The organism is Rhizobium sp. BK602 (genome assembly GCF_014195095.1).
Classification (GTDB): domain Bacteria; phylum Pseudomonadota; class Alphaproteobacteria; order Rhizobiales; family Rhizobiaceae; genus Rhizobium.
On the sequence record NZ_JACIBC010000004.1, the window covers coordinates 57672 to 115342 of the forward strand.

Genomic DNA, 57671 nt, shown 5'->3' on the forward strand with positions numbered 1-57671 from the left:
GGAAGACACTCATGAAATTGACGTTTAGCAGGTTCGCCCACAGCTCCTCGGTGATCGAGTCCAGATCGGTGATCGGGATGGGATGGCGAACTCCGGGCGTCCCCGCATTGTTGACGAGCAGATCGAGGCGGCCGAGATCGGCGATCGCCTTCAGCACCATGTCCTTCGCGCTCTCGGCATTGCCGACGTCGCCGGGGGCTGCGATGACCTTGTGCCCTTCCTTTTGCAAGGTTTCGACGGCAGCCGGCCCGCGCGGATCACCGGGCAGAAAGTTGATTGCAACCGTCGCACCGCTCTTGGCGATGAGACGCACGGCTTCCAGGCCGATACCGGATGCTCCGCCCGTAACGAGGGCCGTACGTCCGGAGAGGTCGAACGAGATCATGTGCATGCTCCTTTGTGTTTGGCTTGGCGCGAGGGCTAGGCGGCCGACATGTTGCAGCCGCCACCGACCGGCCGCTTCTCGCGGCGCAGAAACTTCTGGGTCTGTTCCATCTGAGGATTATCAATGACCTGTTCGGCGGTGCCGAGTTCACAGACTTCCCCCTGATGAAGGAATGCGACGCGATCGGCGGACTCCCGCGCAAAGTTGATGTCGTGCGTGACGACCACCATCGTCATGCCTTCCGACTTGAGAAGGCGCATCGTTTCCAGAACCTCACCGACAAGCTCGGGGTCGAGAGCAGAGGTAACCTCATCGAAGAGCATGTAACTCGGCTCCATTGCGAGCGCACGCGCGATAGCAAGACGCTGCTGCTGACCACCGGACATGCGCGACGGAAGGCTGTCCGACTTGTCGCCCAAACCCACATGCTGAAGGTGCTTCAGGGCCAGCGCTCTTGCCTCCTGGCGGCTGCGCTTCGCGACCACCCTTGGAGCGAGCGCAACGTTTTGCAGAGCCGTCAAATGCGGAAATGCGTTGTATTGCTGGAAAACAATGCCCAGCTTGCGCCGCAGCTTATTGATGTCTGTCTTCGGATCATGGACGCTCACCCCATCGACAACGATCTCGCCGCCCTGTATCGGCTCCAGCCCATTGATGCACTGTAACAGTGTCGACTTTCCCGAGCCGCTGGCACCGATCAGGCAAAGCAGCTCACCCTTACTCACATCGAGGTTGATCCCTTTGAGTACCGTCAGCGGCCCAAAGGTCTTTCGCACGTTCCTGATTTCGATCATACGACGATCCTTCCTTCGAGACGGCGGCTGTATCGCGACACCGGGTAGCAGATAATGAAATAGAAAAGTCCCGCTCCGATCAGCAGCAGCCAGGTCTCATGCGTCCTGGTGATGAGTATCTGGGTTGAGCGCATATATTCGACATAGCCGACAACGCCCGCCAGCGCGCTGTCCTTGATCAGGCTGAGAACGAGCCCGATCCAGGGAGTAAGGGCCGTCCTGAACGCCAGCGGCATCGATATGTACAACAGCTCCTGGAAACCATTCATGCCGAGCGAGCGGGCGCTTTTGCGATACGGAACGGGGACCGAAAGGAGGCCGGCGCGGACCACCTCGGCAGTGACCGCCGACATCCAGGCACCGAGAGCAACCGTGCCGAACCAGAAGGGTGATGCTCCAAGGCCCAGGATCGACAGAAAGCTGTTGGCCAGTATGAGCTGGATGATCATCGGCACGCTGCGGAGGATGTCGATGTATGGCGCCGTGACAATCCTCGCGGTCAAGGACACGGTACGCAGCCAGCCAAGGACGATTCCCGCAAGAGTGCCGACAAAGGTTGCTGCAGCGGCGAGCCGGATGGTGTTGAACAGCCCCTCCGCCAGAAAATAGGCGTCCGACCATACAAGGCCTTGATTTGCAAAGGAGAACTGCACGCTCAGCTCCTGTAGATCAGCCGAAAGGCCAGTTGCGATGAAAACTGCAGCGCCTTGGCGATGAGGTAGTAGATCAGCGCCGTGACAAGGAAGAACTCGAATGTCCGGAAGGAGGTCGACTGCGCGTATTGCGTGGCGCCTGAAAGCTCCTGCAATCCGACCAGCATACCCAGCGACGTGTTCAGCATGCCCCAGATGCCTTGCGTGACATAGGCAGGAAAAATGACCTTGAACATCTGCGGAAAGATCACATGAATGAAGCTCTGCGGGTTGGTCATGCCTAGCGAGCGTGACGCGGAAAGCTGCTGTCTCGGGATTGCGGCCAGCCCGCCCCTGAAGATTTCCGTCATATAGCCCGCATTGTTGAAGGAGACCGAGATCAGGAGGGCCGCATAGCTGGGAATGTTGATGTGGAAGGCGCCTAGTCCGAAATAGAAAAGATAGAGCTGGAAGACCGCCGGCGTGTTGCGCGACAGCTCCACCCATCCGGTCGAGAAGCGATAGGTCCATCCCTCGCCATGTTGGCGCGCCACGGCCATAGGCATCGCGATTACCGTGCCGATAACGAAGGCGAGGATGGTGATCTGAACAGTCACCCAAGCCCCGACCAATAGAAGCGGAAGTGCATCCCAGACGATGGACCAATAAAATTGATAGCCGTTCATGCAATCACCTCAAACGCCTGCCGGCAAAGCTGAATGCCGGCAGGAGGCTTACGTTTAGAAACTGACGCCATTCGAGTTCAACGAGGGCAGCGGACCATCGCCGTAATATTTCTTGTAGACTTCAGCCCGGCGTCCGCTCGTCTCCTGCTGGAAAATGAACACCCGTGCCCAGTTCAAAAATTGCTGGTCGTCGCGATGAACCGCGATGGAGCCGAAATCCGCCAACGGAGCAACGCCGGCCTGGATGAATTCTGGAAACTGACCGCTTTGCTCAAGGGCGTGGAACACACCCGCGGAAATCACTATCGCATCAAGCTTGCCCTGCTGCAGTGCCAGATATGACTCGGCGTCACTCGCATAGCCTGTGTAGGTGGCGCCGGCTTTCTGCCAGCCATTGGCAAGCTCTTGCTTGAACAGTTGCTCGGGTGTCGCGCCCACGACGCTGCCGAGTTTCTTGGATTTCAGATCGGAGTATTGGGTTATGCCCGTCTCCTTCCGCGTTACCACCACCATGATATTGTTGGTGTACGGCTGCGTAAAGCCCACCGTCAGCGCGCGTGAAGCCGTCGGTGTTGTCGATGAAATCAACACGTCGATGCGATTCGAAACCAGAGCCGGGATGCGGTCCGGCGATGGCGTTTCGACAATCTCCACCTCTGCACCCAGTGCCTTAGCCATGTCTTTGCAGTAGGTGACGTCATAACCGTCCGGCTGATTGTTCTGATCTCGAAAGCCTGCTGGCGGATCATCCAGCATGGTGCCGCAACGCAACTTCTTCGATTGTACGATCTTGTCCAGGGCGGATTCTGCATTGGCATGAGATATCATCCCGGCCGCAAACATAGCCGTGGCAAGTAATGCTTTGAGATAGTTCTTCACGTTAAGTTCCCCTTTTTATCTTACTTGGTTGAACTAAATTGCGAGAGTGCCTGTGGTCGTATCAGCTCGCTTTCTTCACTGGCTTGTTCTCAACGGCGATGTCCGAGAGAGGGCCGAGTTCCTTCTCGATCAGCGGAACCACTTCCTTCTTGAACCGCGTGATCGAGTTGTGCGCCTTTTCGATCGGCATGCATCCGAAGGAGAAGTTGCATGTGTAGTTGGTGGGATTGAGCCGCTTGATGTCGGCGATCATCTTTTCCGCGACCACATACGGATCGCCGACCACCATGTTGTCGGCATATTGATCAAGCGTATATTCGCCGTCGTAGGGTTCGTCGCGGATGTAGCCCTTGTCGTCGATCGGCAACTCAGCCTGTCGAAGATGATGGGCCATGCGGCCAACATAGCGGGCACGCTCCCCGACCGCGAGCGCCTCGCTGCGGCTGTCGGTGATGTTAACATATTGCATGATCGCCAGCGGCTTCTTCAGTGGGTTCTCGCCGATGGATTCCCATGCCTTGTTGAGCCCGTCGCCCATCTTGTACAAGACGGGCGAGCCCAGCGTGCTGGCCGCGATGAAAGGCGTCGCATTCCACTTCTTGAACCTGTCGAGCAGCTTGGGGTGCGACGACGTCACGAAGATCGGCGGCAGCGGCTTCTGTTGGGTAGTGACCGCGAAGCTCGTTTTGGGAACGCTGAAAAACTTGCCCTGATATTCGACTTCGCCGTCGACCAATGCTTTCTCGATGACGTCCCAATATTCCAGGAAGACGTCGACCTTGTCTTCGATGGCGGTACCGTAACGGTCGAATTCATATTGCTGATAGCCGGTTCCCACGCCGACGACCAGGCGGCCCTCCGTCTGCGTATCGGCGACCGCGATCTCCTGGGCGACGCGCAACGGATTGTAGAGCGGCAGCACGATAACCCCCGGCCCAAGCTTGATCCTCTTTGTCCAGCCTGCCGCGTAGGAGCACATCATCAGCGGCGACGGCGAGCTGGAATAGTTGGCGAAGTGATGCTCGGCAAACCAGGCGATGTCGAAGTCCAATTCCTCGGCGGTCTGGACCATCTTTTTCGTATCGCGCATGACGCCTACGGCGCCGTCCGGATGGTCGCGCAAGGTCATGAGGCTGAATAAGCCGAGTTGCATGTCATTCTCCTAAAATGCGTTTCTGAGGGCGCCCGAGCGCCAATGGCCTGCCGACAGTTCAAGCCGCGTTCGAAAGAGGGATCGGAGCGCCGACCGCGTAGAGGCCATCCTGGTAGATCAGTGGCGAAACCTCCGTAGCAAAGCGCGAATTGTTCACCCTGCCGATGACGATGTCGTGCGTCGAATAGCTGTAGGCCCTGTCGATCTCGCAGAAGAGATTGGCCTGGGCATCGGCGAGATAGGGAATTCCGCCCTCAAGCTCCCAGTTGCCGTCGAGGAAACGCTCGCCGGCGGGAACGCCTCCGCTGAAACGCCGCGAGATCTCGACCTGCGACGCCTGCAGGAGATTGATGCAGTACCGCTTTTCCTTGTGCAGCGGCGCCAGCACCGAAGCCTTTTGATTGATGCAGACGAGGATCGATAGCGGCGAAAAGCATAGCGATGTCACCGAAGTCACGGTGATGCCATGCCGCACCCCCTCGTTCTGGCAGGAAATGACGCACACGGTGGCGGCGAGGCGCCGCATGGATTGGCGGAAATTTTCTTCATTCTGGTCGCTCATTGGATGCTCCCATTCAGTTGCATTTAATTTTGCAGATTATCTACAATCCGTCAACACGCGATTTGGCCATGTGGAAAGATTATAGCCAACCATCGGAATTTGTTGATAAAATTATGCCGATCGCGGTCATATGCAGGCCGGCTCAAATCGCGGAGATCGTCACTCTGGTCCGCAAGCGATAGCGGGATCGCCCCTCCCCGCCGCAGGAGATAAAGCTTCGCGGTTTCCCTCAAAGTCCTCCGCGGCGAGGACGATGCGGGCTTTTTTTTGCGACAGGGCCTTTTGCACGCCTTGAAGATTGTAGATAATCTTCATTATGCTTGGCGGACCATACGGGGAGAGCGACGAGGCGGTAGCCATTTGCGATCAGCCTGGGAGGGACAGATGTTTTCCGATGCCTTTGAAATTCATGACGACCGGTTTCGGAGCCTCATTCTTCCAAACGTCCATGTCGAAAAGCTATGGACTGGCGGGCGGTGGCTCGAAGGCCCGGTCTATTTCGCCGCGGGCCGCTACCTGCTGTTTTCGGACATACCCAACGATCGGCTTATGCGGTGGGACGAGACGGATAATTCCGTGTCGGTATTTGACAGCCCTTGCGGATTTCACAATGGACACACCATCGACCGCGAGGGCCGGCTGATCGCATGCGAACACGGGTCGCGGCGCGTCTCACGCGTCGAGCACGATGGCTCGATCACTGTCCTCGCATCGCATTATCACGGCAAGCGGCTGAATTCTCCAAACGACGTGGTGGTAAAGTCCGATGGCTCGCTCTGGTTCACCGACCCGACCTACGGTATCGACAGCGACTATGAAGGACAACGAGGCCCGTCGGAGATCGGAGGCTCCAACGTCTACCGTGTCGATCCCGCTGACGGCCATGTCTCGATCGTCGCGGACGATCTGGTCAAGCCGAACGGCCTTGCCTTCAATCACGACGAAACGAAGCTCTACATCGTCGACAGCGGCGCAACACACAGCGCCGACGGTCCCAGACATATTCGCGAATTCGATGTCGCGCCGGACGGCAGGACGCTGGGCAACAACCGGGTTCTGGCGACCTGCGATCAGGGCATCTACGACGGCATGCGCCTCGATGAAAGGGGAAACATCTGGGTCGGTGCAGCGGACGGGGTTCATTGCCTGAGCAGTCAAGGCGAACTGTTCGGCAAGATCCGCATTCCGGAAACGACGGCCAATGTCGTCTTCGCCGGCGCCAGGAGAAACCGCCTGTTCATCTGCGCCACCCAGAGCCTTTATGCCGTCTTCCTGCAAACCAGGGGGATGCCCCGCCCGGCGACGGCATAGGCATCTCGACCGTGGCCACCCTATCTGCGAACGTCACAAAAGGAACCAAGCAAATGAACTCATCCTTCGCTGAAAAAGTCGTCGTGGTTTCAGGCGCCGCCGGCGGCGTCGGCCGCGAGGTCGTGACCAAACTACTGGAACACGGCGCGCGCATCTGCGCGACGGACATCACTGCAGCGGTGCAAGATCTCGAAAACCTCGCGCCCGGCCGTATCGTCGCCGTCGTCGCGGACGTGACGCGATCCGATGACGTCGAGCGAATTTTCAAACATGCTGAAGATGCTTTCGGTCCGGTCGATATCCTGGTCAACAATGCAGGCTTCATCATCTCGAAATCCGTGCACGATACCAGCGAGGAGGAGTGGGACAGCGTCATGAACGCCAACGCCAAGGCGTTCTTCCTGATGGCAAGGCGCGCCCTCCCCACCATGATCGAAAGGCGGTCCGGCTCGATCGTCGCCACCGGCTCGATCTCCAGCGTCGTCGGACTGCCGGAACAGGCCGCATACTGCGCGGCCAAAGGCGCGCTGTTGCAGCTCGTTCGACAGATGGCAATCGACTATGCGCCCCAAGGTATTCGCGTCAACGCCGTGGGCGCCGGCTCCATCAACACGCCATTTCTGACACGCTACCTGGAAGGATTGGAGGATCCGAAAGCCGGGGAAGCGGCCATCAGGAGCGCCCATCCGCTCGGGCGCTGGGCTGAACCCGGCGAGATCGCCGATGCGATCGTCTATCTCGCGGGATCGAACGCATCCTTCGTCACGGGGCACATCCTCATGGCCGATGGCGGGTATAGCGCACGGTGAGAAGGTTAAGGGAGCCACCACCCCTCGCTGATCAGCGAATTTCCGCAGAAGACAATCCCTTCATGAAGTGCCCCTAATTTCACCCTACCAAGCGCGCAAACCACTTCGGGGCTGCCGGCCATGATCCGGATCAAACAGGCTCTGCTCTCATTGCTATTCACGGATTGTCTTGCGGAATGCCGCTGGAGGTTGCCCGACCATCTTCGAGAAGACCCTGGTGAAGTGCACATGGTCGGCAAAGCCGCACTCGGATGCGATCTGCAGGATCGGCAGTGACGTTCTGACCAGAAGATGTCGTGCGCGCTCTATTCTGCAATGCAGTAGATATTGATAGGGAGTCATGCCGGTCGAATCCTTGAAAACCCGCGCGAAATGTCCCGTGGTCATTCCACTACCGGCAGCCATATCGGCCAGGGATAATTTCTGGTTTATATGCGTCTCGATCAATGCCCGGAAATGGGCAAAGCGTCTTCCTCCCGGTTTCATCACGATATCAGCCCCTTGGTGCAGAGGTCCGAAACTGGAATAACGGTGGAGGATATGACAGCAAAACGCGCGCGCCAAATGTTCGGCATAGATATCAGGCAACCGGGAATCGAATTCGACCGCATCGCTAATCGCGGTGATCAATCCCTCGAGCAAGGGATCCTGAATCATTTCTTCGGTGTTGAAGATGGCCGAGGATAGGTCCTGTTGATAGATCTCGGCTGCGACCGCATTCAGAAAGGAGTTTCTGATATAGATATGCGTCGTATGGATATAGCCGTCTAATTTTACCTTAAAGCTTTTGCCGGCTGGCAGAATGAGTGCCTGGCCGGGGCGCAGGTTTGTACTTCCCTCTTCCCCGCTCAGATTAAAGGCCATCTTTGCAGACCCGGATCGCACCAAGCCGACGAAGAGATGCGGGCTCGCCCTGAAAAAGCCCTCGTAAGGAGCCTCGATCTGGGTCGCCACATATACATTTTTCCAATTGCGGCCGGCACTCGTCCATAATGTCTGGCAGGTCTCGAGAAGACCGATGCCATGCAATTCCTTCACCGGAAATTCGCCATCCGCAAAAGAAATTATCTGATGTTCGCACGTCATGACCGCTGCCCATCTGCCTGATTAATCAGGCTTTCCCGGACGTCGCTCTAGCCTTTGAGACAAGCAGGAACCATGAAACTCTGCTCAGGCGGACCCGCAAATCATTTTCGCTTCGAGCGCTGTCAATCGCTTCTCGATGCGGAACAGCCTGTCATCAGTTGAGAGCCAAGGGAATCTGGCGCAAGTCACTATCAAACATGACGAAAGTCATATCGTGCATCCGCCGGCTTGGCCTCCGGGAACAGTGACAGAAAACTCAGAGCCCGCTTAGCGCAAGATGCGTATCGAAATTCCATCAGGGCAGGAGCCGGATGCTGTTTCTCTTTGCAATTCTCGATCGTTCGGCGGCATAATTCGGCGCTATCAAAGGATAGTCGCTGGGCAATCCCCATTTGGCACGATATTGCTCAGGCGTCAGATTATATTTGGCGCGCAGATGACGACGCAACGATTTGAATTTTTGACCGTCCTCCAGGCAAATGATGTAGTCCGGAGTTACAGACTTTGCGATAGGAACGGCAGGCTTTTTCGGGGCTACGCCGTCGGTTCCGGCATCCAGGGCGCCAGCCAAGCTCTCATAGATCATTTGAATGAGGTCGGGGACCTTGTCGCGAGCAATGACATTATTCGCGACAAAGGAACAGGTGATATTGCGGGTGACGTTAAGCAGCCGAGAGTGGATTTCAGGCAATGGAATTCTCGTTAATGGAGTGAGCCGATTCCGGCATGATCATGCGGCATCTTTTAAGCGTAAAAGTCGGATCATTCTCATCGATGTCGTGACATTTCCGCCTCCATGTCTGTCGAGAGAAACACGCCTTGATTGTAACGGAGGTCGTATTTGCGCGGATTGACGTAGATATCTGTCTTCAACATGCAACCATCCTTGAAACCCAAGCTATCCAGGTCCTTTTGACCGGCGAACTCCATTCAGGAATGAAAGGAATCGGCTCCGCGTTTTTCTTCGCCATCGGAGAGTTTTTCCGCTGCCATCAAGATGATGGCGCATACGACATGGCGCAGGTGCCAACCCGAAGCGACAGCCTCATCAACGAGCATGGAAACGGATGGCTCCAAAGCGAATTCACATTCGTCCTGATATCCAGGGTCTGCCGGATATTTGGTAGGATAATTGATCCTAGCCCTCGCCATAGAATTCTTCTCCATCAATGGCGCGGGGGATCATCCAAAGATACCAACAGCAGCAACAATGAGAGCCAATGCGAAAATCGGCGCCAGTAGCCAGCGTGCTTCATATACGCTGTTCGGATCTGCCCTTTCGCTTGAGTGCCTATTTCTCATCATGGATAGCTCCTTGACAGGCATCACCACTGCCCTTGTTTTCTGGCTGCAGAGACCGACCGATCGACATTGCTACATGGTATCCGCGGGCGTACCACGAGGAGCTGAAACGGCCAGCGGCGGCGCCTGCGCAGTCGGCCCAGCCAGCACCTCGTATGCCGGCTGGACCGCCACCGCCTTGACCAACATAAAGATGATCCAGGCGAAATCGAAAAACTGACAACGACGTTGCTGAAATCGCCGCAGGTGAGGTTTCTCGTGTCTCCCGCAATGTTGCCATGGCGCCCTCCCGACCGACGACGCTGAGCAAGCAGAGGGAAAGACGTCGTCAGCGAAATTGGCAACGATGAAGCGACAGCCAAATCCATCTCCCCCATGGATAAGGAGTTCTCTCCTCCCAAGGTGGCTACATGGCCTGGCGGCGCGATCAGGAATAAACGCTTTCGCGCCCGAAATGCTTTACCAACAGATAGTAGAAGACAGCCCGGTACTTATGACGATTGGAACGACCATATTGGTCGACTGCCGCTTCAAGTCCTGCTTCCATGCTGGCACCGGGAGCCAGCCCGAGCTTCCTCACGAGAAAGTTCGTCTTAATTCGCTCCATCTCCTCCTTGTCGGAGGCTGAAACGATAGAAGCATCACTATTGTAGATCGCCGGGCCGCAGCCCTTCGTTACCTTCGCTAGCAGATCCGCATCCACCGACATGCCACACTTTTCCGTCAAGTCAGCCGCATATTTTGCGATCAGTTCATCCCATTTGCTCATAGTCATGCCTCCGGTTTTGAACCAGTGTTGCTAATATCGCCGCGCCATGATCGTCTTGCTGCTTCCGCCGCTTGCCTGAAGCACACCAGCGGAGCCCGCTCGAACCATATCTGCCGATGGTGTTGTCTGAGCATGCAAGCACTTGATCCGGCCCTATGTGATCGAGAGGTTCGATCCTTTGATAAATGGATGATTGCCAACCTAGATACTTCCGGAAAAGCAGCCATATGGCGAAGGTCAGAATCGATAGTGACGAAAGTCATATTCGCTTGCGGCCAACCCAGCTTTTGCCTAAAGTAGTCAAGCTTCATTTGCGCACTGATTTGGGAACGAATGGTTGACCTTAGCGCTGAGTTAGTGTCGGCTGCTGAAGCCGATGTTATTGGCTTCGCTATTATCGGCGCAGACAGGACGGTTAAGCGAAAAGTCGGACGCCTGGTCGAGTGGCTTCCTGCCATCGGAGACGATAGCTGCCAGTGCATGCTGCTGGTCGGGATGGAAACGGAATTGGCCGCTCTCGCCGAGGGACGGCGGGGAGTCATCACATTTTCGCGGGTGCGTGGCGCATCGCCTGGACTGGATCAGCCTCTGACGGCGGTTATCCTTTGGCACAAGGATCGGCTGCATTATGTGGTGGTTGCGATGCCCGATTTTGCCGCTCGCGAAATCGAGACCTTGCTGGAAAGCGAGCGCCGCACGCGACGGCTGATAGAACAACAACTCGAGGTGGCAAGTTCGGAAGTGCACTTCGCCTCCCTGGCGCGAACCCGCCTTCGCCTCGCGCGCGACCTTCACGACACGCTCGCCCACTCCATTCTCGCGCTTCTGACCCAGATTCGGCTGATCCAGCACTTTCTGGAGACCGATCCCGCCCGCGTCGCTGACAGTCTCGCAGTCGCGGAACAAGCCGCCATCAGCGGCCTGGCGCGCGCGCGCAACGCCATTGCCCGTTTACGGATGCCGGACGAATTCGAGCTGGCGCCCGACATCGAGAGCATACTGTCCGATTTTGCAAGACAGACGGGCGTCGACATATCCGTCGATATCGATGAGGGAGCTCGCGGGGAGTTGCATCGCCACGGCTCGACGGTTCAGCGCATCATGCATGAGGCGCTGCGCAACATCGAACTGCATGCGCAAGCTCGGCATGTTCAGTTTCGCGCGGCCACCGAGGCGGATACCAAGGACCAGAGACTTGTCATCGACATCCGCGACGATGGCCGAGGATTTGATCCGGCAGTTCCCAAGCCGGAGCATTTCGGGCTGGTCGGAATGGTCGAGTTTGCCGCACTCGCCAATGGGAATTGCGTTGTGGAAAGCGCATACGGAAAGGGTACGCTGGTTCGCATATCGTTGCCCGCGACCCCGTCCTTGACGACACAACCATCAAGCACTCTCGCGAATGTTGGCGCGGAAATGCGGCAGGACAGGAAGAATGACGGAACAAGCTGAATTGACGGAAAAGCTGCGCGTGCTGATCGCCGAGGATCAGACCTTGATCAGGGAGGGTCTCGTCACGCTCCTTGCACAGCAGAACGATGATTTCGAAATCGTTGGCGGGGCGGCGGACGGCGAGCAGGCGATCGAATTGGCGCGTCGATATCGGCCTGATGTGATTTTGATGGACCTGCAGATGCCACGGATCGACGGCATCGTCGCAACCCGCCGGATCCTTCGCGAGTTTCCGAATATCAATATCGTCGTCTTGACCACTTTCGAGACGGATGACCTGATTTTCGAGGCGATCAGCGCGGGCGCGAAGGCATATCTACTCAAAGATGCAAGAATCGACGAAATCGCGGCAACGGTCCGGGCGGTAAGGAACGGCCAGTCAGCGCTTTCGCCGACGGTGGCAGCGCGCATTCTCGACGAGTTCAAGCGGCTGCGGCCGCGGGGTACGCCAGCAAGTCCGCCCGTTCGCGATACTTTGACGGAACGCGAGAATGCAATTCTCAACCTCATCATCGTAGGCAAGAGCAATCGCGACATCGGCAGACAACTGCATCTCGCGGAGGGAACGGTGAAGAACTATGTGAGTACAATCCTGGATAAGTGCGGCGTCCGAAACCGGACGGAACTAGCTATAAAAACAATAAATTAATCGAAATTTAGTGCTATTTTACACGCCCTATTTTTTGCAGATTGACCGTGCTGTGATTACCTATCTTTTTATATTAAATTAGCGTTGATTGAATCGCGGCGGCGTCAATTGTGGCGGATAAACGGGGAACGGCCATGGCAGGGAACGAGCAAAATCGAAAGAGTTCAAACGGCGTCGCTTCAGCCAACGAGCAGGAAGCGGTGGTAAACTCCGAAACGACGATCGATCAGGTCCGCGATCTCCTGTTCGGCGGAGCACAGCGGTCGATCGAAGGCAGCTTGACCAGTTTGCGCGAAGAGATGCAGGCTGTCATCAAGCAGCTTCAGGCAGAATTCGCAAAGGAACTGGCGGCCGTGCAGGACAAGCTGCAGCAGCTCGAGCGCACGACGGAAGAGAAACGTCTCGCTTCGCATCGAGATGTCGGCGTGGCGATTTCGGAACTCGGCGCAACCATCAGCAAGCTGGGATCCGGCGGCACTGGAAGATAGCATGGCCCGCGCCGTCGGCCATAATACTGAAATCGAGCGGCTCAAGACATTGCTCTTTCAATCGGAAGAGGCGCGTCTCGATACGCTGGAGGCGGATGTCGCTTTTCTCCAGCGATATCTTGGGGACGCCGACCGTCTTGAAGCGGCAACCGCGGACATACTGGTAGCGGCGCTGGAGCGTGCGGAGGTCAACCGGCCGCGCGACCTCGCGAACGCCATCGCCCCCTCCGTCGTTTCCGCGATCAGAAGCGAAATCGCCAATTCGCGCGACATGATGGTCGAAGCGCTCTACCCGATCACCGGGCGGATGGTCAGCGCGGCAGTGGCGAACGCCTTCAAGCAACTCGTTGCGTTTCTGGAGCAGCGCCTCAACACCCTGACCTCAATGGAGCTTTGGATAGGACGCGTCAAGTCGCTGGTGACCGGCCGTCCGATCAGCGAATTCGTGCTGGCAAATTCCAACCCGCCAAATGTGCGCCGGCTGCTGCTCATCGAACGCGGTGCTGGGCGCCTCATCGCGGAATGGACACAGGAGGGAACCCACGACGAGCGGGCAGATCTGCTGAGTGCCATGGTCGCGGCCATTCTGGAATTTTCCGTTCAGGCTCTGGCGGGCGAAGGCAACCTGCAGAAGCTCGACTTCGGCGGAAGGGAGATCATGCTCAGCGCGTCGCCGCGCTTCATCCTCGCGGCGGAATGCACCGGCCTTCTCCGTCCCGCCGACGAGGCCCGGATCAATGCGCTTTTCCTGGACGAAATCGAGAGCATCGACCACGGGACCGATAGCAACGCTGCCAAGCTCGCCTCATTGGCGGCTGCCATCGAGTCCGATCCTCGCCCAGGCAAGAAGACGAGCCGAAACGGAAAGGTGATCCTGCTGACGCTTCTTGCCGTCGCCGCCGCCCTCTTCGTTTGGCTGGCTACAGGGTTCGTGACCCGGACGATGCTGGAGCACCGAACGAATGCCGCCCTGCAGCAGCTTGCCCAAGAGCAGCCACTGCTGGCGTCGTTTCCGCTGCAGCTGTCGTTCGACCATGGCAATCGAAGCGTCACGGTTTCCGGCGTTGAACCGAGCAGCCTGGACCCCGCCCCCGTCGTCAACGCACTGGCCAGGGCGGCCGCCCCTTACCAGGTTGTCAACCGGATGGGCATGGTGCCCGGGCTGGAACAGTCCGCGACATTGCGAACCGATCTTGCCTCCATGCAGAATGCCCTTCAGCGCTTGCAGGCGAGCAGCGAGGAAATGCGCGCCGCCGCGGCCGCGGCAGCGGAGTCCAAAGATCAGCAATATGCCAGCCTGAACAAGCAATATGTCGATCTGCAAGCTCGCCTGCAGGCGAGTATCGCGGAAGCGCGTAGCGCGATTGTCTCGGAAGCGGAGTCCCGACATCAGCAATATGCCGGGCTGCAGGCCATCGCGGACTCTCCGGCTCAACGGCTTGGCCGCTTCCTGGCCACGACGGCGATCTTTTTTGGCAAGGGCGACGAATTCGTCGATGTCGGGGAGGCTGAACGGCAGATTGGGCAGTTGGCAGCATTGCTTTCAGGCAATGATCTCAGAATCCGGATCGTCGGCTATGCCGACGAGAGCGGATCGGAACAAAGTAACAAGGTGCTGGCCGGCAAGAGGGCTGAGGCAGTGGCCCAAAGATTGAAAGCCCTGGGTATCGAGCCTGCCCGGCTGTTTGTCGTTTCCCGCTCGGCAGCAATGCCCATTTCAGACAGAATGGATGCGGGCGGCAGCGCAAACCGCCGGGTCGCTTTCGAGAACGTGTTTCAAACCGAACCGGCGCAATGATGCTGACAACGAAAGTTATGCTGCTGGGCGATATGGGCGTTGGCAAGACATCGATCTTGTACCGGCTCGTGCATGATCGCTTCGACGGACAATACAAGACGACGCTTGGCGTGGAGGTTCTCAGCTACGATGTCCCCGCGCCCGCCGTCGGTGGAGGCGAGCCGATGCGCCTGGTGCTTTGGGACACCGATGGCGATTTCGGCACCCGCATCTTCGACACCGTTTATGTGGCCGGCGCCTCCGCGGCGATCATCGTATCGGACGTGACGCGGCCGCAAACCGTTACACGCATGAACGAATTGGCCAGTAGCTTCGAGACAAGATTCCCAGGGCGGCCTTACAAGGCGCTTGTGAACAAGATCGATCTGGCGGACGCCGCAGCCGGCGCGGTGTGGCCCGAAGGGCTTGCGCAATCAAACGTCAAATTCGTGAGCGCAAAAACCAGCAGCGGCATCGCGGAAGCCTTTGCCGAGCTCGCGGAAACGATACGTCGTCGACAATTTTAGCTGGGCATCCGGAAATTTTATCGCGCTTTTGGCGCCAGCGCTGATCAATGGCGCTCCTGGCTTTTCCGCAAGGACGGTTTATCCCGGACATAAAAAGGCCGCCCGGAGGCGGCCTTTATGAGTGACTGGACCAGCTATTCTATTGGTCTTTTTTCGCTGTAGCCTTCTTGGTCGGCTCCACCGTGGCTGGGGTATAATCTTGCGTATTCATAGCGCTCAGTTCCGCCTTGCTCACCTTCTTGTCAGCGACGGAAATCCGGCTGAGAAGGTAATCGACCACCTTATCCTCGAATATCGCTTCGCGCAGAGCACGGAGAGCATTCGGGTTGGTGCCGGCGAGTGCGAGTACCTGTTGCTGCTGGTTTGTCGGCAAGAGGCGAACCTGGTCGACCAGACGATGTTGCAACTCCTCGTCCGAGACGGAGATGTTCGCATTCCTGCCGATTGCGACCAGGATCAGCCCAAGACGGATGCGGCGTTCAGCAAGGCGCATATAGCCAGCGCGCGCCTTCTCCTCGGTCGTGCCGATGTCGGCGAAGGTGCGATGTGTCGTCTTGAGGTCGTTGTTGACCTGCGTCCAGATAGTGTTGAACTCGCTTTCAACCAACTGCGCAGGCACGTTGAACTGATAGGAAGCGACGAGTTGCTCGAACAATTGTTGCTTCACTTTCTGACGCGTAATCAAACCGAACTGACTGGCGATCTGGTTGCGCACAGTCTCATGCAGACGCTTCAGCGATTCGAGGCCGAGAGCCTTTGCCGTTGCGTCGCTGATCTCCAGCTTTTCGGGTTTGGCCACTTCTTTGACCGTGACGTTGAAGGTAGCCTTCTTGCCGGCCAGATATGCAACCTGATAGTCCTTGGGGAAGGTCACCGAAACCTTCTTCTCCTGGCCCGGCTTGGCGCCGACCAACTGGTCCTCGAAGCCCGGAATGAAATTCCCGGCGCCGAGTACCAGCAACTGGTTGGTACCAGTGCCGCCGGAAACGGGGTCGTTGAGCTTGCCGACATAGTCGATCGTAATCCGGTCACCTACAGTCGCCTTGCTGACCTTGGACTTATAGATTCGGGTTGCTTCGGCCATCCGCTTGACTTGCGCGTCAATCTCGGCCTCCGGCACATCGTAGACTGGGCGCGTCACTTTGATGCTGGCCAGGTCCTTGATATCGATCGCCGGAATGCCCCAATTGTTCAGCTTGTCCGGACCCGAAGCAACGCCACGGACCGCACTGTCACGCGAGATGTCCGCAGCCTTACCGATCGCAACGGGACGCGAGCTGCTGGAGCCAACGTTGACGCCTCCGATCGCGCTGTTGCTCGGAGTGCCGATCACATTGGCAGGAGCACTGCCGACGCGAGTATTGGCTCCATCGATCACACCGTTGGAGGTATCGCCAGCCGTACTGCTCATCAGGACGGTGGGGCTGCCACCGGCGCTGAGCCTGCCGGGATTGAGGAGAGCTCCTGGACGCGCGCCGCTGGGGCCAGCATTGACGCCTCCCATCGTGCTGTTGGAGGTGCCCTTGACCGGATCGCCGGCCGCATTGGCAGGCAGATCACCCAGGCGGGTATTGGCGCCGCCGGTCACACCGTTGGAGGTATCGCCAGCCGTACTGCTCATCAGGACGGTTGGGCTGCCGCCGGCACTGAGCCTGCCAGGATTGAGCAGGGCTCCTGGACGCGCGCCGCTGGGGCCAGCATTGGCGCCTCCGGTCGCGCTGTTCGAGGTGCCGTCGGTCGGATCGCCAACCGCATTGGCGGGTAGACCACCCACGCGCGGATTGGCCCCGCCGGTCATGCCGTTGGATGCATCACCGGCCGCACTGCTCATCAGGACGCTCGAACCGGCGCCGGCGTTGGGCTTGCCAGGATTGAGACCGAAGGGCGCACCCAGCGCTCCGATCGATCTGGCCACTGTCTTGGCAAACGATGCAGGCATCGCACCAAGCTTGCTAGCCAGCGATCTGCCGCGGTTTACATCGCTGGCGGTAGTCGACGCGCCACCGATATTATCCGCAGCCGTTTCGGGATCACGCGTGACATTGGCCAAGGCGTCAACCGCGCTATTGGCAGGCATGCTGCTCGGGTCACGATACGCATTGGCCAGAGCGCCATCCGTACCGGCAAACGGACCTTCGGCGGAACCGAACGGCAGCATGCCGCCCATTTCGGAAGCCGGAGCCGATGGCCCGTCGTTCACGAAAATGAGCAGACCATCGAGTGAAACTCCACAGCTCATATAATTGCCGGACGAGTCTCCGCAGTTAACGAGATTGGCGACAGGATAGCCCCAGCTATTGGTCGTGTAGCTCCCTGTGATGTCATTGCTTGTATTGTTCCAGCTGACATCACCACCGGTGCTGATGCTGCCACCGTCACCGCCGAGACTACCACCTGCGTTGCCGCCGACCTGGATCCCGCCGCCGGCGCCGCCGGCGCCACCACCGCTGCCGCCACTGCCGCCGCCACCGGTATTGCCACCGGTACCGCCGCCGCCTGTTCCACCGGTTGAGCCGCCGATCGAACCAACAACACCACCGATCAGACCGCCCGTGCTGTCGATCACGCCGACCACGGTATTGGTCAGGGAGCCAACCGTACCGCCGAGTGTACCAACGAGACTACCTGCGCTAGTGACCGTATTGTCCAGCGTGCCGACGATACCGCTGAGCGAACCACCGATGCCATCGGTGCTACCAACGGCTCCGTCTACGGCGTCGGCAAGCGAACCGACCGTGCCAGTCAGAGAGCCAACCGTATCGCCTACGCCGCCGAGTGCACCGACAGCGCCAGTTGCGACACCGCCGAGCGAGTTGCCGATGCCGCCTGCGCCACCGACGGCGCCGTTCAGAGCGCTTGCCAGGGAGCCGACCGTATTGCCAACGCTACCGATCCCATCGGTACCACCGACGGCTCCGGTTGCGGCGCTGGCAAGCGACCCCACGACCCCACTCAGAGCGCTGGCCGGATCGCCGACACCGCCGGCGGCGCCATTCAAGGCATTGGCCACGGAACCGACCGCATTGCCAACGCTACCGATCCCGTCGGTACCACCGACAGTTCCGGTCGCAGCATTGGCAAGCGAACCGACGATCCCGCTCAGAGAGCCAGCTGGATCACCGACACCGCCGACCGCGCCGTTCAAGGCATTCGCCACGGAGCCGACCGTAGTACCGGCACCATTGGCGGCACCGCCGATTGCACCGACTGCACCCGTTGCAGCACCGCCGAGCAAGCCGCCAATACCATCTGCTCCACCAACGGCTCCGTTCAGAGCGTTGGCCACGGAGCCAGCCGCTCCGCCCGCACCGTCGAGGGCGCCGACGACGCCAGTCGCAACGCCGCCAAGCGAGCCGCCAACACCGCCTGCTCCACCGACAGCTCCATTCAGAGCACTGGCGACGGAACCGATCGCATTACCGGCACCATCGAGGGCGCCAACCGCTCCATTGGCAACACCGCCCAGAGCACCGACTGCACCCGTTGCAGCATTGCCGATACCGCCGGCTCCGCCAACGGCTCCATTCAGAGCGCTGGCCACGGAACCAACCGCATTGCCGGCACCACCGAGGGCGCCAACCGCTCCATTCGCTGCGCCACTCAGGGCACCAACCGCGCTCGTTGTCGCGCCACCGAGCGAGCTGCCGATGCCACCTGCTCCACCGACCGCACCATTCAAGGCGCCAGCCAAGGAGCCGACCGCGTTGCCGGCACCGTCGAGGGCGCCGATCGTACCTGTTGCGACACCGCCGAGCGAACCGCCGATACCACTTGCGCCGCCAACGGCTCCGTTCAGAGCGTTGGCCACCGAGCCAGCCGCATTGCCGGCACCAGTTGCCGCACCATTGACGGCATTAGCCAGGGAGCCAGCTGCACCGCCGGCGCCGTCGAGAGCACCAACGATGCCAGTTGCAGCACCGCCGAGAGAGCTGCCAATTCCACTTGCGGCGCCGACGGCTCCGTTCAGAGCGCTGGCCACGGAACCGACTGCATTGCCGGCACCATCAAGCGCACCGCCGGCTCCACTAATAGCGCCGACCGCACCATTGGCAACACCGCCCAGGGCACCGACTGCACCAGTTGCAGCATTGCCGATACCCCCGGCACCGCCGACCGCACCGTTCAAAGCGCTGGCCACGGAGCCGGCCGCATTACCGGCGCCACCGATGGCGCCGACCGCACCATTGGCAACACCACCAAGCGCACCGACTGCGCCCGTTGCAGCACCACCGATACCACCAGCTCCGCCAACAGCTCCATTCAGAGCATTGGCCACCGAACCAACTGCATTGCCCGCTCCACCGAGAGCACCAGCCGCGCCATTAGCGGCGGCACCCAAGGCGCTGACGGCACCAGTTGCAGCATTGCCGAGCGAGCCGCCAATGCCACCGGCTCCGCCGACCGCTCCATTCAGAGCGCCAGCCACGGAACCAGCCGCATTGCCAACACCAGCTGTAGCACCGTTGACAGCACTAGCCAGGGAACCAGCTGCATTGCCCGCTCCGCCAATGGCACCAACCGCACCATTGGCAACACCGCCCAAGGCACTGACAGCACCAGTTGCAGTATTGCCGAGCGAGCCGCCGATACCGCCTGCTCCACCGACAGCACCATTCAGAGCGCCAGCCACGGAACCAGCCGCATTGCCGACACCAGCTGTAGCACCGTTGACAGCATTAGCCAGGGAGCCAGCTGCACCGCCGGCGCCGCCCAGGGCACCGACAGCACCAGTTACGGCACCTCCAAGCGAGCTGCCGATACCGCCGGCTCCGCCGACAGCTCCATTCAGAGCATTGGCCACGGAGCCAACGGCATTGCCGGCCCCCGTTGCGGCACCATTAAGGGCGCCGACGATGCCAGTCGCAACACCGCCCGCTCCACCGAGAGCACCAGCCGCGCCATTAGCGGCACCGCCCAAGGCGCTGACGGCACCAGTTGCAGCATTGCCGAGCGAGCCGCCAATGCCATCTGCTCCGCCGACGGCTCCATTCAGAGCGTTGGCCACGGAGCCGACTGCATTACTGGCACCGGTTGCCGCACCATTGACGGCATTGCCCAAGGAGCCAGCTGCTCCGCCAGCACCGTCGAGGGCACCAACGATGCCGGTTGCGGCACCGCCGAGCTGGCTGCCGATACCGCCTACTCCGCCGACCGACCCATTCAAAGCACCAGCCACGGAACCGACCGCGCCGCCGGCACTATTGGCTGTACCACCGAGTGCACCGACAGCGCTAGTTGCAGCATTGCCAAGCGAGCTGCCGACGTTACCTGCTCCGCCAACGGTTCCGTTCAGAGCGCTGGCCAAAGAACCAGCTGCATTACCGGCACCAGCTGCCGCACCGTCGATGGCACCAACGACACCGGTCGCGGCACCGCCAAGCGAACCACCGATACCACCGGCTCCGCCGACAGCTCCATTTAAAGCACTGGCCAGGGAGCCAGCTGCACCGCCGGTGCCGTCGAGAGCGCCCACAACGCCGGTTGCAGCACTACCAAGCGAGCCGCCGATACCGCCTGTTCCACCAACCGCGCCATTCAGAGTGCTGGCCACGGAACCGACCGTGCCACCGGCACCGTCGATGGCGCCAACGACACCATTGGCAGCACCGCCCAGAGCACCGACAGCGCTAGTTGCAGCATTGCCGAGCGAATCGCCAATACCACCGGCTCCACCAACGGCGCCGTTCAGAGCGTTGGTCAGGGAGCCAGCTGCACCGCCAGCGCCGTCGAGGGCACCAACAACGCCAGTTGCGACACCGCCAAGCGAGCCACCAATACCACCTGCTCCGCCGACAGCTCCATTCAGAGCACTGGCCACGGAGCCAGCCGCATTGCCGACACCAGCTGCAGCACCGTTGACCGTATTGGCCAGGGAGCCGACTACATTACCGGCACCATTTGCTGCGCCACCGAGTGCACCAACGGCGTTCGTTGCAGCACCGCCAAGCGAGCCACCGATACCGCCGGCTCCGCCAACAACGCCATTCAAAGCGCTGGCCACAGAGCCAACCGCATTGCCGGCGCCATTGGCGGCACCGCCCAGAGCACCGACTGCGCCAGTTGCAGTACCACCGAGCGAACCGCCGATACCGCCTGCTCCGCTGACGGCTCCGTTCAGAGCGCTGGCAACGGAACCAACCGCATTACCGGCTCCCGTTGCAACGCCGCCAAGCGAGCTGCCGACACCACCGAGAGTGCCAACCGCACCATTCGCAGCATCGCCCAGGGCACCGGCGGCACTAGTTGCAGCATTGCCGAGCGAGCCGCCAACGCCACCTGCTCCGCCGACTGCGCCGTTCAGAGTACTGGCTACGGAGCCGACCGCATTGCTAGCTCCAGTCGCAGCACCGGCAAGGGCACTGACAGCGCCAGTTGCAGCGCCACCGAGCGAGCTGCCGACACCGCCTGCTCCGCCGACCGCTCCATTCAGAGCGCTAGCGACGGAACCAGCCGCATTGCCAACACCGGTAGCAGCACCGTTGACAGCATTGGCCAGGGAGCCAGTTGCGCCAACGACACCATTGGCAGCACTACCGAGTGCGCCGACGGCTCCCGTTGCCGCGCCGCCAAGCGAGCTGCCGATACCGCCTGCTCCGCCGACAGCTCCGTTCAGAGCATTTGCGACGGAGCCAACCGCATTGCCGGCTCCCGTTGCAGCACCATCGAGGGCGCCGACAACCCCAGTCGCAGCACCGCCTGCTCCACCAAGAGTACCAACCGCACTATTCAAAGCGCCGGCCACGGTCCCGACTGCGCTCGTTGCAGTACCGCCGAGCTGGCTACCAATACCGCCTGCTCCGCCGACCGCCCCATTCAGAGCATTAGCGACGGAACCAGCCGCATTGCCTGCACCACCCAGCGCACCGACCACACCAGTTGCCACACCTCCGAGCGAGCCGCCAACGCCGCCTGCTCCGCCGACAGCTCCGTTCAGAGCGCCAGCCACGGAACCGACTGCGTTGCCGGCACCAGTCGCCGCACCGTTGATAGCACTAGCCAGGGAGCCAACTGCACCTCCGGCACCATTAGCAGCGCCACCCACGGCACCGACTGCTCCATTTAGAGCACCAGCCAAGGAGCCTGCCGCGCTGCCGGCACCAGTCGCAGCGCCGTTAATAGCATTAGCTAGGGAACCAGTTGCACCACCGGCACCGTTGATGGCACCAACCACACCATTCGCGGCACCACCAAGCGCACCGACAGCGCCCGTTGCCGCACCACCGAGCGAGCCACCGATGCCACCTGCTCCGCCAACAGCTCCGTTCAGAGCGTTGGTCAGGGAGCCGGCTGCGTTGCCTACTCCACCGATGGCGCCAACCGCACCATTGGTAGCACCACCAAGTGAACCGACTGCACCCGTTGCCACGCCACCGAGTGAGCTGCCGATACCGCCTGCTCCGCCGACAGCGCCATTCAGGGCGCTGGCCAGGGAACCGACTGCATTGCCGACACCTGTCGCGGCACCAACCGCACCATTGGCAGCACCACCAAGCGCACCGACAGCGCCCGTTGCCGCACCACCGAGCGAGCCACCGATTGCGCCGACAGCACCAGTTGCAGCGCCACCGAGCGAGCTGCCGACACCGCCTGCTCCGCCGACCGCTCCATTCAAAGCGCCAGCCAAGGAGCCCGCCGCATTACCGGCCCCAGTTGCCGCACCGTCGATGGTACCAACGGCGCCAGTTGCAACGCCACCAAGCGAGCTACCGATGCCACCTGCTCCACCAACAACTCCATTCAGAGCACTGGCGACGGAGCCAGCCGCATTGCCGGCTCCGGTTGCGGCACCATTGACGGCATTAGCCAGGGAGCCGGTTGCACCGCCTGCTCCGCCAACGGCTCCGTCCAGGGCGCTGGCCACAGAACCAACCGCACTACCGGCTCCCGTTGCAGCACCACTCAGGGCACCGACAGTACCATTGGCAACACCGCCCAGGGCACCGACGGCACCCGTTGCGGCACCTCCGAGCGAACCACCAACACCGCCTGCTCCGCCAACGACTCCGTTCAGAGCGCTGGCCAAAGAGCTAGCCGCGTTGCCGGCGCCGGTTGCCGTGCTGTTGACAGCGTTGGCCAGGGTGCCAGCTGCTCCACCGGCACCATCGAGGGCACCAACAATGCCAGTTGCAGCACCGCCGAGCGAACCGCCGATGCCGCCGGCTCCGCCAACAGCTCCGTTCAGAGCATTAGCCACAGAGCCGACCGCGTTGCCGGCACCATCAAGCGCACCACCGGCTCCACCGATGGCACCAACCGCACCATTGGCAGCACCACCCAGGGCACCGACAGCACCAGTTGCGACACCGCCGAGCGAGCCGCCAATGCTACCGGCTCCACCGACAGCTCCATTCAGAGCGCTCGCCACGGAGCCAACTGCATTACCGGCACCATCGAGCGCACCACCAGCTCCACCGATGGCACCAACCGCACCATTTGCTGCGCCGCCCAGGGCACCGACTGCACCAGTTGCGACACCGCCGAGCGAGCCGCCAATACCGCCGGCGCCGCCGACAGCCCCATTCAGAGCGCTCGCCACGGAGCCAGCTGCATTACCGGCACCATCAAGCGCACCACCGGCTCCACCAATGGCACCAACCGCACCATTGGCAGCACCACCCAGGGCACCAACAGCACCAGTTGCAGCGCCGCCGAGAGAGCCACCGATGCCGCCTGCTCCACCAACGGCCCCATTCAGAGCGTTGGCCACAGAGCCGACTGCGTCGCCGGCACCGTCGAGGGCGCCGACGACACCAGTTGCCGCACCTCCAAGCGAACCGCCGACACCGCCTGCTCCGTCAACCGCTCCGTTCAGAGCACCAGTCAAGGAGCCGGCCGCATTGCCGATACCTGTTGCAGCACCAATCGCACCATTGGCGGCACCACCAAGCGCACCGACTGCACCCGTTGCCGCGCCGCCAAGCGAGCTGCCGATACCGCCGGCTCCGCCGACAGCACCGTTCAAAGCGCCAGCCACGGAGCCCACAGCATTGCCGACACCTGTCGCGGCACCAACCGTACTATTGGCAACACCACCAAGCGCGCCGACAGCACCAGTTGCAGCACCACCAAGCGAGCTGCCGACGTTACCTGCTCCGCCAATGGCCCCATTCAGAGCGCTGGCCACCGAGCCAGCCGCGTTGCCGGCACCGCCGAGGGCGCCAACCACACCATTCGCTGCACCACCGAGTGCACCCACAGCGCCAGTCGCAGTACCGCCGAGCGAACCGCCGATACCGCCTGCTCCGCCAGCGGTTCCGTTCAGAGCGCTGGCCAAAGAACCGGCTGCATTACCGGCACCAGTTGCTGCACCGTCGAGGGCATTAGCCAGGGAGCCAGCTGCTCCACCGGCACCATCGAGGGCGCCGACGACGCCAGTCGCAGCACCACCTGCTCCGCCGATGGCACCAACCACGCCATTCGCAACACCACCCAGCGCACCGACAGCACCCGTTGCAGCACTGCCGAGCGAGCCGCCGATACCACCGGCTCCACCGACAGCGCCATTCAGGGTACCAGCCACGGAACCAACCGCATTGCCGGCACCATCAAGCGCACCGCCGGCTCCACCTATGGCACCAACCACGCCATTGGCTGCACCGCCAAGCGAGCCACCGATTCCACCGGCTCCGCCGACAGCTCCATTCAGGGCGCCAGCCACGGAGCCCACAGCATTGCCGGCTCCCGTCGCGGCACCATCGAGAGCGCCAACCACACCAGTCGCAGCACCACCTGCTCCGCCGATGGCACCAATCACGCCATTGGCTGCACCGCTAAGCGCGCCACCGGCTCCACCGATAGCACCAACCGCACCATTTGCTGCGCCACCCAGGGCACCGACGGCGCTAGTTGCAGTACCACCGAGTGAGCCACCGATACCGCCTGCTCCACCAACAGTTCCATTCAGAGCGCTGGCGATGGAGCCGACCGCAGTGCCGGCACCAGTTGCCGCACCGTTGACGGCATTAGCCAAGGAGCCAGCTGTTCCGCCAGCGCCGTCGACGGCTCCAACCACACCATTGACGGCACCACCCAAGGCACCGACCGCACCTGTTGCAGCATTGCCGAGCGAGCCGCCAATGCCACTTGCTCCGCCAACGGCGCCATTCAGGGTGCCAGCCACGGAACCAACCGCATTGCCAGCACCATCAAGCGCACCGCCGGCGCCACCAATGACACCAACTGCACTATTGGCAACACCGCCCAGCGCACCAACAATGCCAGTTGCGGCACCGCCAAGCGAACCACCGATACCACCTGTCGCGCCGACCGCGCCATTAGCAGTGCCGCCCAGCGCGCCGACGGCGCCAGTTACAGTACCACCGAGCGAACCGCCGATACCGCCGGCTCCGCCGACAGCTCCATTCAGGGCGCCAGCCACGGAACCAACAGCATTGCCGATACCTGTTGCGGCACCAACTGCACCATTGGCAGCACCACCAAGCGCGCCGACCGCACCCGTTGCAACACCACCGAGCGAACCGCCGATACCACCGGCTCCGCCGACAGCGCCATTCAGGGTGCCAGCCACGGAGCCGACAGCATTGCCGACACCTGTTGCGGCACCAACCGCACCATTGGCGGCGCCCCCAAGCGCGCCGACCGCACCCGTTGCAACACCACCGAGCGAACCGCCGACACCGCCGGCTCCGCCGACCGCGCCGTTCAGAGCGCTGGCCACGGAGCCGACCGCGGTGCCGGCGCCGCTGCCTGCACCGTTGACAGCAGCCGCCAGGGAGCTAACTGCGCCGCCAAGCGAGCCGGCCGTGCCGCCAATTCCGCCAACAACCCCGTTGACGGCATTGCTCAATGAACCCGCCGTGCTGCCTGCGCCATTGGCCAGATTGCCCAGCGCACCTGCCGCACCCGTGGCTGTACCGGCAAGCGAGCCACCAACGGCGCTTGTGCCACGGGCCACGCCTTTCGCGGTCTTGCCAAGCGAGCCGACCGTGCTGCCGACGGATTTCTGCGCGGCCTTAGCGACGCGCTTCGCGGACTTATTCACGGACTTGTCTATGTTGGCGACAGACTTATGCAGCTTGCGCAGGGATTTGCCAACGCCAGTCGTTACCCCGCTCACAGACGAGTTCACGCTACCGACCGCGCGACCAACGGAAGAGCTACCACCGCCCACTGCGCCTCCGACAGACCTGCCGGCACCACCGACTGCACCACCGACAGACCTGCCAGCCCCGCCAACGGAGGAACTGGCAGAACTCGATGCGCCGCCAACAGACTTGCCGGCACCACCGACCGCGCCGCCTAAGGAGGAGCCCGCGCTGCCGACAGACTTGCCGACGCCGCCCACGGCGCCACCCACTGCGGAACCGACGCTACCGACCGCGCCGCCAACGGACTTGCCAACACCACCAACCGCACCGCCGACAGACTTGCCGACGCTACCCACGGCGCCACCCACTGCGGAACCGACGCCACCGACCGCGCCGCCGACGGACTTGCCAACACCGCCGACCGCACCGCCGACGGAAGCACCCACGCTGCCGACAGATTTGCCGACGCTACCCACGGCACCACCGACCGAGGAGCCGAGACCGCCCAATGCACCGCTCAAAGAGTTACCCGCTCTAGCGGTGCCTCCGCCGGTTTGCACGACCGCGGCTGTCAGCAACGCGATGGTTGCCGTGGAAATGAGGAATTGGGAGCGATTGCAAATCTTGGACATGACTCAGACCCTCCTGCTGGTTTTCAGCAATAACAAAGGCGACACGCCACCTAACGATCCGCTAGGTTCATCGCCCGACAAAACCTCGAAAAACTCAATCGAATCCGACATTTCGCTTGCCCCTCGGGGTCAAGGAATTCGGGGTATGCGACGCCATTCCCGGTCCGCATTGGCTGCAGACCGAGCTCGGATCTCATCTTGAATGGTCAAGCGAATCAGCCTATAAAAACCCCGGCTTCATCGAAGTTGGCTTGTTCGGCGAACAAGCGAATGCCACAGATTTTTTATAAGCTCAGCATTGGACGTACTTCGCAGTACCGACCTTATGGTAAGGTTGATTGCTCAGCTTGAGACGATTGATGTCTGAAATCTTTTGGCTATCCCACACTAAATTTTGGTCGCTACATTGCCTCCTGTTCGCAGCCAATTGGCGATTAGGTTGGCACAGTTGCGGTGCGAATTCTTTGTCAACTATGGCGAAGTTTTGACTGAAATATGCAAATATGATTGATTTCTGATATTCCGCCACATTTCGGAACACTAAAAAGATCAGTTTTTAGAATGGATAAGGCCGCCGGGCATGACCGCGACCAGGCCCCGTTTGCCGAAGTCGCGTCTCCGTACACAGGTCAACTTCCTACGTGCATGAAATACCCGGCAAGCAGTATGGGCAGGATGAAAGCGGTTTAAGGTCCTGCACTGAGACCGAATGGACAATGAACATCATGCGGTCCGAGGCAGATGACCGGGAAATCGCAAGAGCCTGAAACTCGCCGACATTTGTTGTTCGGCGTCCCAGGAATAGATGCCGGCGAGGCTTATGTGGTCCCAGCGGAGCAACGAGACATGCTTGGACAAGACGCCAGCGATGATCCGACCGTCCTGACGAAGGTGAGCGACGGCGTGCCAATATGATTGGCCAGCGTCGGGTAGACATCGGCCATAAAAATCGTCCCTGAAATACGTCTCTTTATTCCTGCCTCTCCATGGATTGACCGCCGTTTTGCGCTTGTGCCTCCCTCTCTCGGCCGTCCGTCAGCAGTCGCGGAGCTTGCCTCGGGCACCACGCTCGCCGCCTCCGATATCGCGGAAGCAGGTTCCGCAGCTACCTTTTTACGGCGCGGCGCGCGCTGCTTCTTAACTTCGATTTTCACAGGTGTATCCGGTTCCGCACTGGAAGATCCTTTCGGATTTACTGTGATGTCCACAGGCGTGCAGGGTCTATCTTGAAATAGAAATTGTAGTAACCACTTATATACTTAAGCGTGAAGTTCACGCCGGATCGAGCCGTCGCTAGGCTTCTTGGTGAGGAGGTTGCCATGGCAATCACTTTGATGAAAGGAAGAAGAACGCAGGACTGGGCAAATTTGCTCCTGGCCGCATGTTTATTTATCTCCCCGTGGATATTCGGCTTCACAGCTGAGATGATGCCGAGTTGGAATGCGTGGATCGTTGCCGCCTTGCTGAGTGTCTTGGCGACAGCGGCACTTTCGGTATTTGCCGAATGGGAGGAATGGGCCAATCTGGTGCTCGGTCTATGGTTGATTGCGTCTCCCTGGCTGCTTAGTTTTGCTGCCAATACAAGCGCGATGTGGACAAACATCATTATCGGCGGTCTCGTTGCCGCCGCATGCTTGTGGAGAATATGGGATGTTCATCATCCCCATGCCCACGCCTAGGTGTGGACACGAGCTGGATATGACTACAGCCGCCGCGTGAAGCGGCGGCGCGAGGTGACCGTTCGAAGCTTGGCCGTCAACCAACGGCGTGGGCATCGTAAACTTACACGCCGCGGGGCATAGCCGGCCGCGCTTCGCTTACGCCGTTCATGCTCCCAACCGACGATGCTTCACCATGCCGTATTGAAGGATTGGAAACCGCCGATTTTCGGCCTGCCCTTCTTACCCGGAAGCGATCACTCCGCGGCCCGCTCCTTAATCCTCCTAGCTCAAATAGCGCTCGGTCAATCGCGCCCACATGGCAGCGCCAGTCGTCAGGCTCTCGTCGGCAAAGTCATACTTGGCGCTGTGCAGGATCGCTGAGTTGAGGCCATTGCCGAGACGCAGGAAGGCGCCCGGCTTGTGTTCAAGGAAATGCGAGAAGTCCTCGCTGCCGGGAATGAGGGCGCACGTCGTTACTCTATCGGCGCCGACGAGCTCTTCAGCAACCTTCCATGCAAATTCGGTTTCCGCCTCGGAATTGACGACGACGGGATGGCCGTGGACATAGTCGATCTCCGCCGCTGCGCCGAAGCCTTCGGCGACCGACGCCGTGAGCGTCCTGATCCGTGCTTCCAGAAGCTCCCTCACCTTCGGGTCGAAGGATCTGATGGTCATCAGCAGCTTGGCGTTCTCCGGAATGACGTTCGATGCCTCACCGCTATGGATGGCACCGACGGTGACGACGGCAGTCTGCGTCGGGTCGACGCTGCGCGATACTACGGTCTGAAGCGTGACGACGAGGTGGCAGGCGACGACGACAGGGTCGATCGTCAGATGCGGACGCGAAGCGTGGCCGCCCTTTCCGGTAATGGTGATCTCTGCCGTGTCCGCTGCCGCCATGAGCGGGCCGGTGCGCATCAGGAACGTCCCTTCAGCTGCGCCCGGATGGTTATGCAGCCCGTAGATGACATCGAAGGGGAAACGCTCGAACAGGCCGTCGGCGATCATCGCCGGTGCGCCGCTGACGGCGCCGGCCTCTTCGGCAGGCTGGAAGATCAACGTCACCGTGCCATTGAAGCGGCGGGTTCGGGCCAGATATTCGGCGGCACCCAGAAGAATGGTCGTATGGCCGTCATGGCCGCAGGCATGCATCTTGCCCGATACCTTGCTGGCATGCTCCAAGCCCGTCTGCTCGATGATCGGTAGGGCATCCATGTCGGCGCGGATGGCGATGCTCTTTTTGCCGCTGCCCACAGTCATGCGGGCGACGACACCGTGACCGCCGACATTGCGGGTCACCTCGTAACCCCAGGCCTCCAGCTTGTCGGCAACGAAACGCGCGGTTTCGGCTTCTTCGAAGGAAAGCTCGGGATTGGCGTGAAGGTGGCGGCGGATCGCCGTCAACTCGGCTTTCATCGGTTCGAAATCTGAGATGCTGGCGTAGTCGTTCTTGAGGGTCATGGCTGTTCCGGTCTTGCATGGAGCCGCCGCCGCGGCGCGCGGCGGGCGGCGGGCGGCTGAGAGGGAAGAGAGACCGCGCTAGATGAAGCGCGACAGGAAGCTTCTGGTACGCGGATGCTGCGGATTGCCGATCACATCCTCCGGCTTGCCTTGCTCGACGATCTTGCCACCATCCATGAAGACGACACGATCTGCCGCCTCGCGGGCAAAGCCGATCTCGTGGGTGACGACGATCATCGTCAGGCCTTGGCTGGCGAGATCGCGCATGGTCGACAGCACCTCGCCGACGAGTTCCGGGTCGAGCGCGGAGGTCGGCTCATCGAACAGCATCAGCTTCGGCTTGATCGCCAGTGCCCTGGCAATCGCCACCCGCTGCTGTTGCCCGCCGGAGAGTTGCCGAGGGTAGTTGTGAGCCTTGGCCGACAGGCCAACGCGATCCAGCAGCGCCAGTGCGTTTTCGGTCGCCTGGCTGCGGCTTTCGCCATGGATGCCGATCGGCGCCTCGATGACATTCTGCAGCGCCGTCATATGCGGATAGAGATTGAACTGCTGGAACACCATGCCGATCTTGCGCCGCTGCAGCGCGATCGCATGGCTGGACAGTTTGACGAGCCGGCCCTTGTTCAGCCGATAGCCGATCTGCTCGTCATCCACCTCGATCGAGCCACGATTGATCGATTCCAGATGGTTGATGCAGCGCAGGAAGGTCGACTTGCCAGAGCCGGAGGGGCCGAGGATGACGACGACTTCGCCCGGCACGACATCGAGGTCGATGCCTTTCAGCACTTCGAGATTTTCGAAGGACTTGTGGACGTTGCGCGCCTGTACCAGCGGCGGCGTGTTGGCGACACTGTTCACGAGGACGCTCATTGACCTGCCTCCTGTGCCGGCACCAGCGCCGGCGCGCTGTCGGTTGCGACCTTCGTCCCACCGGAGCGACGGTCGGCGCGGCTATAATAGCGCTCGATGTAGCTCTGGCCGATGTTGAGCACCGAGGTGATCAGCAGATACCAGATGACGGCCACCAGCAGCATCGGGATGACTTCGAAGGTGCGGTTGTAGATCGACTGCACGGAGTAGAGCAGGTCGGCCATGGCGATGACGCTGACGAGCGAGGTCGCCTTGATCATGCTGATGAGCTGGTTGCCGGTCGGCGGCACAATGGAGCGCATGGCCTGCGGAATGATGATGCGGCGCAGCGCCCGGATCCGCGTCATGCCGAAGGCTTCGGCCGTTTCGAACTGGCCTCTGTCGACCGAAAGCAGGCCGCCGCGGATGATCTCAGCCATATAGGCGGCTTCGTTCAGCGCGAGACCGGCAATCGCTGCCGTCATCGGGCTGATGACCGAATTGGTGTCCCAGCTGACAAAGGTCGGGCCGAAGGGGATGCCGATCGACAACGCCGGGAAGAGTGTGGAGAGATTGTACCAGAAGATCAGCTGCACGAGCAGCGGCGTGCCGCGGAAGAACCAGATGAACAGCGAGGCGAGCGAGCTTGCCAGCCTATCCTTCGACATGCGGGCAATCGCCAAGAGCAGGCCGAAGGCGATACCGAGCGCCATGGCGATGACGGTCAGGCCGAGCGAGACATAGAGACCGCTGATGACGACAGGATCGAAGAAATACTGGGCAACGACATGCCAGCCGAAGTTTTCATTGTGGGCGATCGACCAGCCACAATAGGCTGCGATCAATAATGTGACGATCCAGGCTGTCACGCGGCCCTTCGGGAACGGTGTGTGGGCATTCGCCACATCCCGTTCCGCCGCATCGCCGGATGGCGATGCGATATCTACGGAATTCGTACTCATTTCGGCAAGGTCCCGCCAAGATTGATGCCCGGTTCCTTGATCATGTTGTTCTCAAGGCCCCATTTCTTCATGATGGCGGCATAGGTGCCATTGTCCATCAGAACCTTGATGACATCCTTCAGAATGGGACCGAGCGGCGAGCCCTTCGGCACGACCGCGCCCTGATAGAGATCTTCAAAGCCGTTCTTCTGGCCGACGCCGGTCAGTTCAAGCTGTCCGTTTGCCTGCGAGACGAAATAGGTGAGCGGCGCCTGCGAGGAGAAGAAGGCGTCGGAACGCTTGGAGCGGACGGCCAGGATCGAGCTCGGCTGATCGGTGAAGGACTGGACCTCGATCGCAGCCTTGCCATCGGTCTTGCATTTCTCGGCCTGGACCTGGATCACCTTTTCGGCCGAGCCGCCGGCCATGACGGCGATGCGCTGGCCGCAAGCGCTGTCGAGCGAGGTGATGGCCTTCGGGTTGCCCTTCTGGACGGCGAAGACGACGAATTCCTGTACCCAGTCGACGAAGTCATTGGCTTCCTCACGGCTCTTGAAATCGCCGATCGGGCCGAAGGCGAATTGGTAGCGGCCGGAATTGATGCCGGCGAGAATGGCCGGCAGGCCGCTGACGCTTTCATGCTCGATCTTCACGCCAAGCACCTCGCCGATCGCATCGGTCAGATCGGCGCTGGCGCCAGTCAATTTCGTGCCGGTGACGATTTCATAGGGAGGGAAGGAACCGTTGTTGACCGAGATCATCTTGCCTGCGGTGCGGATCGCGTCCGGCAGTTTGGCCTGTAGATCGGTGTTGACCGAGAGTTTCGGCAGGCTCGCATCCTCAGCGAAGGCAGCACCCGACATCATCAGGCTTGCGAGGGCGAGGTAGGTTATCTTTTTCAGCGACATATTCATTCCCCTTTTTGCTTTGCGTCTTTGAATTTTAGTCGGTGATCAGGCTGAATTCGTGGGACTGCCATCGACGTCGAACGGAAAGAGTTCTTCCGGCGTCATCAGCCGCGGCAGGATGCCCTGCACATGCAATTCCCCGGCGAAATCGGCGATCATCTTGCGGTTGGCGGCAAAGCCGCTCGCATCCCAGCCTTCCGGCAGTTCTGCCGCCGATTTCAAGAGTTCGTCGAGCATGAAGGGCGTGGTGTCGGCATATTTGCGCCGCTTGCTCAGCCAGACGCGCTGCGATTCATCGATCAGGGCGCTCAACTCGGCCATGATCCAAGGATGCTCGGCGACAAACTCCGCCTTGAACCCGATCAGGTGCATACCCGGTACATAGCCCACCTCGGCAAAATAGCGATGTTCGGCAGCGCGGAAATCCGGCAGGAGCTGGCGAAAGCCGGAATGACCGGCGAAATAGCCATCCGGCATGAAGGGTGTGAAGATCGCGTCGAGCAGGCCTTCCTTGAGCAGCTCCACCATCGGCCTTTCGCCCGGTGCTGCCTCGATGCGGCCGGGGCGGCCAAACCCGTCGAGGCGATCGGTGATCGGGTGCGCTTCGGTCAGGCGGCCGGCATACCACATGGCGTCCTCGACGCCCACGCCTTCGCGCCGGAGTGCTGCCCGCGTCCAGGTATTGCCGGAGTCGCGCCAGCCAGTGACGCCGATACGCTTGCCCCTCAGCTGAGCAAAACTCGTGATCGGGCTGTCCTTGGCGGTGATGACGCAGCGGTGGCGGAAACCACGCATGATGAAGTTCGGTATGCCGACCACGCTTTCGTCACCGTCGATGCGCAGCTGCGTGTAGCGGCTGAACGAGGTTTCGGCTGCGTCATAGGCGTCGCTCTTGCCCACATGCGAGACCAGCGTGCCGATCCGGTCCACCTTGATATCGAGTTTGGGGGAGGAGACGTCACCCAGGACCAACGGCGTCATATAGTCCCAGTCACGGAGGGCAAGGCGGAGAGTAAGGGGCATGAAGTTCACTCGCGGGAAAATTTGTTTTCTCAACGACTAAATGTTCAATATAAGTCGATCAAATGTTATTACGTTATTGAACATTAAAATGGTGCGAAAATGAGCGAAGATCGGGACGCGAAATGGTTTGCCGAAAAATTGAGCGACCGAACCATCCGTGGTATCGCGCTGGAGACGAGTGCGCTCATTCGCGCCGGCGCGCTGCCGGTCGGCACCAAATTGCCGCCCATCCGGGATCTCGCTTTTGTTCTTGGCATAAGTCCGGCGACCCTGTCCGAAGCCTGGAGCGAGCTCAGGCGCCAGAAGATCATCAGCGGACGCGGCAGGAACGGCACATGGGTCAGCGGCGATCGCTTCGTCGCCAAGCCGGCGCGGCTCGCAAGTGTCGGCGATTATGGCACTGACGCCCTGAACCTGACGGCCGCCGTTCCGGACGTGCGACTGCTGCCGAAGCTGGAGGCGGCGATGGCCTACGGAGCTTCGGCTGAAAATCTCAACAGCTACGAGCGCAGCCGTATCCTGCCGGAGCTCGAAGACGAGGTCAGAAAGACGTGGCCTTACGAGCCCGAGGCGTTTCTGGCGACCAATGGCGGCTATAATGCCGTCTACACCTTGATCAACGCCCTGGTCATGCCAGGCGCCGCCGTTGCGATCGAAGACCCCACAGGCATGCGCCTTCTGGATATTCTCGAGGATCGAGGTGCACGCATCATTCCGGTGAAATGCGACCGGGAGGGACCGCTGCCATCGTCACTGGAAGAGGCACTGAGGTACCGACCCGTCGCCTTCATCTTTCAACCACGCATCCATTCCGTCACCGGCCAGAGCGTGAGTTCCGCGCGTATGGCACGCATAGCCGAGATTCTTCGCGACAAGGACACATTGATCGTGGAGGACGATGGCGTTGCCGATATCTCGACGGCGCCGCGCCATTCGATGGGACATCTTTTTCCCGATCGCGTCATCCATATTCTGTCTTACTCGAAGACGCACGGGCCGGATCTGCGACTGGCGGTGCTGTCGAGCTCGCGGGCGATCGTCGAGCAGATCCAGTCCTATCGCAGCTTCAGTGCCGGATGGACGAGCCGTATCCTCCAGTCCGCCGCGGCGTGGCTTCTTCGGGATCCGGTGACCGATGCAACGCTGCGGCGAGCGCGGCAAATCTACAGCGAGCGCCGCTCCAATCTCATCCGGTCGCTTAACGAGCGCGGCGTGGAAGCCGCTCATGGCAACGGTTTATGTGCCTGGGTCCCGGTTTCGTCGGAAACATTTGCACTGGTCACGCTGGCAGCTCGCGGTATCGCTGTTCATCCCGGGACCAAATTTTCGGTTCTGCCCAGCAGCCATCTGCGCGTTGCCACGTCCAATCTGACGGATCGCTGCGAAGAGGTGGCTGCCGCGATCGCACTCGCCGCCGTGCACTGACACGGCCTGTTACGGCTCAGCGATCGGGGCTCGGAGACCTGCAAAAACAATATTGGATTCGAGGTCGCGGGAAGTTGTAGACTGCTGACCTGGATGCGCGCGGAGTCACGGCTGAATGCCCGTTTTCAATTTCAAGGTACATGGAGAAAAGGGGGAGTTCCTTTTTCTGGTGCATGGCTGGTGCTGCGATCATACATTCTGGCGTTTTCAAACAGCGCGGCTGGCCAGCCGATTCCGGGTCGTGACACTCGACCTTGAAGGCCATGGCCTTTCGGCAGGCACATCGGAATTCAGCATCGACAGGTTTGCCGAAAACATCGTCGCCGTGGCGGACGCGCTCGATGTAAGCAAGCTTGCCCTGATGGGCCATTCCATGGGCGGCCCCGTCGCCATAGAGGCTGGCTTGCGTCTCGCCGAGCGTTGCAAATTCATCCTCGGCGTCGATACGTTCACCGACGCGGCCTTTTACCAGCGCCGCCCCGCCGATGAGGTCGCATTGAGAGTTGAAAAATTCGCGGCGAATTTCGAAGCCACAATGGCGAAAATGGTGCGCAACATCACCGCACCCCAAACGGAGCCCACCGTCATCGCCGATATTATCCGGGTTATGACACGATGCGACAGAAACGTCGCGCTGACGGCTTTGAGATCCTTGCTGGAATGGGACATGGAAGCGCGCTGGCCGCTTCTGGATATTCCGGCCGCCACCATCAACTCCGCCATGCTCCGCGGTGGCGCCGAACTCGATCTGGCCAATCTCGATCTGCGCTTCATGCATGATGTAGGCCATTTTCCGATGCTTGAGAGCCCGGATGCCTTCAATTCAATCGCAATGACCATTCTCGAAGAACATGGTGCCGGCTGACGGCGCCTTTTCAGCCCTCCTGAACAAGGGCCGCCGGCAGGGCCGCGATAAAGTCCGCCAGGTCATCGCCCAGGAGACTGACATGCTCGCTGGCGGTTTTGAACGCCGTTTCGGCGTCGGCATGCTCGATGGCGTCGAGGATGCGCTCATGTTCGCCGATCGTCGCCGCCATGCGACCCGGCTGATAGGTGACGTAACGTCGATAGGCGGCCACACGGCGCCGCAGCGCCCGGGTCTGACCCGCAAGGAAATGCGTATGCGCCGCATCGTAGAGCAGTTCGTGGAACTCGGAATTGATGGCGTAGAAATTGTCCGGATTACCCGCTGAAAGGGCGTCAATGAGCCTCGCATGAATTTCGCGCAGCGCCGCTTTTTCGGAGACGGTCGCCCGGCGCGCCGCCAGCTTGGCGCATAGCCCCTCGAGTACCGCCATCATCTGGAACATTTCCAGGAGGATCGGGATCGAAATGATCGCGACCGTGATGCCCTGCCGTCCGCGTATGTCGACAAGGCCGGCCGCGCTCAATGCTCTCAGCGCCTCCCGGACCGGCGTCCGAGAGACCTTGAAACGGGCTGCAAGCTCGACTTCGTCAAGGCGTTCGCCGGGCTTGAGCGTACCGCTGACGATCATCTCCTCCAGACGATTGCGCAATTCGTCGGAAAGCGTTCCCCCGCCCGCGCGTACATCGCCGTCGTCGGACACCAATAGAACCGATCCGGTCTCTTGCCCCGTCATGCCATTTTTCCCGTCTTTAGAACAAGATCTCTTACCGCCACGGATGCACATCCGCAGCAGGTCCCGTCGATTCTACTTCGCATAGATAGGCGGATCATATCAATCGCGATAGGAGGGATCGAGCCGATCGAGCAACCGGATGAATGCAGGCCACTCGCGGGAACCCGGAGCAAGAATGTCGCCATGGTGATCATGGAATTGCCTCGCCGCCTTTTCGCTGACCTCGGTCTTCGGAAGGGCGAGGCGCGATCCGGCACTTGCAGCGCTCTGCGCCATCAGTTGCACGCGAGCCGCCTTTTCAAAATAATACATGAGGATAAAGGCCTCAGGGATGGTTCTCCCGACAGTCAGAACACCATGATTGCGCAGCACCAGCACATTATGCGGGCCGATATCGTCGATCAGCCGCTGGCGCTCGTCGGTGTCGATGGCAACGCCTTCATAGTCGTGCAGGCCCATATGCCCCATATAACGCATCGCGAACTGGCTGACGGGCAACAGGCCATCTTCCAGCGCCGAAATGGCGGTCGCGGCCTCCGAATGGGTATGAAGCACGCAGATTGCATCCTCGCGACCGGAATGAATTGCGCTGTGAATGACAAAGCCGGCCCGGTTCACCGGATGATCGCTCTTGCCGATCTTGTTTCCGTCCAGATCGATCTTGACGAAGCTCGAGGCATTGATTTCGGAAAACAGCAATCCGTAGGGGTTGATCAGGAAATGATGCTCCGGGCCTGGCAGCCGAACCGAGATATGGTTGTAGATGAGATCGTCCATGCCGAAATGGGCAACGAGACGATAGCATGCGGCCAATTGGACGCGAAGCTCTGCTTCGGACAGCGGCGCTATTGCAACCTCGAGCGGTCTGGAAGTCGATGCCATGTTCATTTCCACCATATTAGCTTGCGGTCGATTGCGACGAGGAGCCCGTAAAGGATCAGGCTGCCGAGCGACGCGGCGAAGACGGCGGCCCACACCGCGACATAATCGATCTGGGCCGTTGATTGATAGATAAGCTGCCCGATGCCGGTATAAGCACCGAGCATTTCCGTGACGATCACGGCGATCGTGCTGCGGGCAAGCCCGATGCGCAAGCCGGTGACCAATTGCGGCATCGCCGCCGGCAGCCGCAATCGCCAGAGGATGCCGAACGGCCCTGCCCCGAAACTGCGCAACAGATCGATAGCCGCCGTCTCGGGCCGCTTCAGGCCGGCGAGCACGTTGAGAAGGACCGCGAAACTGACCGCAAGCGCGGCCATTGCGACCTTCGAGGCCATGCCCAGGCCGAACCAGATCAATGCCAGCGGTACAAAAGCGACCGCCGGCACGGAATTGATCGCGATGACCAGCGGCAGCAGGCTGAGTTCGAGCGGTGGAAGCAGGATCATCACCATCGCCAGCCCAAACCCGATTGCCGCGCCGATGGCGAAGCCGAGCAATGCCTCGAGGAGGGTTACGAACAGCGCGTCGCCAATAAGATGCGCCTTGCCGATACCACCCGTGAGGATATCGAGCGGCCGGGGCAGGATGTAGGCCGGCAGATCAAGAAGCGAAGCGCCGAACTGCCAGGCGAGAAGCAGCCCTACGAGCGCGATGAAGACCGGAGCGAAGCCATTGAACTTGGTCATTCGGGGCGCCACCAGATGAATTTCCGTTCCAGCAATGCAAGCGCGCCATAGAGCGCCGTACCGAGCACACCGCTGGCGATGATCAGCACCCACATGCGCGGCACCTGCTCGAAATAGAGCGATTGCAGCAGCATGACACCGAGGCCGACGGTATCCCCGAACCATTCCCCGACAATGGCACCCGCAAGACCGAGGGATACGCCGAGCTTGAGCCCGACCATGATGGTCGGCAGTGCCGTCGGCAAGGCCAGCTTGAGGAATTGCTGCGTCTTCGTCGCTCCGAAGCTGCGCATGAGGGCGGTCCGCTGCGGGTCCACGGATTGCAGGCCGCGCAGCGTGTTGACGGCCACGGGAAAGAAGGAGAGGTAAAGCGCGATCGCGATCTTGGACAGGATCGTGTTGCCGAACCAGATCACGACAATCGCCCCGAATGCGATGACCGGAACCGTTTGCAGCGCAACGAAAATGGGGAAGAAGGCGCGCTCGGCAATCCGCACATAGGCAAAGACAATGCCGAAGATGATGCCCAGCGCAGCACCAAGCATGAAACCGATCAAGGTCTCCAACAATGTGCGCGCGAAACCTGCCGCCAGGTCAGGCCAGATCGAAACACCATCGGCAAGTACATCCGGCAACGCCGGGAGGTAGCGCGGCTCGATCCGGAACATCGGCACGACGACCAGCCAGATGCCCATCGTTATCAAGACAGCAGTCAGCGGAGAACTCGCGACGACCCGAAGCTTCATGGCGCCACCGCCGCCGCGAAGCTTTTCATGCTTTCCTCCTCGACGACCGCCAACAGCCTCCTCTTGATCTCCATGAATTCCGGATCGGTGAGGATGGAGGCATCGCGCGGGCGCGGCAAATCGACCTTCACCTCGCAACGGACCGTGCCGGGGCGGGCCGTCATGACCACAACCTTGTCGCCAAGGAAAATCGCTTCGTCGATATCATGCGTAATGAACAGAACCGTGCGCCGGTGGCGGGCCCATATCTCGAGCAGCCAGCGCTGCATCATGCTGCGCGTCAGGGCATCGAGCGCCCCGAACGGCTCGTCGAGCAGAATCAGGTCGCGCTCGAACAGGAATGTGCGCATCAGGGCTACGCGCTGGCGCATGCCGCCGGATAGCTGATGCGGATAATGCTTTTCAAAGCCCTGCAATCCGAAATCGGGGAACAGCGCTTCGGCCTTCTGTCGCGCGGCCTTGCGTGGCATGCCCTCGACCTCCAGTGCGATCGTGGCATTGTCGAGCACGGTGCGCCAGGGAAACAGCAGGTCGCGTTGCGGCATGAAAGAAATCTTGCCGAGCAACGCGCCGTCCATCTGCGGCCGGCCGGCCAGCAGGATCGATCCATCCGGATCCGGCGGCAAAAGGCCCGCAATCATATTGAAGAGCGTGGACTTGCCGCAACCGGACGGGCCGATCAGCGTGACGAACTCGCCCGGCGCGATGGAAAGATCGACATTGCGAACGGCAACGGTTTGCCGTTCGCCCTCCCCGAACCGTTTCCAGACGTTGACGAGCTGCAGTTGCGCGGGACGATGGGTGGCTTCCGGCTGGCTTTGCATCATCGATTGATCCATCGTCCCCATTTCCATTCCGTGCGCGTTCAGAGCTTTTTGTCCGCCGCCGGGACCTTGTCCCAGAAGGACGTATTAAAGGCGGACTTCAGGTCCACCTTGGCCTTGAGCGCCTTATATTCGAGGAGACTGTCCTGCACGGCACCGATGGAGGCAAGATCGATGGCGCCGAGACCTTCGGTCTTGCCAAGCTTGGCTGTCATCACGCGCTCGATTTCGTCCAGCATCAGTTCCTGATGCTTGCGCTCGAGACCCGAACCGGCGGCAAGCACGATATCGACGGCTTCGGCCTTGTGCTCGAAGGAATATTTCCAGCCCTTCAACGTCGCAGCCAGGAACGCCTGCACCAGCTCCGGCTTTTCCTTGATCATCTTTTCCGACGTGACAATGGCGTCCTGCTGCGTCGTCACACCGGAATCGTCGGGGAGAAACAGGCGGATGTCATTGATACCCTGCTCTTTCAGTGTGTTGAGCTCGTTATAGAGCGTCACCGTCGCCACATCATACTGATGGTCGATAAACGGCTGCATCGAGAAGGGCTGGGAGACGATCTGCACATCATCCTTGGCAATCCCCTCATGCGCAAGCACCGAGAAAAGCGTGAACTGCGGGCCGGTGAACCAGGTGGCGACCTTCTTGCCCTTGAAGTCCTTGACCGATTTGATGCCGGTGCCATTGTAGGTGACGTAGGCAAACGGCGTCATCTGCTGCGACATGCCGATGCAGACGAGCGGCAATCCGTTTTCGCGCGCATAGAGCATGCCCTCCGTCCCGCTGGCGATGCCAAACGTATCGGCGCCGGAGGCGACGAGGGACTCGACATTGATGTTCGGACCGCCGGGGTTGATCGTCGCCTCGATGCCGGCCTCCTTGTAGAAGCCCTTGGCTTTGGCGACATAGATGCCGGCAAACTGCGCCTGGGCGACCCATTTGAGGCGGATCGACACCGCTTCGGCCGCCGCGGCCTGTGTCATGGAAATCACCCCGGCAAGGACGGCAACCGCCGCCGCAAGCAAGCCACTTCTTAAAGATGCCTTCATGATCGCTCTCCGTTTCAGTATGCAGAAATGTAAAAGCAATATACATGCCAACTCAAAATCATCGATTCCATATCGATATCGGATCAAGAATCTGGAAAATTTCTGTATCGCAACGACGATTCAGCCTTAAATTTGCACATATCTGCCTAATACTTTTGCGTTGATTATTTTAAAAGCTCATTTATGTATAATGGAAATGGTGCATGCCTGCGGAGATCGGCAAGATGACGGAAGACAGATTGTGGGCCGAAAGTTTTACCGCCCTGTCAGATCGTATCCGCAGCGGCGCATTGTCGCCGGTGACGCTCGCCGAACTGATGCTCGAGCGTATCGCAGCCCATGACGGCGCGCTTCATTCCTATGTTGCGGTCGCACGCGAAACGGCGATGACGATGGCCGAAAAGGCTGATGCGGAAATCAAGGCCGGGGGCTGGCGCGGTCCCCTGCACGGCATCCCCATGGCCGTGAAGGATGTCTTCTACACGACCGACATCAAGACGGGTCTCGGCAGTTCGATCTATAGCGACTGGCAGCCGCCTCATGAATCGACCGCGACAGCCAGGCTGCGGGCTGCCGGCGCCGTGATGCTCGGTAAGCTGACGGCGACCGAAGGTGTCTATGCCGATCACCACCCCACGATCGCGCCGCCCATCAATCCCTTCGGCGCCGCGCACTGGACGGGAACGTCCTCAAGCGGATCCGGCGTTGCGGTGACGGCCGGGCTTGCTTACGCAACGCTCGGCACGGACACCGGCGGGTCGATCCGCCTGCCCTCGTCCTGCTGCGGGCTCGTCGGCATCAAGCCGACCTGGGGCCGGGTGAGCCGCCATGGCGTCTTTCCTCTGGCGGAATCGCTCGATCATGTCGGCCCGATGGCACGCACGGTAAAGGACGCCGCCGCCATCCTGACGGTCATCGCGGGACAGGACCCCGCCGATCCCACGTCTGCACCGGTCGCGGCACCAGACTACCTCGCCAGCATCGATGACGGAGTGGCCGGCATCACGATCGGCGTCGACTGGGGCTTTTTGCGCCGGATTGCGACGGAAGAAGTCCTCCATTCGATCGAGGCTGTCGCAACGACCATGGGCGCGCTCGGCGCCCGCATCGTCGACGTCACCTTTCCCGACTCCGAAGCCATTCTGCGCGGCTGGGCGGTGCAGTGCGCGGTCGAGGCAGCTCTTGCCCACCGCGAGACATATCCGGCACGCAGAGAGGACTATGGCGAGCGACTGGCAGCTCTTCTGGAGCGCGGCAACAGTTTCAGTGGCTTGGCGATGGCGGAAGCCCTGACTGACCGCCGCATATTCAACGGACGGATCGCCGCCATGTTCACCGGAATTGACATGCTGCTCGTGCCCGGCCTGCCAATTGCCGGTCCGACGCTCGATTATATGGCGTCACTGGGCGAGGATCCGGAAGCGATCCTCGCCATCGGCCCCTTCACTGCCCCCTTCGATGTCTGCGGCTATCCGACCATCACGGTTCCCTGCGGCGCCAGCTCGGCGGGCATCCCGATTGCCTTCCAGTTTGTCGGCAAACCATTCGATGAAGCCCTGCTCTGTCGCTCGGCACAGGCTTATCAGGGCGTGACCGAATGGCATTTGCGGCGCCCGACACTCTGAGGCGCGAAGGAGGACAAGAGCATGACCGACAACCTGGATGCCGCGCAGAAGATCGATATGGCCATGATGCCGGTTCAGCTTCCCGCCGACACAGCGGCACCGGTTGCCGCCCGGGCGCGGTTTTTCAATTCCGGCAATGCCTTCAACGTCAAACTGCCCGCGGTACCAGCATCCACCTTTCGCCAGGAAGCCGCACTCGCCCTCGCGGCAACGACGACCAGACTATTTGCTTGCGACCAGTCCGCGGCGATCGAAGCGCCCTTCGCCGCCACGACACCCCTGATGCTCGCACGCTACGCGGCGATCGCGCCAGGGGAAACGCTTTGCGCGGATTTCGCCGCCAGCGGCGTCATCTGGTACGTCATCCGCGGTTCTGGCACGACCAAAACCGGGGCGGAGCTTTTCGATTGGGCGGCCGGCGACGTGTTCCTGACAGCGGGCGGACCGGATACATCGCTTGCCGCAGGTCCGGACGGCGCCGTCTTGTGGCTGGTCAGCAACGAACCGCAACTGGCTTTCGAAAAGCTGATCCCCCCCGATGCGACAACGACCACCATCGAAGCCGTACATTATCCCGCAGCCGAAATCGCACAGCAATTGCAACGCGTCGTCGATGCCGGGCAGAACGAAACGACCTCCGGCATCGCGCTGATCTTCTCGTCCAGAAGGCAGGAAGCCAGCCGCAATATCATGCCGTCGCTGACACTATCGCTGAACACGGTCCCGGCCGGCGAGCATCAGCGCCTGCATCGGCACAATTCCGCCGCCATCACTCTCATCCTCAAGGGCGAGCACGCCTATTCGATGGTCGGCGGGCTGCGCTGCGACTGGTCACCCTTTGCAACGCTGGTCACGCCGGCGACCGAGCCGCATTCGCATCACAACGACGGCAATGAGCGCGCAATGTTCCTGATCGTGCAGGACGGCGGCCTTCATTACCATGCCCGGACGATGGGCTTCTCCTTCCTCGAAGCAACGGGCAACGGCGCATGACGACACGACAGATGCATCTCGGGCTGTTCATTCTGGGAACGGGCAGCCATGTCGCTGGCTGGCGCTATCCGGGCGCCTTCGACAGCTTTCAGGACATGAAAGCCATTCAGGCCATTGCGGCCTCGGCGGAGCGCGGCAAGTTCGATCTGATCTTCATGGGCGACAATCTCTATGCCGATCCTGGCGCCCATCCGTCCTACACCGCCAGGCTGGAACCGCTGACCATGCTGGCCGCTCTTGCGATGACGACAAGCCATATCGGCCTCGGCGCAACCGCCTCCACCACCTATAGCGACCCGTTCAGCACCGCACGGGCATTTGCCTCGCTCGACCATATCAGCGGTGGCAGGGCGGCGTGGAATGCGGTCACCACCGCCAATGCCGTCTCCGGGGCAAATTTCGGCCGCGAACATCCCGATCACAGCCAACGCTACGCCATTGCCGGCGAATTCATCGACGTCGTCAAAGGTCTCTGGGACTGCTGGGACGACGGTGCAATCGTCGCCGACCGCTCAAGCGGCGTCTACATAGATCCCGCCAAGGTCCGGTCGCTGGATCACGCCGGCGCGTTCTTCTCCGTCAAAGGACCATTGAACATCGGCCGTTCGCCACAGGGCCAACCGGTCGTTCTGCAGGCGGGCGGCTCCGCTCCCGGCCAGCAGCTTGCGGCCCGCACGGCGGATGTCGTCTTCTCCGTGGTGCAGGACCTGTCCGAGGCGCAAAGGCAATATTCGGACTTCAAGGCGCTTTTGCCGGCATTCGGTCGCAGGTCGGACGAGGTAACATTGCTCCCGGGCGTCATGCCGGTCGTTGGCCGCACCAACCGAGAAGCCTTCGACAAATTGAAAACGCTGCAGGGCTTCATTTCGTCGACCAATGCCATGGCGCTGCTTTCAGACCGATTTGGCGTCGACATGAGCCAATATGATCTCGATGGCGCCGTTCCGGACATTCCGCTTCCCGACAGCTACCATTCGTTTGCAAGCGTCATGCTGTCGAAGGCCCGCCGGGACAATATGACCTTGCGCGATATCTATAATCTGATGGCCGCGGCCCGTGGTCATTGGGTCCTGTGCGGATCGGCCGAACATATAGCCGATACGCTGCAGCAATGGTTCGAGAGCCGCGCCGCCGACGGCTTCAACATCATGCCCCCTTATTTCCCCGAGGGCCTCGACGATTTCGTCGATCTGGTCGTCCCGATCCTGCAGGAGCGCGGTCTGTTTCGAACGGATTATACCGGCTCGACATTGCGGGACCATCTCGGCCTCGAACGAGCCGCCAGGCGCTAGACGATGTCAGTCAGGCCACGGGCACCCACAAACGCCGCGGCGATCGCGGCCCTCTCACAAGAATTTCACAGGAGCCCAAAATGGATTTGCGGTTAAACGGGAAGACCGTTCTGATTACCGGCGCGTCGCAGGGGATAGGCGCTGGCCTCGCCAGGGCATTCGCCGAGGAAGGGTGTGCGGTTCGGTTGACGGCCCGCAATATCGGCAATCTGGAAGCCGTCAAGGCTGGCATCCTGGACGCCAATCCCAACGCGACCGTCGATCTTTTCCCCGAGGATTTGACCGTCCCCGGCGCCGCTGAGCGTCTGGTCACGGCCGTTGGCGATGTCGATATCCTTGTCAACAACGCCGGCGTCATCCCGTCCGGCTCGCTGTTCGATATCGACGAAGCGAGATGGCGCGAAGGCTGGGAGCTGAAGATCTACGGCTATATCAATCTCTGCCGGCTCTATTATCCCCGCATGAAGGCTGCCGGCGGCGGCGTCATCATCAACAACATCGGCAATGGCGGCGAGATCGCGGATCCGCGCTATATCGCCGGCGCGATGGGCAATGCGAGCCTCATGGCCTTCACCCGGGCGCTCGGCGGATCGAGCCTCGACGACAATATCCGCGTGGTCGGCGTCAATCCCGGCCCGGTCGATACGGACCGAATCTACAATATGCTGAAGAAGCGGGCCAGGGATGTGCTGGGCGACGAAACCCGCTTTGAAGAACTGGCCCTCACCTATCCATTGGGCCGGCCTGCTCATATTCATGAAGTCACGGATCTGATCGTATTCCTCGCCTCCTTCCGCTCCGGCTACACGACGGGCACGATCATGACGGTGGATGGCGGGATCGCATCCCGCCGCTCGATCGTCTGAGGTTGCCGCGATGGTTGAGCGACATCCGAAGCGCCTGGGTATGCTGGCGCCCTCCTCCAACACGATTCTGGAGCCGGAAACGGCAAAGCTCCTGCCAGCCGACGGTTCCGTGACCTCGCATGTCTCCCGCCTGCGGGTGGTCCAGATCTCCGAGGACAGCTCCTCGCTGCAACAGTTCGAACTCGAGCCAGTCCTCGCCGCAGCGGAACTTTTGGCCGACGCCGCTGTCGATCTCATTTTGTGGAATGGAACCGCGGCGAGTTGGCTTGGCTTCGACCGCGACCAACAATGGGTTGCGGCGATCGAGGCGCGAACCGGCATCCGCGCGACGACGGCGATCATTGCAATCAACGAGGCCCTGCGAGAAATTGGCGCGCGGCGGATCGGGCTGGTGACGCCTTATGTCGAAGCACTCGAGAGGCGCATCATCGCCAACTACTCGGGTATCGGCATTGAGGTGGCCGCCGCCGTGCGCAGCGACCTTACCGAAAATACGGCCTATGCGGCGATCACGCCGGAGGAGATCGCCGAGATGGTGCGGAAGGTGGCACGCCAGCCTGTCGACGCAATCCTCATTCTCTGCACAAACCTGGCCGGCTCATCGATCGCACCGCAACTGTCCCAGGAGCTCGGAATTCCTGTCCTGGATTCCGTGCGCGTGGCAATCGAATACAGCTTGGACCTGCTGAGAGGCAAATCTTAGAAGGCCGCGGAATTTTACGCATGAGTCCCCCGAACCCATCACGGGGAGATTTGGGACGTAGAAGTCTACGGCCGCAATCTCCATGCGAAGCTTATGTTGGGAATTGAGCCGCACCGACCTTGCCGAACCGGTCCCGCCGGTACCGTTGCGTAACGGCCTGCCCCGCGTAGAGATAGAGGAGCATCAGATGAAGCCTACGAACGCGATCGATGCAGACACGCGCCATCTTATCGATGGAGCTCAGTTTAAGATGGCCATGCGGCACCTTGCGGGCGCCGTCAGCGTTATCACCGTCGGCAGCTGGGAGGAGCGATCAGGATTCACCGCAACTTCGGTATCATCGCTTTCGGCGGATGTTCCTTCGGTGATCGTCTGCGTCAACCGAACTTCATCATCGTGGCCAATACTCGAACGGCGTCAGCGTTTCTGCGTCAACGTGCTTGCCCAAGATCAACAGCACATCGCGCAATCCTTCGCCGGACAGAATGGACGCCAAGGCGTGGCACGCTACGCCGACGCTGACTGGCACGAACTATCAACCGGCACGCCGGCGCTGAAAGATGCGCTAACGGTATTGGACTGCGTCTTGGAACGAGCAGTTCATCATCATTCCCATGCAATTCTCATCGGTCATGTCTGCGCCATGACCGTGAGGTCGGGCGCTCGGCCACTTCTTTACTGGCAGGGTGGATATCAACATCTGAAATCTACGGAGGCATGATGGCACGCCTCGCTGCGGATGGGGCCATCGGCTCCGTCAATCTGGATCGTGCGTTGACCTCTCGCTGCTGTCTCCCCGCTCCCTGTTCGGGCTAGCCTTCATGTTCAGGTGCCGGGAATGGGTTCCCAGGTCTCGCCGCCGGCTCGGGAGAACTGTGGAATATGGGCAAGACTATGGATGAGGCCGCAGTCTGCTCCGAGTGTCTCCTGCCATTCGCGGGCTTCGGTCAGGATGACGCCGATGCCGACGACGTCGGCTCCCGCCTTGCGTACCAGTTCGAGCGAACCCTTGAGGCTGGATCCGGAGGCGACCACGTCGTCCACGACCACAACGCGCTTTCCCTCAAGCAGCGGCAAGGCCGCGCGGTCGAGCAGCAAACGCTGCTCACCCTTCGAGGTGATCGAAGATATGCGCTGCTCCATTGCGTTCGCCAGATGGATTTTGGGCGATTTCTGCAAAATGACGTAATGGTCGAGACCAAGCGCGCGGGAGACCTCGATGGCGACGGGAATACCGAGCGTGGCAGCCCCGACGACGATGTCGGGCTTCAGCGGCGCAAGTTTGGCGGCAAGCTCCCGGCCGACATGATCTCCGAACTTCACACCGAGGTCGATGATCATCATCAAGGAGATGGCGAAATCCGGTTTGATTGCCACGATCGGCAAATCGACGGAGTAACCGGAAACGTCGACTTTCCAGCTCTGCTGTGTTCTGGGATCCGCGGCTTCAGGGTTCACGGCTTTTGTCCTTCATGCTGAGGCGCGGTTCGACCATGACGCCGACATTGCGCCAGGTCGTCCGCTTGTGTTTCAAGTCATATCCATAAAGGGTGAATGAAAAAGAGAGGGCATGCGCCATGCGGATCGCCTGGACGAGCAGCGGAATGCCGCGTGCAAGCGCGAAGCGCAATTTCGTGGGGAACGCAACGTCGTCGATCTCCATGCCGCGCGAACGCTGCGCGTCGGCGATGCGTTCGAAATCCTCGCGCAGCATGGGAATGATCCCGAAGGTCAGCGACAAGACAAGTGTGGCGATCGGCGGGAGCCTAGCGGCACTCGCAGCGGCCAGGATAGAACCCGGCGAACTCGTTTCCATGACGAAATAGAAGGCGGCCGTGGTCGTCACCAGTCGGGCGGCCATCGCGGCGGCGATCGGGAGTGCCTGCGATGTCGTCATGCCCTGGAGCCAGAGATTGATTATCCAGCTCGCCATGACCATACCGGTGAGCAGCAGCGCCCCCTTCAAGTAACCGCGCATGCCCGGCACGCCCGTCGCCCACAGCAGGACGACGCAGATCGTGGCGAGCGCCACACCCGCGAGCCAGTCGGGAGTAAACCACGCGGCCGCCATGATGATGAAGGCAAGGCCGAGCTTCATGAAGAAATTGATCTCGTAAAGCCGCCTCATGCCATGCTCCAAGCCGTGGTGTCGTAAGGTGCTTGCCAGCCGAGCGCGCGGAAGGCGCTGCTTTTCCAGCCGTCCTCAGGATTTCCATCGAAGGCGATGGCGCCATCGTCGAGAACCATCAGGCGCGTCGCCAGATCGTCGACGAGTTCCATATCATGCGAGATCAGCATGACGGCCCGGCCCGAGGCCTGCATGGACGAAATGAAACGCTCCAGCATGTGGCGTCCCTTGATGTCTCTCCCCAGAAGCGGTTCATCGATAATGGCAACAGGGGCGCCGGCCGCGTCAGCACAGGCAAGTCCCAAAAGTGCCTGCTGGCGAACGGACAGGGCAAACGGATTGGCTTCCGCGAGTGCCGAAAGTCCGTAATGCTCCAACGCAGCATTGGCGCGCGCGATGACAGCGGGATCGTCGGAGGTTGCGCTTGTGCTTGTCACGGCGAAAATCACTTCGCCAAGCACGCTCATGTTGAAGAGGATATGCCGCATGTTCTGCGGTATGTAGGCGATCTTGCGGGCGCGGGCGGCGACGGTCCATCCGGAGGCCTCCACGCCGTCGAGGAGAACCGATCCGGCCGCCGTCTTCGCAAGGCCGAGAACGGATTTGAACAACGTCGTCTTGCCAGCGCCGTTGCGCCCGATCAGCGCGACCACCTCGCCTTCGCGGATATCGAAATTCACGCCCTTCAAAACCGGCTGTCCCTGCGAACGGGAAAGCCGTGTCGTCAGGCCCGAAACGGTAAGCAGGGGACGGTTGACCGCAACGGTTCGCCGCGATGGGCGGCTGCGCATGGGTGGCAGCACACCAGCTTCGATCCAGGCATCGTTTTTCGACAGAGCAGCCTTTACCGGCATCGCCGGCGAAAGGCTGCCATTGCGCAGGAGAGCAATGCTGTCGATGACGGCAAGCAGCGCGGAGGGGTCCTGTTCCGACAGCAGTAAGGTGGAAACACTGTCAGACGCCTTCCGCAAGATGCTGGAAAGCCGCAGACGGGCAGCGGGATCGAGACCGGTCGTCGGCTCATCCATGACGAGGATGGACGGATTGGAAGCGATTGCCGCCGCAACGGCCACCATGCGCCGCTCGCCGCCTGAAAGGGTCAAGACCCGCCGGCCACAAAGCGCTTCGAGTTGAAATTCCGCTATCAGCTCGGCAAGCCGCCCGCGGATCACATTTCGCGCGACGCCACGGTTTTCGAGCGGAAAGGCAATGATGTCCTCGACGCAGATATCCCAGAGCTGGTCCTCGATATTCTGCGACACGAAGCCGATCGTGTCGAAAAGTTCACGCTTCGTGAGCGAGGAAACGGGTCGTCCCTCAAGTTCCACGTCGCCGGAAAATTCCGCAACCGGAATAAGGCGCGGGATCAAACCTGCGGCCGCGGAGAGCAGCGTCGTCTTGCCGCTACCAGCTTCGCCGCAGATCAGAAGCCGCTGGCCCGCCTCAACTATGGCGTTGGTTTTGGTGAGCACAGGCGCGTCACCAAAACCAAGCGTCAAATCGATCATCCTTAGCACTTGGTGATCCAGCCTCGTTCTAAAAACGCTTGAAGCCCGCCGGATGGGCGCTTTTCAGGATCTTCAGAGCAGGAAGGACCAGAAGCGGCGTGCCGACCACCATCGGGACGATGTCCGACAGGCCGATATAGCCGAAACCCCACCAGAACGGGAAAATGCCAAGATAGGCGAGGCTTGCGGAGACAGCCGCCACCATGACGAGGCCGACAACCAGGCAGACCACGGCTATCTTGAGCAGGGCCGGGCGATCGAAGGTCATCTTGGCCGGGTCGAACAGCAGTCCCGGTATGAGACCGGTCAAGCCGACCATGATGCCGTCAACGAAGAGCGAATGGGCCGGAATGAAGGTGCCGGCGAGGAGCGACCAGACGATCGTGCCGAGATAACCGCAGATAAACCCGCTGCGCCAGCCGAGCAGGATTCCGACGAGCGAAGGCAGGAAGGCGAAGATGCGCCACTGAATAACACCGGGCACAAGTTGGATCGGGTTGGCATAGGCCCACAATACACCCGTCGCGGCAGCGGCCACGATCGAGAGCACGATGGGAAAGAGTGTATTTCCGTCACTTTGTGACATGGTCGTTGGTTGCATGATTTTGGTTCCCCTAAAAGCAATCCGGAAGTCTTCGGAAGGCCGAACGAAACGGCTCTCCGCGACGGTTCAAGAGCAGAAACGTCCCCTTGTGGAATCTCCCTCAAATCGTTTGTCCCAGACGTCGCGGAACAGCTCGTCCGGCTTCATGCTTGTTTTGTGGTCTCCCCTCAGGCGGCCGATGTCTTGCGTCCGGCCTGCCGGGAACGGGTGAGAAAAATTCGCTGGTCCGTCCAGGCATCCTTCTCTGTGGAAGGATCGGGTATCGGAACGCCGTCAACAATATCGAACTGGGGAATGTGGCCGAGGCTGACGATGAGCTCCGCATCCTCGCCGAGAGCTTTGCGCCAGGCATGGCCCTCGGTCAGAATGGCCCCGGCGCCGACCGTTTCCCCGCCGGCGCGACGTACCAGCCGTATCGCCGCAGCCATGCTTGAACCGGTGGCGACGACGTCGTCGACAACGAGAACACGCCTGCCCTGCAACAGCCCGATCGAACGCCGGTCGAGAAGCAGGCGCTGCGATGCGTTGGCCGTAATGGACCGCACCTCTTCAACCATGGCGTCGGCGAGGTGGAATTTTGGCGATTTCTGCAGGATGACATATTGATCGATCCCCAGGCGCCGCGAGACCTCGATGGCGAGCGGAATCCCGAGCGTCGCGCTGCCGACGACGATATCCGGCTTTAGCTCGGCAAAACGTTCGGCCAAGGCATCACCGACGACATCGCCGAAGCGAACGCCCATTTCGATGACCATCAGCAAGGCAATCGCACGCCGGTCGCTCAGCTGAATGATCGGCAGGCTGAAGGTTTCTCCAGCAATCTCCGCTTCATGCGACTGCGATGTCTCGAAGTACATTGAAGTGATCCATTTCTCCCAGAGGAGGCGTTCAAGCGGTCTTCCCGCTCTATAGACAACGGGCAAGGGCGATTTTACAAACATCAATATTCGTCCGGAGCGTTTCCTTTTTTTCAACACCGATGTCGCCAATATGAGCAGGCTTCTGTTTTCCCGTTTTGCGCTTTACCTTGATGAGATCGCTCGGCTGGGATCCATCCGGAAAGCGGCGGAAAAGCTCAATGTCTCGGCTTCGGCCATAGACAAGCAGCTGGTCCGTGCCGAAGAGGAACTCGGGGTTCCCCTCTTCGAGCGTCTGCCGCGGGGCATGCGGCTGACCTCGGCTGGCGAAATCCTCATTCACGGCGTCCGAGAATGGCAGAAGGACCTGTCGCGGATCAGGTTCGAGATCGAGGAGCTCAAGGGACTTCGTCGCGGCGAGGTAAAGATCGCGGTCCCCCAGGAGACGGTCGCCGATTTTCTGCCGCTTGCGTTGGCTCGCTTCATGCAGGAGCATCCGCGCATTCGCAACAAGGTCACGGTCGTCGATTCAGATCGCGTTCGGCAAATGGTGATCGACGGCATAGCCGACTTCGGATTGACATTCAGCCCGCAACCGTTGCCGGGCGTCATCGCAACACGGTCGACGCGCTTTCACTTGAGGGCAGTGCTCGCCGCAGACGGCAAGCTGCCGGCACCCGACAGCATATCCCTGGACGAGTTTTTTCGCAGCCCAACCATCATTCCGGATGCCAGCGTCCATCTTCGCGATACGATCGACATCGCAGCCGCCAAGATCGGCGCGCGGCTCCAGCCGGTGCTAACAACGAACAGCCTGGAGCTCATGCGCTCGATGGTGCGCGAAGGCTCAGGCTACGGCCTGATCGCCGTCTTCTCCGGCGCTCCGATAAAACGCGACGACGGCCTGATCTATCCGCGCTTGAGCGATCGCGGCATTCCGCCTCTCACACTTTCCCTGATCGTCGATCCGCAACGGAGCCTATCCATGACCTCCATTGTTGTCCGGCGCCACTTCGAGGCCTATTTCGACCAGCTGGAGGCCCAAGCAAGCGCGACCCAGGACTTGCAAGTGATCGCCCCTGCGGCTCCGCCGGCCGGGAGTGCGTCGTGATCGCCGCCAACCGCTTGAAAGACTAACCCATCACGACGATCAGGCGATTGACCGTCAAATCTGCGCCGCTTCGAAACGGATCGGCTGTGCGCCCTCCCAGAGCGTCTTGCGCCCGACCTCGTATAGTTTATCGAGCCCGGACGTGATCGTGATGAAGTGGTTGCCGGCAAGCTGTCCGACCTTCGAGGAAAAAGCCACCCCGCCATAGGCGATGAGGATTTCCGTTTCGCTGATGCCACCGGGATAAAGGATAACATGGCCAGGTGCCGGATGGCTGGTATGGTTCTCGTAACTGACGCCGAAATCGAAATCCCCAAGCGGTATCCACACACCCTCGCCCGACCAGCGCACATGCACGATCTTGCCCTCGAATGGCATGCGTTCCAAGAACGCCTTGGAGGTGTGGGGCGCTTTCTCGGTCTCCAGGACGGCATCGAAAACATACGAGCCGAGGGTTATCTTCAATTTCATTGCCGTCAAATCTCCAGGGAAGTAGCAATAGGCTGTGCTTGCGACGTTCGCGCGATTCTGCTCGTAAACTCGCGGGTGCGCTGCACCTGCGGGGCGTCGAATATCTGCTCCGGCGGGCCGACCTCCTGGATTTTGCCATTCGCCATGAAGACGACCCGGTCGGAAACCTCGCGCACGAAATTCATTTCGTGGGAAACGATCAGGAGGGTGATGTTTTCGGAAGCGAGCAGTTTGATGGTGTCGAGCACCTCGCTCACCCGCTCCGGATCGAGCGCGGAGGTGACCTCGTCGAGGAGCAGGATTTCCGGCTTCAGGCACAGCGCCCGCGCAAGAGCGACACGCTGTTGCTGGCCGCCCGAGAGTTCGTCCGGATAGGCGGCGAGCTTGTCGCCAAGCCCCACCTTCTCGAGCAGGCGCCGGGCGTCAGCCTCCACCTCGCTCCTGTTGCGCTTCCGGATCTTCGCCGGAGCGACCATGACATTGCCGAGCACGGTCATATTGCCAAAGAGATTGTATTGCTGGAACACGATCGCAAGCTTTTCCCGCGCGGCCCTCAGGGAACGGCGGTCTGCATAGTCGATCCTTTCGCCGTCGAGGACGATCTCGCCACTGTTCGGCTTGAGGAGACCCGTGATCACGCGCAGCAACGTGCTCTTTCCGGACCCCGACGGGCCGATCAGGCTCACGATTTCGCCGCGCTCCACCGTCAGGTCGATATCGTCGAGGACGGTGTGATTAGCGTAACTGGCCGTGAGACCGCGAATGTCGAGATGCGCCAAGATTGCTCTCCAGATAGGCCCCCAGCCGGGCCAGGGGGTAGGAAATCAGGAAGTAGAGAATAAGGATCGTCGCGAAGACGAGCAGGGCGGAAAAGCCCTTGGTATTGAGAATCTTGCCTGCCTGGGTGAGTTCGAGGACACCGATCTGCGAGGCAAGCGCCGTGTCCTTGATGAACAGGACGAAATAGCCGAACACCGGCGGCAGGATCAGCGGCCAGGCTTGCGGCCAGCGAACCAGACAAAGGGTCTGCCAGGGCGAGAAGTTCATGACCTCGGCGGCCTCGAGCTGGCTGGGCCGCACCGCGGCAAGCCCGGCGCGGATGATCTCCGCCACGAAGGCCGTGGAAATGACCGAGGTGCTGATGAGGGTCACGACCAGCGGCGAGATATCGAAGCCAAGCACCTGAGCGCCGAAGAAGAACACCAGCAAGGTCACCAGAAAGGGCACGCGCCGAAACACCTCCACATAGACGAAGGCGACGGCCTTGAAGGGCAGGAGAATCCGAGCGCGCGACAGGCGGGCCAGGGACAGGATCGTTCCGAACAGGACCCCGACGAGACAGCCGATGGCCGAGAGGAAAAGCGTCGTCAATGCCGCTTCCGCAAGCATGGCGATGTTGTAGCTGCTGAAGACCTGGGGAAGCTGAGCGAGAATATCTTTCAACATCAAAGCACCCTCACCCTGGCGCGGAAAACGTAGCGGCCGACCACGGCAAGCAGGATCGTCGCCATGAAGGTGATGACGACATAAAGCCCGGCGATCGTCGTGAAGATCTCGATGGAACGGAACGTCGTCGAATTCACATTGAACGCCCGACCCGTCAGCTCCTCCACACCGAACACGGCCGCCATCGATGTGCCGAGCGTCATCAGGATATATTGATTGCTGAGCGGAGGCATCGCGACGCGGAAGACATGCGGCACGATCACATAACGCAGGCTCTGAAGCCGGCTCATGCCGAGGGTCTCAGCGGCGTCGAGCTCTTCCTGATGAACCGAGGCAAGGCCGGCCCGGAGAATCTCCGTCAAATAGGCACCCGCATTCAGCGTCATGCCGATCAGCACGGCCGCGAAAGGCGAGAACACGACGCCCAGATCCGGTAGGCCGAAGAAAATGACGTAGATCTGCACCAGTTGCGGCGTGTTGGTGAAGAAGATGACATAGGCGCGCACCAGACGCGACAGGATCGGACCGCCCTCGTTGCGGGCGATGGCGAGCGCGAAGCCGATCACCATGCCACCCGCAAAGGCAAGGACGCTCAGCTCCAGACTGAGCAGAGCGCCCCCTATCAAATAAGGCAGATAGGAGGTGATCTGGCTATAATGTAGAGCGTAGTGCATGACCCGATCCCGTTCCGTATCAGCCGTGTCGTCCGATCAGAAATAAGGCGTGACAGGGACCGGATAGACCATGTCGATGCCGAACCACTGCTTGTAGGTCTGCTTCATGAAGCCGTTGGTCTGTAGCTGGTAAAGGGCGACATTGACCCAGGACTTCAGCGCCGTATTGCCTTGCGCAAGACCGATGCAATCATAGTCGATCGAGGCCGACTTGTCCGTGATCACCCGTGTCTCCGTGCTGTAATTCTTCGTATAGGCGCCGAGATAGTCGACAACATCGACGATGGCATCGCCCCGGCCCTGTTCAAAAGCGCGCACGGCATCGGGATAGTTGTCGAACAGCGTCACCTGCGCCTTCGGCAAGCGCTCCTTCACGAAGTCGACAGGTGTCGTTCCGCGGACTTCGACGAGATGAACGTCGGCGGAGTTCAGATCGTCCATGGTCTGGTAAGGCTTGTCCTTGGCAACCAATGCGCTGATCGCCTCGGTCTGGATCGGCAGCGAGAAATCGATCACCTTGGCCCGGTCGGCGGTGCGGGTCAGCGCGCCGAGCACGATATCGGCCTTGCCGGTTGCCAGAAACGGTACGCGATCCGCCGACGAGACCTGCACGAGCGAAACCTCCACCCCGAGCATCTCGCCGAGCTTCTTGGCGACATCGACGTCGAAACCCTCGATTTCGTTCTTGTCGTTAAAGTGGCCGAGCGGCGGCAGATTCGGATTGATGCCCACGACGATCTTCTTGGCCGAAAGGATTTCATCCAGGCTATGTGCATTGGCGGCAACCGCCGTGAGCGCGAGGCAGGCTGCGCCCGCAAGCATGCAAACCGTCTTTAAACTATTCATATTGATCCCCTTTTTTTGCTTTGCCGTGGCCGGACCGGAGATTTTTCAGCATCCGAACCGTTGCACTAGCGTTCCCGACGGTGTATCTATCGTATACCGTTCGTAGACGAAAGAAACACCGTGACAGGCGAAAGTCAACCCTTCGAATCGAGACGACCCAGTCTGCGGGAGCCGGATGTGAGGCATGGGACGCCCGTGCGCTTCACCTTCGACGGCAATTCCGTCGACGCCTATGCGGGAGAATCGGTGGCTGCCGCATTGCTGGCCGCCGGTTATCGAACGCTACGGGAAAGTCCGAACGAGCATGCGCCGCGCGGCGCCTTCTGCTGGATGGGTCTCTGTCAGGAATGCACGGTGGAAATAAACGGCGTCCGCAGGCCGGCCTGTCGCACGGAATGTGCGGATGGCCTTATCGTGCGAAAGGGAACGATCGCATGAGCGGCACCTGCGATGTCCTCGTCATCGGCGCCGGCCCGGCCGGCACTGAAGCGGCCCTGTCCGCAGCCAGTTGCGGCTTGCGCGTCGTGCTGGTCGACGAGGCCCCCTCGGCTGGAGGGCAGGTCTATCGCGCACCACCCAGCACCTTCGCCGGCTCGCCGGCCACCCCGGAAGGCCGCGCTGGGGATACGTTGCGTCGCCGGCTCGCGGAAAGCACGGTCGACGCCTATTTCGGTCACGTCGTCTGGTCGGTCTCGCCGGACTTGCGGGTGGATGCACTTTCCAAAGACGGCCCGGTGTCGTGGAGTGGCCGCAAGATCATTGTCGCGACCGGCGCGCAGGAACGGGTCGTGCCATTTCCCGGCTGGACGCTTCCCGGCATTGTCGGCCTCGCCGGCGCGACGATCCTTCTCAAGTCGCAACGCATGCTGCCGGGCCGCCGCACCCTGGTCGCGGGGCAAGGCCCGCTTCTTCTGGCGGTCGCCGCTGGAGTTTTGAAGGCGGGCGGTACGGTGGCGGGTGTCGTCGATCTCGCCTCCCGTGGCGAGTGGCTGGCAAGGAGCCCCGCATTTCTAACCCGCCCCGACCTTGCTGCTCGCGGTGCCGGATGGCTGGCCCGCCTTTATAGTGCGCGCGTTCCCGTGTTCTATCGCCACGCCATCCGCCGCGCCGCGAAGCGAGATGAAAACGAAATCGAAGTGACAATCGGTCCCGTCGACCAGAGCGGTTGTTCGATCGCCGGCAAGGAGCGAACTTTCGTCGTCGATGCCGTCGCTGTCGGCAACGGCCTTGTCGCGTCCACCGACGTCACCAGGCTGCTGCGGGCGGACCATGCATTCGACGAGGCTCGCGGCGGTTGGATTCCACGCATAGACGCCGATTTTCGCACCAGCATCGCCGGCCTTTATACGGTCGGTGACGGCACCGGGATCGCCGGAGCGGCCGCGGCGGCGCTGAACGGCCACCTTGCCGGCCTCGCTGTGGCCCGCGACCTCGGCGCCTTGACGAGCGAAGCCTATGAATCGCAATCCGCCCCCCTTCGCCAAAGG

General features: G+C 60.7%; 52 protein-coding genes and 1 pseudogene (2 of these 53 cut by a window edge). 20 read left to right on the forward strand and 33 right to left on the reverse strand.

From position 1 onward, the window contains the following. From FHX11_RS14035 to FHX11_RS14065, 7 genes are all read right to left on the reverse strand, one after another. Positions 1 to 385, reverse strand: the 5' portion of a protein-coding gene (locus FHX11_RS14035) for an SDR family oxidoreductase (RefSeq protein WP_184358261.1). Its footprint begins 377 nt before the window's first position; only the first 385 of its 762 coding nucleotides appear in the window; the start codon lies at positions 383 to 385; the stop codon falls past the left edge of the window. A gap of 35 nt (positions 386 to 420) precedes the next feature. Further along, a complete protein-coding gene (locus tag FHX11_RS14040) occupies positions 421 to 1179 on the reverse strand; it encodes an amino acid ABC transporter ATP-binding protein (protein ID WP_184358262.1) in 759 nt (252 codons plus the stop codon). Next, entirely contained in the window at positions 1176 to 1832 is a 657-nt protein-coding gene (locus tag FHX11_RS14045; RefSeq protein WP_184358263.1) for an amino acid ABC transporter permease, read from the reverse strand. Before FHX11_RS14045 ends, FHX11_RS14040 begins: the two co-directional genes overlap by 4 nt. 2 nt (positions 1833 to 1834) lie before the next feature. Then, on the reverse strand, positions 1835 to 2497 hold the full coding sequence (locus FHX11_RS14050) for an amino acid ABC transporter permease (protein WP_184358264.1): 663 nt from the start codon (positions 2495 to 2497) through the stop codon (positions 1835 to 1837). Between the two features lie 54 nt (positions 2498 to 2551). Beyond that, the gene (locus FHX11_RS14055) at positions 2552 to 3376 is read right to left on the reverse strand and encodes a transporter substrate-binding domain-containing protein (protein WP_184358265.1); all 825 of its coding nucleotides are present in this window, start codon (positions 3374 to 3376) and stop codon (positions 2552 to 2554) included. A 61-nt stretch (positions 3377 to 3437) separates the two neighbouring features. Beyond that, positions 3438 to 4529: an LLM class flavin-dependent oxidoreductase gene (locus FHX11_RS14060; protein ID WP_184358266.1), complete on the reverse strand. Its 1092-nt coding sequence runs from the start codon at positions 4527 to 4529 to the stop codon at positions 3438 to 3440. Positions 4530 to 4587: 58 nt separating this feature from the next. Further along, on the reverse strand, positions 4588 to 5091 hold the full coding sequence (locus FHX11_RS14065; RefSeq protein ID WP_184358267.1) for a flavin reductase family protein: 504 nt from the start codon (positions 5089 to 5091) through the stop codon (positions 4588 to 4590). Positions 5092 to 5475: 384 nt separating this feature from the next. Here FHX11_RS14065 and FHX11_RS14070 point away from each other — a divergent pair, with 384 nt between their 5' ends. Both FHX11_RS14070 and FHX11_RS14075 read left to right on the forward strand, forming a co-directional pair. After that, positions 5476 to 6402, forward strand: a complete 927-nt coding sequence (locus FHX11_RS14070; protein ID WP_184358268.1) for an SMP-30/gluconolactonase/LRE family protein — start codon at positions 5476 to 5478, stop codon at positions 6400 to 6402. A gap of 53 nt (positions 6403 to 6455) precedes the next feature. After that, a complete protein-coding gene (locus FHX11_RS14075; RefSeq protein WP_184358269.1) occupies positions 6456 to 7211 on the forward strand; it encodes an SDR family oxidoreductase in 756 nt (251 codons plus the stop codon). A gap of 153 nt (positions 7212 to 7364) precedes the next feature. On the opposite strand, the gene FHX11_RS14080 is transcribed toward FHX11_RS14075, so the two are convergent. Then, on the reverse strand, positions 7365 to 8297 hold the full coding sequence (locus FHX11_RS14080; RefSeq protein WP_184358270.1) for an AraC family transcriptional regulator: 933 nt from the start codon (positions 8295 to 8297) through the stop codon (positions 7365 to 7367). A 295-nt stretch (positions 8298 to 8592) separates the two neighbouring features. Beyond that, entirely contained in the window at positions 8593 to 8988 is a 396-nt protein-coding gene (locus FHX11_RS14085) for a MucR family transcriptional regulator (protein WP_184358271.1), read from the reverse strand. A gap of 441 nt (positions 8989 to 9429) precedes the next feature. On the opposite strand from FHX11_RS14085, the gene FHX11_RS14090 reads away from it, so the two are divergent. Further along, positions 9430 to 9819, forward strand: a complete 390-nt coding sequence (locus FHX11_RS14090; protein WP_184358272.1) for a hypothetical protein — start codon at positions 9430 to 9432, stop codon at positions 9817 to 9819. A 207-nt stretch (positions 9820 to 10026) separates the two neighbouring features. On the opposite strand, the gene FHX11_RS14095 is transcribed toward FHX11_RS14090, so the two are convergent. Next, a complete protein-coding gene (locus FHX11_RS14095) occupies positions 10027 to 10368 on the reverse strand; it encodes a DUF2853 family protein (RefSeq protein WP_184358273.1) in 342 nt (113 codons plus the stop codon). Between the two features lie 333 nt (positions 10369 to 10701). On the opposite strand from FHX11_RS14095, the gene FHX11_RS14100 reads away from it, so the two are divergent. From FHX11_RS14100 to FHX11_RS14120, 5 genes are all read left to right on the forward strand, one after another. Continuing rightward, the gene (locus tag FHX11_RS14100) at positions 10702 to 11820 is read left to right on the forward strand and encodes a histidine kinase (RefSeq protein ID WP_184358274.1); all 1119 of its coding nucleotides are present in this window, start codon (positions 10702 to 10704) and stop codon (positions 11818 to 11820) included. After that, positions 11804 to 12469 carry a response regulator transcription factor gene (locus tag FHX11_RS14105; protein ID WP_184358275.1) on the forward strand — a complete coding sequence of 222 codons (666 nt, stop codon included), beginning with the start codon at positions 11804 to 11806 and terminating at the stop codon, positions 12467 to 12469. Before FHX11_RS14100 ends, FHX11_RS14105 begins: the two co-directional genes overlap by 17 nt. Positions 12470 to 12579: 110 nt before the next feature. After that, positions 12580 to 12957: a hypothetical protein gene (locus tag FHX11_RS14110; RefSeq protein ID WP_348649706.1), complete on the forward strand. Its 378-nt coding sequence runs from the start codon at positions 12580 to 12582 to the stop codon at positions 12955 to 12957. 1 nt (position 12958) lies between these two features. Then, the gene (locus FHX11_RS14115; protein ID WP_184358277.1) at positions 12959 to 14755 is read left to right on the forward strand and encodes an OmpA family protein; all 1797 of its coding nucleotides are present in this window, start codon (positions 12959 to 12961) and stop codon (positions 14753 to 14755) included. Then, entirely contained in the window at positions 14752 to 15261 is a 510-nt protein-coding gene (locus tag FHX11_RS14120; RefSeq protein ID WP_246780999.1) for a Rab family GTPase, read from the forward strand. The genes FHX11_RS14115 and FHX11_RS14120 overlap by 4 nt, the downstream gene beginning before the upstream one ends. A 139-nt stretch (positions 15262 to 15400) precedes the next feature. Here FHX11_RS14120 and tig read toward each other — a convergent pair whose 3' ends face one another. Continuing rightward, positions 15401 to 26830, reverse strand: a complete 11430-nt coding sequence (tig, locus tag FHX11_RS14125; RefSeq protein ID WP_184358278.1) for a trigger factor — start codon at positions 26828 to 26830, stop codon at positions 15401 to 15403. 834 nt (positions 26831 to 27664) lie between these two features. Continuing rightward, positions 27665 to 27844 (reverse strand): annotated as a pseudogene (locus FHX11_RS30125) (hypothetical protein); the annotation flags it as partial. Positions 27845 to 28260: 416 nt separating this feature from the next. Between FHX11_RS30125 and FHX11_RS14130 the strand changes: the two are divergent. After that, positions 28261 to 28620: an SPW repeat protein gene (locus FHX11_RS14130; protein WP_184358279.1), complete on the forward strand. Its 360-nt coding sequence runs from the start codon at positions 28261 to 28263 to the stop codon at positions 28618 to 28620. 264 nt (positions 28621 to 28884) lie between these two features. Here FHX11_RS14130 and FHX11_RS14135 read toward each other — a convergent pair whose 3' ends face one another. The 5 genes from FHX11_RS14135 to FHX11_RS14155 all read right to left on the reverse strand — a co-directional run bounded on the left by FHX11_RS14135 (position 28885) and on the right by FHX11_RS14155 (position 33784). Continuing rightward, positions 28885 to 30063, reverse strand: coding sequence for a M20 aminoacylase family protein (locus tag FHX11_RS14135; RefSeq protein WP_184358280.1), 1179 nt, complete (start codon positions 30061 to 30063; stop codon positions 28885 to 28887). A 78-nt stretch (positions 30064 to 30141) separates the two neighbouring features. After that, a complete protein-coding gene (locus FHX11_RS14140; RefSeq protein ID WP_246781000.1) occupies positions 30142 to 30933 on the reverse strand; it encodes an amino acid ABC transporter ATP-binding protein in 792 nt (263 codons plus the stop codon). Next, positions 30930 to 31874 (reverse strand): amino acid ABC transporter permease, encoded by a 945-nt coding sequence (locus FHX11_RS14145; protein WP_184358281.1) that lies wholly within the window; start codon positions 31872 to 31874, stop codon positions 30930 to 30932. The genes FHX11_RS14140 and FHX11_RS14145 overlap by 4 nt, the downstream gene beginning before the upstream one ends. Further along, entirely contained in the window at positions 31871 to 32761 is an 891-nt protein-coding gene (locus FHX11_RS14150) for an ABC transporter substrate-binding protein (RefSeq protein ID WP_184358282.1), read from the reverse strand. The genes FHX11_RS14145 and FHX11_RS14150 overlap by 4 nt, the downstream gene beginning before the upstream one ends. 45 nt (positions 32762 to 32806) lie before the next feature. Beyond that, complete coding sequence (locus FHX11_RS14155; RefSeq protein WP_184358283.1) at positions 32807 to 33784, reverse strand: ABC transporter substrate-binding protein; 978 nt, start codon at positions 33782 to 33784, stop codon at positions 32807 to 32809. A gap of 99 nt (positions 33785 to 33883) precedes the next feature. On the opposite strand from FHX11_RS14155, the gene FHX11_RS14160 reads away from it, so the two are divergent. After that, positions 33884 to 35209, forward strand: a complete 1326-nt coding sequence (locus FHX11_RS14160; protein ID WP_184358284.1) for an aminotransferase class I/II-fold pyridoxal phosphate-dependent enzyme — start codon at positions 33884 to 33886, stop codon at positions 35207 to 35209. 115 nt (positions 35210 to 35324) lie between these two features. After that, entirely contained in the window at positions 35325 to 36074 is a 750-nt protein-coding gene (locus tag FHX11_RS14165) for an alpha/beta hydrolase (protein ID WP_184358285.1), read from the forward strand. A 10-nt stretch (positions 36075 to 36084) separates the two neighbouring features. Here the strand turns inward: FHX11_RS14165 and FHX11_RS14170 are convergent, their stop codons facing one another. From FHX11_RS14170 to FHX11_RS14195, 6 genes are all read right to left on the reverse strand, one after another. Beyond that, a complete protein-coding gene (locus tag FHX11_RS14170) occupies positions 36085 to 36810 on the reverse strand; it encodes a GntR family transcriptional regulator (RefSeq protein ID WP_184358286.1) in 726 nt (241 codons plus the stop codon). A 99-nt stretch (positions 36811 to 36909) separates the two neighbouring features. Beyond that, positions 36910 to 37692 carry a class II aldolase/adducin family protein gene (locus FHX11_RS14175; protein ID WP_348649707.1) on the reverse strand — a complete coding sequence of 261 codons (783 nt, stop codon included), beginning with the start codon at positions 37690 to 37692 and terminating at the stop codon, positions 36910 to 36912. A 2-nt stretch (positions 37693 to 37694) separates the two neighbouring features. Continuing rightward, complete coding sequence (locus FHX11_RS14180) at positions 37695 to 38438, reverse strand: ABC transporter permease (protein WP_184358287.1); 744 nt, start codon at positions 38436 to 38438, stop codon at positions 37695 to 37697. Then, a complete protein-coding gene (locus FHX11_RS14185; RefSeq protein ID WP_184358288.1) occupies positions 38435 to 39184 on the reverse strand; it encodes an ABC transporter permease in 750 nt (249 codons plus the stop codon). The genes FHX11_RS14180 and FHX11_RS14185 overlap by 4 nt, the downstream gene beginning before the upstream one ends. Beyond that, positions 39181 to 40011 carry an ABC transporter ATP-binding protein gene (locus FHX11_RS14190; RefSeq protein ID WP_246781001.1) on the reverse strand — a complete coding sequence of 277 codons (831 nt, stop codon included), beginning with the start codon at positions 40009 to 40011 and terminating at the stop codon, positions 39181 to 39183. Before FHX11_RS14190 ends, FHX11_RS14185 begins: the two co-directional genes overlap by 4 nt. A 38-nt stretch (positions 40012 to 40049) precedes the next feature. Further along, positions 40050 to 41060 carry an ABC transporter substrate-binding protein gene (locus FHX11_RS14195; protein ID WP_184358290.1) on the reverse strand — a complete coding sequence of 337 codons (1011 nt, stop codon included), beginning with the start codon at positions 41058 to 41060 and terminating at the stop codon, positions 40050 to 40052. 203 nt (positions 41061 to 41263) lie between these two features. Here FHX11_RS14195 and FHX11_RS14200 point away from each other — a divergent pair, with 203 nt between their 5' ends. From FHX11_RS14200 to FHX11_RS14225, 6 genes are all read left to right on the forward strand, one after another. Beyond that, entirely contained in the window at positions 41264 to 42685 is a 1422-nt protein-coding gene (locus tag FHX11_RS14200) for an amidase (protein ID WP_210292452.1), read from the forward strand. Between the two features lie 21 nt (positions 42686 to 42706). Continuing rightward, positions 42707 to 43678, forward strand: a complete 972-nt coding sequence (locus FHX11_RS14205; RefSeq protein ID WP_184358291.1) for a cupin domain-containing protein — start codon at positions 42707 to 42709, stop codon at positions 43676 to 43678. Further along, complete coding sequence (locus FHX11_RS14210) at positions 43675 to 44970, forward strand: LLM class flavin-dependent oxidoreductase (protein WP_184358292.1); 1296 nt, start codon at positions 43675 to 43677, stop codon at positions 44968 to 44970. The genes FHX11_RS14205 and FHX11_RS14210 overlap by 4 nt, the downstream gene beginning before the upstream one ends. Before the next feature lie 80 nt (positions 44971 to 45050). Then, positions 45051 to 45836, forward strand: a complete 786-nt coding sequence (locus FHX11_RS14215; protein WP_184358293.1) for an SDR family oxidoreductase — start codon at positions 45051 to 45053, stop codon at positions 45834 to 45836. After that, positions 45802 to 46539 carry an aspartate/glutamate racemase family protein gene (locus tag FHX11_RS14220; protein WP_184358294.1) on the forward strand — a complete coding sequence of 246 codons (738 nt, stop codon included), beginning with the start codon at positions 45802 to 45804 and terminating at the stop codon, positions 46537 to 46539. Before FHX11_RS14215 ends, FHX11_RS14220 begins: the two co-directional genes overlap by 35 nt. Before the next feature lie 187 nt (positions 46540 to 46726). Further along, on the forward strand, positions 46727 to 47260 hold the full coding sequence (locus tag FHX11_RS14225; RefSeq protein WP_184358295.1) for a flavin reductase family protein: 534 nt from the start codon (positions 46727 to 46729) through the stop codon (positions 47258 to 47260). Between the two features lie 104 nt (positions 47261 to 47364). Here FHX11_RS14225 and FHX11_RS14230 read toward each other — a convergent pair whose 3' ends face one another. The 5 genes from FHX11_RS14230 to FHX11_RS14250 all read right to left on the reverse strand — a co-directional run bounded on the left by FHX11_RS14230 (position 47365) and on the right by FHX11_RS14250 (position 51768). Then, positions 47365 to 47997, reverse strand: a complete 633-nt coding sequence (locus FHX11_RS14230) for a phosphoribosyltransferase family protein (protein WP_184358296.1) — start codon at positions 47995 to 47997, stop codon at positions 47365 to 47367. Next, positions 47987 to 48667 carry an energy-coupling factor transporter transmembrane component T gene (locus FHX11_RS14235; RefSeq protein ID WP_184358297.1) on the reverse strand — a complete coding sequence of 227 codons (681 nt, stop codon included), beginning with the start codon at positions 48665 to 48667 and terminating at the stop codon, positions 47987 to 47989. The genes FHX11_RS14230 and FHX11_RS14235 overlap by 11 nt, the downstream gene beginning before the upstream one ends. Continuing rightward, positions 48664 to 50175, reverse strand: a complete 1512-nt coding sequence (locus tag FHX11_RS14240; RefSeq protein WP_210292453.1) for an ATP-binding cassette domain-containing protein — start codon at positions 50173 to 50175, stop codon at positions 48664 to 48666. Before FHX11_RS14240 ends, FHX11_RS14235 begins: the two co-directional genes overlap by 4 nt. Before the next feature lie 28 nt (positions 50176 to 50203). Next, the gene (locus tag FHX11_RS14245; protein WP_184358299.1) at positions 50204 to 50776 is read right to left on the reverse strand and encodes an aminotriazole resistance protein; all 573 of its coding nucleotides are present in this window, start codon (positions 50774 to 50776) and stop codon (positions 50204 to 50206) included. Positions 50777 to 50946: 170 nt separating this feature from the next. Further along, complete coding sequence (locus tag FHX11_RS14250) at positions 50947 to 51768, reverse strand: phosphoribosyltransferase family protein (protein ID WP_246781002.1); 822 nt, start codon at positions 51766 to 51768, stop codon at positions 50947 to 50949. 1 nt (position 51769) lies between these two features. Here FHX11_RS14250 and FHX11_RS14255 point away from each other — a divergent pair, with 1 nt between their 5' ends. After that, complete coding sequence (locus tag FHX11_RS14255) at positions 51770 to 52747, forward strand: LysR family transcriptional regulator (protein ID WP_184358300.1); 978 nt, start codon at positions 51770 to 51772, stop codon at positions 52745 to 52747. A gap of 54 nt (positions 52748 to 52801) precedes the next feature. On the opposite strand, the gene FHX11_RS14260 is transcribed toward FHX11_RS14255, so the two are convergent. Genes FHX11_RS14260 through FHX11_RS14280 form a run of 5 tightly spaced genes read right to left on the reverse strand, consistent with a single transcriptional unit; the run spans position 52802 to position 56184 of the window. Next, positions 52802 to 53218, reverse strand: a complete 417-nt coding sequence (locus FHX11_RS14260; RefSeq protein WP_184358301.1) for a DUF3830 family protein — start codon at positions 53216 to 53218, stop codon at positions 52802 to 52804. A gap of 5 nt (positions 53219 to 53223) precedes the next feature. Further along, on the reverse strand, positions 53224 to 53997 hold the full coding sequence (locus FHX11_RS14265) for an amino acid ABC transporter ATP-binding protein (protein WP_184358302.1): 774 nt from the start codon (positions 53995 to 53997) through the stop codon (positions 53224 to 53226). Further along, positions 53954 to 54664, reverse strand: coding sequence for an amino acid ABC transporter permease (locus tag FHX11_RS14270; protein ID WP_184358303.1), 711 nt, complete (start codon positions 54662 to 54664; stop codon positions 53954 to 53956). Before FHX11_RS14270 ends, FHX11_RS14265 begins: the two co-directional genes overlap by 44 nt. Then, a complete protein-coding gene (locus tag FHX11_RS14275; protein WP_184358304.1) occupies positions 54664 to 55338 on the reverse strand; it encodes an amino acid ABC transporter permease in 675 nt (224 codons plus the stop codon). Before FHX11_RS14275 ends, FHX11_RS14270 begins: the two co-directional genes overlap by 1 nt. Positions 55339 to 55374: 36 nt before the next feature. Continuing rightward, complete coding sequence (locus tag FHX11_RS14280; RefSeq protein WP_184358305.1) at positions 55375 to 56184, reverse strand: transporter substrate-binding domain-containing protein; 810 nt, start codon at positions 56182 to 56184, stop codon at positions 55375 to 55377. A gap of 177 nt (positions 56185 to 56361) precedes the next feature. Between FHX11_RS14280 and FHX11_RS14285 the strand changes: the two genes are divergently transcribed. Then, positions 56362 to 56622 carry a (2Fe-2S)-binding protein gene (locus tag FHX11_RS14285; RefSeq protein WP_184358306.1) on the forward strand — a complete coding sequence of 87 codons (261 nt, stop codon included), beginning with the start codon at positions 56362 to 56364 and terminating at the stop codon, positions 56620 to 56622. Continuing rightward, on the forward strand, positions 56619 to 57671 hold the 5' portion of the coding sequence (locus FHX11_RS14290) for an NAD(P)/FAD-dependent oxidoreductase (protein ID WP_184358307.1). Its footprint extends 375 nt past the window's final position; the window shows 1053 of its 1428 coding nt (coding positions 1–1053); its start codon is at positions 56619 to 56621; the stop codon falls past the right edge of the window. The genes FHX11_RS14285 and FHX11_RS14290 overlap by 4 nt, the downstream gene beginning before the upstream one ends.

Bases quoted from the DNA above. Each gene is read 5' to 3' on its own strand.
- FHX11_RS14165 (WP_184358285.1), top strand. From the start codon at position 35,325: ATGCCCGTTTTCAATTTCAAGGTACATGGAGAAAAGGGGGAGTTCCTT.
- FHX11_RS14185 (WP_184358288.1), bottom strand. From the start codon at position 39,184: ATGAAGCTTCGGGTCGTCGCGAGTTCTCCGCTGACTGCTGTCTTGATA.
- FHX11_RS14130 (WP_184358279.1), top strand. From the start codon at position 28,261: ATGGCAATCACTTTGATGAAAGGAAGAAGAACGCAGGACTGGGCAAAT.
- FHX11_RS14095 (WP_184358273.1), bottom strand. From the start codon at position 10,368: ATGAGCAAATGGGATGAACTGATCGCAAAATATGCGGCTGACTTGACG.
- FHX11_RS14140 (WP_246781000.1), bottom strand. From the start codon at position 30,933: ATGAGCGTCCTCGTGAACAGTGTCGCCAACACGCCGCCGCTGGTACAG.
- FHX11_RS14040 (WP_184358262.1), bottom strand. From the start codon at position 1,179: ATGATCGAAATCAGGAACGTGCGAAAGACCTTTGGGCCGCTGACGGTA.
- FHX11_RS14200 (WP_210292452.1), top strand. From the start codon at position 41,264: ATGCCTGCGGAGATCGGCAAGATGACGGAAGACAGATTGTGGGCCGAA.
- FHX11_RS14065 (WP_184358267.1), bottom strand. From the start codon at position 5,091: ATGAGCGACCAGAATGAAGAAAATTTCCGCCAATCCATGCGGCGCCTC.
- FHX11_RS14115 (WP_184358277.1), top strand. From the start codon at position 12,959: ATGGCCCGCGCCGTCGGCCATAATACTGAAATCGAGCGGCTCAAGACA.
- FHX11_RS14155 (WP_184358283.1), bottom strand. From the start codon at position 33,784: ATGCCCCTTACTCTCCGCCTTGCCCTCCGTGACTGGGACTATATGACG.
- FHX11_RS14205 (WP_184358291.1), top strand. From the start codon at position 42,707: ATGACCGACAACCTGGATGCCGCGCAGAAGATCGATATGGCCATGATG.
- FHX11_RS14245 (WP_184358299.1), bottom strand. From the start codon at position 50,776: ATGCAACCAACGACCATGTCACAAAGTGACGGAAATACACTCTTTCCC.
- FHX11_RS14220 (WP_184358294.1), top strand. From the start codon at position 45,802: ATGGCGGGATCGCATCCCGCCGCTCGATCGTCTGAGGTTGCCGCGATG.
- FHX11_RS14280 (WP_184358305.1), bottom strand. From the start codon at position 56,184: ATGAATAGTTTAAAGACGGTTTGCATGCTTGCGGGCGCAGCCTGCCTC.
- FHX11_RS14100 (WP_184358274.1), top strand. From the start codon at position 10,702: ATGGTTGACCTTAGCGCTGAGTTAGTGTCGGCTGCTGAAGCCGATGTT.
- FHX11_RS14240 (WP_210292453.1), bottom strand. From the start codon at position 50,175: ATGATCGATTTGACGCTTGGTTTTGGTGACGCGCCTGTGCTCACCAAA.
- FHX11_RS14135 (WP_184358280.1), bottom strand. From the start codon at position 30,063: ATGACCCTCAAGAACGACTACGCCAGCATCTCAGATTTCGAACCGATG.
- FHX11_RS14195 (WP_184358290.1), bottom strand. From the start codon at position 41,060: ATGAAGGCATCTTTAAGAAGTGGCTTGCTTGCGGCGGCGGTTGCCGTC.
- FHX11_RS14070 (WP_184358268.1), top strand. From the start codon at position 5,476: ATGTTTTCCGATGCCTTTGAAATTCATGACGACCGGTTTCGGAGCCTC.
- FHX11_RS14255 (WP_184358300.1), top strand. From the start codon at position 51,770: ATGAGCAGGCTTCTGTTTTCCCGTTTTGCGCTTTACCTTGATGAGATC.
- FHX11_RS14215 (WP_184358293.1), top strand. From the start codon at position 45,051: ATGGATTTGCGGTTAAACGGGAAGACCGTTCTGATTACCGGCGCGTCG.
- FHX11_RS14190 (WP_246781001.1), bottom strand. From the start codon at position 40,011: ATGATGCAAAGCCAGCCGGAAGCCACCCATCGTCCCGCGCAACTGCAG.
- FHX11_RS14175 (WP_348649707.1), bottom strand. From the start codon at position 37,692: ATGGCATCGACTTCCAGACCGCTCGAGGTTGCAATAGCGCCGCTGTCC.
- FHX11_RS14170 (WP_184358286.1), bottom strand. From the start codon at position 36,810: ATGACGGGGCAAGAGACCGGATCGGTTCTATTGGTGTCCGACGACGGC.
- FHX11_RS14160 (WP_184358284.1), top strand. From the start codon at position 33,884: ATGAGCGAAGATCGGGACGCGAAATGGTTTGCCGAAAAATTGAGCGAC.
- FHX11_RS14075 (WP_184358269.1), top strand. From the start codon at position 6,456: ATGAACTCATCCTTCGCTGAAAAAGTCGTCGTGGTTTCAGGCGCCGCC.
- FHX11_RS14120 (WP_246780999.1), top strand. From the start codon at position 14,752: ATGATGCTGACAACGAAAGTTATGCTGCTGGGCGATATGGGCGTTGGC.
- FHX11_RS14180 (WP_184358287.1), bottom strand. From the start codon at position 38,438: ATGACCAAGTTCAATGGCTTCGCTCCGGTCTTCATCGCGCTCGTAGGG.
- FHX11_RS14105 (WP_184358275.1), top strand. From the start codon at position 11,804: ATGACGGAACAAGCTGAATTGACGGAAAAGCTGCGCGTGCTGATCGCC.
- FHX11_RS14060 (WP_184358266.1), bottom strand. From the start codon at position 4,529: ATGCAACTCGGCTTATTCAGCCTCATGACCTTGCGCGACCATCCGGAC.
- FHX11_RS14225 (WP_184358295.1), top strand. From the start codon at position 46,727: ATGAAGCCTACGAACGCGATCGATGCAGACACGCGCCATCTTATCGAT.
- FHX11_RS14080 (WP_184358270.1), bottom strand. From the start codon at position 8,297: ATGACGTGCGAACATCAGATAATTTCTTTTGCGGATGGCGAATTTCCG.
- FHX11_RS14275 (WP_184358304.1), bottom strand. From the start codon at position 55,338: ATGCACTACGCTCTACATTATAGCCAGATCACCTCCTATCTGCCTTAT.
- FHX11_RS14235 (WP_184358297.1), bottom strand. From the start codon at position 48,667: ATGAGGCGGCTTTACGAGATCAATTTCTTCATGAAGCTCGGCCTTGCC.
- FHX11_RS14260 (WP_184358301.1), bottom strand. From the start codon at position 53,218: ATGAAATTGAAGATAACCCTCGGCTCGTATGTTTTCGATGCCGTCCTG.
- FHX11_RS14270 (WP_184358303.1), bottom strand. From the start codon at position 54,664: ATGTTGAAAGATATTCTCGCTCAGCTTCCCCAGGTCTTCAGCAGCTAC.
- FHX11_RS14050 (WP_184358264.1), bottom strand. From the start codon at position 2,497: ATGAACGGCTATCAATTTTATTGGTCCATCGTCTGGGATGCACTTCCG.
- FHX11_RS14145 (WP_184358281.1), bottom strand. From the start codon at position 31,874: ATGAGTACGAATTCCGTAGATATCGCATCGCCATCCGGCGATGCGGCG.
- FHX11_RS14210 (WP_184358292.1), top strand. From the start codon at position 43,675: ATGACGACACGACAGATGCATCTCGGGCTGTTCATTCTGGGAACGGGC.
- FHX11_RS14150 (WP_184358282.1), bottom strand. From the start codon at position 32,761: ATGTCGCTGAAAAAGATAACCTACCTCGCCCTCGCAAGCCTGATGATG.